This window comes from Cyclobacterium roseum (assembly GCF_010119225.1).
Lineage (GTDB): Bacteria > Bacteroidota > Bacteroidia > Cytophagales > Cyclobacteriaceae > Cyclobacterium > Cyclobacterium roseum.
On record NZ_WNKF01000023.1, the window covers coordinates 1 to 57,671 of the forward strand.

General features: G+C 45.8%; 44 protein-coding genes and 1 pseudogene (1 of these 45 running past the window's edge). 30 read left to right on the forward strand and 15 right to left on the reverse strand.

The genetic code is table 11. The features are described from left to right. Positions 1 to 188 precede the first annotated feature (188 nt). Positions 189 to 605: a GxxExxY protein gene (locus tag GJQ68_RS21300; RefSeq protein WP_162416568.1), complete on the reverse strand. Its 417-nt coding sequence runs from the start codon at positions 603 to 605 to the stop codon at positions 189 to 191. A 711-nt stretch (positions 606 to 1,316) separates the two neighbouring features. On the opposite strand from GJQ68_RS21300, the gene GJQ68_RS21305 reads away from it, so the two are divergent. Both GJQ68_RS21305 and GJQ68_RS21310 read left to right on the forward strand, forming a co-directional pair. Beyond that, complete coding sequence (locus GJQ68_RS21305; protein ID WP_162419295.1) at positions 1,317 to 1,685, forward strand: MerC domain-containing protein; 369 nt, start codon at positions 1,317 to 1,319, stop codon at positions 1,683 to 1,685. A gap of 43 nt (positions 1,686 to 1,728) precedes the next feature. After that, entirely contained in the window at positions 1,729 to 1,926 is a 198-nt protein-coding gene (locus tag GJQ68_RS21310; RefSeq protein ID WP_235941833.1) for a GTP-binding protein, read from the forward strand. Positions 1,927 to 1,967: 41 nt separating this feature from the next. Here GJQ68_RS21310 and GJQ68_RS21315 read toward each other — a convergent pair whose 3' ends face one another. Next, on the reverse strand, positions 1,968 to 3,248 hold the full coding sequence (locus tag GJQ68_RS21315; RefSeq protein ID WP_162419296.1) for a nucleoside hydrolase-like domain-containing protein: 1,281 nt from the start codon (positions 3,246 to 3,248) through the stop codon (positions 1,968 to 1,970). 128 nt (positions 3,249 to 3,376) lie between these two features. On the opposite strand from GJQ68_RS21315, the gene GJQ68_RS21320 reads away from it, so the two are divergent. Beyond that, positions 3,377 to 4,801 (forward strand): DUF1593 domain-containing protein, encoded by a 1,425-nt coding sequence (locus tag GJQ68_RS21320; RefSeq protein WP_162419297.1) that lies wholly within the window; start codon positions 3,377 to 3,379, stop codon positions 4,799 to 4,801. Between the two features lie 818 nt (positions 4,802 to 5,619). On the opposite strand, the gene GJQ68_RS21325 is transcribed toward GJQ68_RS21320, so the two are convergent. Further along, positions 5,620 to 8,463: a triple tyrosine motif-containing protein gene (locus GJQ68_RS21325; RefSeq protein ID WP_235941834.1), complete on the reverse strand. Its 2,844-nt coding sequence runs from the start codon at positions 8,461 to 8,463 to the stop codon at positions 5,620 to 5,622. Between the two features lie 250 nt (positions 8,464 to 8,713). On the opposite strand from GJQ68_RS21325, the gene GJQ68_RS21330 reads away from it, so the two are divergent. The 4 genes from GJQ68_RS21330 to GJQ68_RS21345 are packed head-to-tail and all read left to right on the forward strand — an operon-like array spanning position 8,714 to position 15,899. Next, entirely contained in the window at positions 8,714 to 11,794 is a 3,081-nt protein-coding gene (locus GJQ68_RS21330; RefSeq protein ID WP_162419298.1) for a SusC/RagA family TonB-linked outer membrane protein, read from the forward strand. Positions 11,795 to 11,799: 5 nt separating this feature from the next. Then, on the forward strand, positions 11,800 to 13,272 hold the full coding sequence (locus tag GJQ68_RS21335; RefSeq protein WP_162419299.1) for a RagB/SusD family nutrient uptake outer membrane protein: 1,473 nt from the start codon (positions 11,800 to 11,802) through the stop codon (positions 13,270 to 13,272). A 12-nt stretch (positions 13,273 to 13,284) separates the two neighbouring features. Beyond that, entirely contained in the window at positions 13,285 to 14,766 is a 1,482-nt protein-coding gene (locus tag GJQ68_RS21340) for a PKD domain-containing protein (RefSeq protein ID WP_162419300.1), read from the forward strand. A gap of 8 nt (positions 14,767 to 14,774) precedes the next feature. Further along, on the forward strand, positions 14,775 to 15,899 hold the full coding sequence (locus GJQ68_RS21345) for a glycoside hydrolase family 16 protein (RefSeq protein WP_317174465.1): 1,125 nt from the start codon (positions 14,775 to 14,777) through the stop codon (positions 15,897 to 15,899). A 22-nt stretch (positions 15,900 to 15,921) separates the two neighbouring features. On the opposite strand, the gene GJQ68_RS21350 is transcribed toward GJQ68_RS21345, so the two are convergent. The 4 genes from GJQ68_RS21350 to GJQ68_RS21365 form a co-directional block, all read right to left on the reverse strand. Further along, the gene (locus tag GJQ68_RS21350) at positions 15,922 to 16,305 is read right to left on the reverse strand and encodes a hypothetical protein (RefSeq protein ID WP_162419301.1); all 384 of its coding nucleotides are present in this window, start codon (positions 16,303 to 16,305) and stop codon (positions 15,922 to 15,924) included. A 327-nt stretch (positions 16,306 to 16,632) separates the two neighbouring features. Further along, positions 16,633 to 18,648, reverse strand: a complete 2,016-nt coding sequence (locus tag GJQ68_RS21355) for a protein-disulfide reductase DsbD family protein (RefSeq protein ID WP_162419302.1) — start codon at positions 18,646 to 18,648, stop codon at positions 16,633 to 16,635. A gap of 88 nt (positions 18,649 to 18,736) precedes the next feature. Continuing rightward, on the reverse strand, positions 18,737 to 20,131 hold the full coding sequence (locus GJQ68_RS21360; protein ID WP_162419303.1) for a dipeptidase: 1,395 nt from the start codon (positions 20,129 to 20,131) through the stop codon (positions 18,737 to 18,739). A 56-nt stretch (positions 20,132 to 20,187) separates the two neighbouring features. Then, entirely contained in the window at positions 20,188 to 21,123 is a 936-nt protein-coding gene (locus GJQ68_RS21365; RefSeq protein WP_162419304.1) for a hydrogen peroxide-inducible genes activator, read from the reverse strand. Positions 21,124 to 21,246: 123 nt separating this feature from the next. Between GJQ68_RS21365 and GJQ68_RS21370 the strand changes: the two genes are divergently transcribed. From GJQ68_RS21370 to GJQ68_RS21385, 4 genes are all read left to right on the forward strand, one after another. Beyond that, the gene (locus tag GJQ68_RS21370) at positions 21,247 to 22,278 is read left to right on the forward strand and encodes a Fe(3+) ABC transporter substrate-binding protein (protein ID WP_162419305.1); all 1,032 of its coding nucleotides are present in this window, start codon (positions 21,247 to 21,249) and stop codon (positions 22,276 to 22,278) included. A gap of 13 nt (positions 22,279 to 22,291) precedes the next feature. Further along, positions 22,292 to 23,926, forward strand: a complete 1,635-nt coding sequence (locus tag GJQ68_RS21375) for an ABC transporter permease (RefSeq protein ID WP_162419306.1) — start codon at positions 22,292 to 22,294, stop codon at positions 23,924 to 23,926. Between the two features lie 18 nt (positions 23,927 to 23,944). After that, positions 23,945 to 24,982, forward strand: a complete 1,038-nt coding sequence (locus tag GJQ68_RS21380) for an ABC transporter ATP-binding protein (RefSeq protein WP_162419307.1) — start codon at positions 23,945 to 23,947, stop codon at positions 24,980 to 24,982. 196 nt (positions 24,983 to 25,178) lie between these two features. Beyond that, positions 25,179 to 26,402, forward strand: a complete 1,224-nt coding sequence (locus GJQ68_RS21385) for a redoxin domain-containing protein (RefSeq protein ID WP_235941835.1) — start codon at positions 25,179 to 25,181, stop codon at positions 26,400 to 26,402. A gap of 124 nt (positions 26,403 to 26,526) precedes the next feature. Here the strand turns inward: GJQ68_RS21385 and GJQ68_RS21390 are convergent, their stop codons facing one another. The 3 genes from GJQ68_RS21390 to GJQ68_RS21400 are packed head-to-tail and all read right to left on the reverse strand — an operon-like array spanning position 26,527 to position 29,696. Continuing rightward, the gene (locus GJQ68_RS21390) at positions 26,527 to 28,059 is read right to left on the reverse strand and encodes a P-loop NTPase family protein (protein WP_162419308.1); all 1,533 of its coding nucleotides are present in this window, start codon (positions 28,057 to 28,059) and stop codon (positions 26,527 to 26,529) included. Between the two features lie 3 nt (positions 28,060 to 28,062). Next, complete coding sequence (locus tag GJQ68_RS21395) at positions 28,063 to 29,163, reverse strand: vWA domain-containing protein (RefSeq protein ID WP_162342563.1); 1,101 nt, start codon at positions 29,161 to 29,163, stop codon at positions 28,063 to 28,065. Between the two features lie 50 nt (positions 29,164 to 29,213). Continuing rightward, positions 29,214 to 29,696, reverse strand: a complete 483-nt coding sequence (locus GJQ68_RS21400; protein ID WP_162419309.1) for a GNAT family N-acetyltransferase — start codon at positions 29,694 to 29,696, stop codon at positions 29,214 to 29,216. Between the two features lie 128 nt (positions 29,697 to 29,824). Between GJQ68_RS21400 and GJQ68_RS21405 the strand changes: the two genes are divergently transcribed. Then, positions 29,825 to 30,619 carry a type III pantothenate kinase gene (locus tag GJQ68_RS21405; protein WP_162419310.1) on the forward strand — a complete coding sequence of 265 codons (795 nt, stop codon included), beginning with the start codon at positions 29,825 to 29,827 and terminating at the stop codon, positions 30,617 to 30,619. An 80-nt stretch (positions 30,620 to 30,699) separates the two neighbouring features. Beyond that, entirely contained in the window at positions 30,700 to 31,080 is a 381-nt protein-coding gene (locus GJQ68_RS21410; RefSeq protein WP_162419311.1) for a DUF805 domain-containing protein, read from the forward strand. A 14-nt stretch (positions 31,081 to 31,094) separates the two neighbouring features. Here GJQ68_RS21410 and GJQ68_RS21415 read toward each other — a convergent pair whose 3' ends face one another. From GJQ68_RS21415 to GJQ68_RS21425, 3 genes are all read right to left on the reverse strand, one after another. Then, a complete protein-coding gene (locus GJQ68_RS21415) occupies positions 31,095 to 32,666 on the reverse strand; it encodes an Rne/Rng family ribonuclease (RefSeq protein WP_162419312.1) in 1,572 nt (523 codons plus the stop codon). A 179-nt stretch (positions 32,667 to 32,845) separates the two neighbouring features. Beyond that, positions 32,846 to 33,667, reverse strand: a complete 822-nt coding sequence (locus tag GJQ68_RS21420) for a tetratricopeptide repeat protein (RefSeq protein WP_162419313.1) — start codon at positions 33,665 to 33,667, stop codon at positions 32,846 to 32,848. Positions 33,668 to 33,686: 19 nt separating this feature from the next. Further along, on the reverse strand, positions 33,687 to 33,995 hold the full coding sequence (locus GJQ68_RS21425) for an HU family DNA-binding protein (RefSeq protein ID WP_162342569.1): 309 nt from the start codon (positions 33,993 to 33,995) through the stop codon (positions 33,687 to 33,689). Between the two features lie 162 nt (positions 33,996 to 34,157). On the opposite strand from GJQ68_RS21425, the gene mutY reads away from it, so the two are divergent. From mutY to GJQ68_RS23755, 6 genes and pseudogenes are all read left to right on the forward strand, one after another. After that, positions 34,158 to 35,240: an A/G-specific adenine glycosylase gene (gene mutY / locus GJQ68_RS21430; protein ID WP_162419314.1), complete on the forward strand. Its 1,083-nt coding sequence runs from the start codon at positions 34,158 to 34,160 to the stop codon at positions 35,238 to 35,240. Between the two features lie 57 nt (positions 35,241 to 35,297). After that, positions 35,298 to 35,762, forward strand: a complete 465-nt coding sequence (locus GJQ68_RS21435; RefSeq protein ID WP_162419315.1) for a single-stranded DNA-binding protein — start codon at positions 35,298 to 35,300, stop codon at positions 35,760 to 35,762. Between the two features lie 56 nt (positions 35,763 to 35,818). Continuing rightward, the gene (gene gldE / locus GJQ68_RS21440) at positions 35,819 to 37,168 is read left to right on the forward strand and encodes a gliding motility-associated protein GldE (RefSeq protein WP_162419316.1); all 1,350 of its coding nucleotides are present in this window, start codon (positions 35,819 to 35,821) and stop codon (positions 37,166 to 37,168) included. A gap of 366 nt (positions 37,169 to 37,534) precedes the next feature. After that, positions 37,535 to 42,028 carry a glutamate synthase large subunit gene (gene gltB / locus GJQ68_RS21445; RefSeq protein WP_162419317.1) on the forward strand — a complete coding sequence of 1,498 codons (4,494 nt, stop codon included), beginning with the start codon at positions 37,535 to 37,537 and terminating at the stop codon, positions 42,026 to 42,028. 1 nt (position 42,029) lies between these two features. After that, positions 42,030 to 43,505 carry a glutamate synthase subunit beta gene (locus GJQ68_RS21450; RefSeq protein WP_162419318.1) on the forward strand — a complete coding sequence of 492 codons (1,476 nt, stop codon included), beginning with the start codon at positions 42,030 to 42,032 and terminating at the stop codon, positions 43,503 to 43,505. 375 nt (positions 43,506 to 43,880) lie between these two features. After that, positions 43,881 to 44,087: pseudogene (locus tag GJQ68_RS23755) on the forward strand (transposase); the annotation flags it as partial. A 99-nt stretch (positions 44,088 to 44,186) separates the two neighbouring features. Here GJQ68_RS23755 and GJQ68_RS21455 read toward each other — a convergent pair. Then, complete coding sequence (locus tag GJQ68_RS21455; RefSeq protein ID WP_162419319.1) at positions 44,187 to 45,752, reverse strand: leucine-rich repeat domain-containing protein; 1,566 nt, start codon at positions 45,750 to 45,752, stop codon at positions 44,187 to 44,189. 195 nt (positions 45,753 to 45,947) lie between these two features. Continuing rightward, on the reverse strand, positions 45,948 to 46,997 hold the full coding sequence (locus GJQ68_RS21460; RefSeq protein ID WP_235941838.1) for an amidohydrolase family protein: 1,050 nt from the start codon (positions 46,995 to 46,997) through the stop codon (positions 45,948 to 45,950). Positions 46,998 to 47,285: 288 nt separating this feature from the next. Here GJQ68_RS21460 and rnhA point away from each other — a divergent pair, with 288 nt between their 5' ends. The 11 genes from rnhA to GJQ68_RS21515 form a co-directional block, all read left to right on the forward strand. Beyond that, a complete protein-coding gene (rnhA, locus tag GJQ68_RS21465) occupies positions 47,286 to 47,753 on the forward strand; it encodes a ribonuclease HI (RefSeq protein WP_162342576.1) in 468 nt (155 codons plus the stop codon). A 35-nt stretch (positions 47,754 to 47,788) separates the two neighbouring features. Next, positions 47,789 to 48,472 (forward strand): tRNA1(Val) (adenine(37)-N6)-methyltransferase, encoded by a 684-nt coding sequence (locus GJQ68_RS21470; protein WP_235941836.1) that lies wholly within the window; start codon positions 47,789 to 47,791, stop codon positions 48,470 to 48,472. A 59-nt stretch (positions 48,473 to 48,531) separates the two neighbouring features. Further along, on the forward strand, positions 48,532 to 50,814 hold the full coding sequence (locus tag GJQ68_RS21475) for a glycosyltransferase family 4 protein (protein WP_162419322.1): 2,283 nt from the start codon (positions 48,532 to 48,534) through the stop codon (positions 50,812 to 50,814). Between the two features lie 333 nt (positions 50,815 to 51,147). Further along, positions 51,148 to 52,158 carry a glycosyltransferase family 4 protein gene (locus GJQ68_RS21480; RefSeq protein WP_162419323.1) on the forward strand — a complete coding sequence of 337 codons (1,011 nt, stop codon included), beginning with the start codon at positions 51,148 to 51,150 and terminating at the stop codon, positions 52,156 to 52,158. A gap of 46 nt (positions 52,159 to 52,204) precedes the next feature. Beyond that, the gene (locus tag GJQ68_RS21485; RefSeq protein ID WP_235941837.1) at positions 52,205 to 53,725 is read left to right on the forward strand and encodes a glycoside hydrolase family 130 protein; all 1,521 of its coding nucleotides are present in this window, start codon (positions 52,205 to 52,207) and stop codon (positions 53,723 to 53,725) included. Between the two features lie 127 nt (positions 53,726 to 53,852). After that, the gene (locus GJQ68_RS21490) at positions 53,853 to 54,752 is read left to right on the forward strand and encodes an endonuclease/exonuclease/phosphatase family protein (RefSeq protein ID WP_162419324.1); all 900 of its coding nucleotides are present in this window, start codon (positions 53,853 to 53,855) and stop codon (positions 54,750 to 54,752) included. 41 nt (positions 54,753 to 54,793) lie between these two features. Then, positions 54,794 to 55,330: a macro domain-containing protein gene (locus tag GJQ68_RS21495; protein WP_202927991.1), complete on the forward strand. Its 537-nt coding sequence runs from the start codon at positions 54,794 to 54,796 to the stop codon at positions 55,328 to 55,330. A 75-nt stretch (positions 55,331 to 55,405) separates the two neighbouring features. Then, positions 55,406 to 56,011, forward strand: coding sequence for a bifunctional nicotinamidase/pyrazinamidase (gene pncA, locus GJQ68_RS21500; RefSeq protein ID WP_162419325.1), 606 nt, complete (start codon positions 55,406 to 55,408; stop codon positions 56,009 to 56,011). A 388-nt stretch (positions 56,012 to 56,399) separates the two neighbouring features. Further along, a complete protein-coding gene (locus GJQ68_RS21505) occupies positions 56,400 to 56,909 on the forward strand; it encodes a peroxiredoxin family protein (protein ID WP_162419326.1) in 510 nt (169 codons plus the stop codon). A 67-nt stretch (positions 56,910 to 56,976) separates the two neighbouring features. After that, positions 56,977 to 57,375 (forward strand): protein-disulfide reductase DsbD domain-containing protein, encoded by a 399-nt coding sequence (locus GJQ68_RS21510; protein WP_162419327.1) that lies wholly within the window; start codon positions 56,977 to 56,979, stop codon positions 57,373 to 57,375. Between the two features lie 104 nt (positions 57,376 to 57,479). After that, positions 57,480 to 57,671 carry the start of a glycoside hydrolase family 10 protein gene (locus tag GJQ68_RS21515; protein WP_162419328.1) on the forward strand. Its footprint extends 873 nt past the window's final position, so only the first 192 of its 1,065 coding nucleotides appear in the window; its start codon is at positions 57,480 to 57,482; its stop codon lies beyond the right edge, outside the window.

Genomic DNA, 57,671 nt, shown 5'->3' on the forward strand with positions numbered 1-57,671 from the left:
GGTGTTCGTAGCTCCTTCCATGCCCTTATATCGCTTATATGGTTCCCCTTTTTTTTAAAACCATATAAGTTATTTAAGAAAATATAAGCTTGTTCGCAGGCCCTTCCATGTCCTTATATCCCTTATATGGTTCCATTTTTTTTAAACCATGTAGCCTGTTGTTAGATTTTTTCCTTTTAGTTTTTCAATCACTCATCCTCGAGATCTCTATATAGTTCATTCACGTAGGTTTTCTGGCCTTCGTTAAAAATATGGCTGGTATTAAAATTGATTAGCAAGCCTTCTGGGGAATTCAGAAGTTTCATGTAGGTGATAAGCTGGGCTTCGTGAACAGGTAATACCTTTTCTACGGCTTTTAGCTCCACAACCAGAATGTTTTCAATAAAAAAATCACAGCGCAACGCTGTTTCAAGGGTGTGGCCCTTGTAGTTTACGGGTACCCGTATCTCGGACTGGAAGTGTAGGCCTCTCAGGCGAAACTCTTGAATCATGCATTTTTGATAAACACTTTCAAAAAGCCCGGGTCCGAGGGCTTTATGGACCTCTATGGCGGCCCCATTGACCTGATATACCAGGTCCGTTAAGAAACGCTTGGTTATCCTCATGCCTTCAAAATTATGGATCCAAATAAAATTAAGCCTTTCTCATAAAAAATATTAGATTATTACATTTTTTTTTAAACCATATAAGGTATTTAAGAAAATATAAGCTGACCGTAGCCCCTTCCATGCCCTTATATCGCTTATATGGTTCCTTTTTTTTTAACCATATAAGGAATTTAAGTGAATATAAGGGTATTCGTAGCTCCTTCCATGCCCTTATATCGCTTATATGGTTCCTTTTTTTTTAACCATATAAGGAATTTAAGTGAATATAAGGGTATTCGTAGCTCCTTCCATGCCCTTATATCGCTTATATGGTTCCTTTTTTTTTAACCATATAAGGAATTTAAGTGAATATAAGGGTGTTCGTAGCTCCTTCCATGCCCTTATATCGCTTATATGGTTCCCCTTTTTTTTAACCATATAAGGAATTTAAGTGAATATAAGGGTGTTCGTAGCTCCTTCCATGCCCTTATATCGCTTATATGGTTCCCCTTTTTTTAAACCATATAAGGTATTTAAGTAAATATAAGCTTGTTCGTAGCCCCTTCCATGTCCTTATATCCCTTATATGGTTCCCTCTTTTTTGATAGCAAACCTACAATCTCGAATTATTAAACGCAACAATATTGCATAAAAAACAAAAAGTACTATATTTGCAATAAAGTTGCAAAAAATATTAAAGTATGAAAAAAAGAGTTTGTCGGCCTTCATTTGGATTTTGTTGGTTTTAGTGCTTCCATGCTTTGTGCCATCCATTGTATAGCCGTACCCTTTTTAGTCACATTAGCTCCCCTTGCGGGGCTTCATTTTCTCCACGATCCCTGGATTGAATACACCATTATCTTGCTGGGCTTCTTTATTGCTGCTATTTCATTGGTACATGGTTATCGAAGACATCATCAAAAAGGTCAGGCACTATGCTTGGTGGTAGCGGGATTTCTACTGATTGGATCAGGTCACTTGTTTCATAGCCAGTGGGGGGAACTACTATTGACCGGTTTGGGAGGAATTACCGTAGCCATTGCCCACCTGGTAAACTGGAAGGATTTCCGCCAGTCTGGTTCCGACTTATCATCCTGACCTAAACGAAACATTTTCAAAAAATGAGCGAATTCATAACCCGGTGTATATCGAAAATCAAGATGAAATTGCTAAAGGATGGGATTCAAAATGGGGAGATCGGAAGAATGAATTGGTCATTATTGGGCAGGATCTTGACCAAAAAGCCATTTCCAATGATCTAAGGGGATGTCTTGACCACTCATTTAACCCTGATAGCGCCGATTTTTCCTTCCGATTACAGGACTTTTGGCCCATTTAAAGATGTCCTGTTCAATATAGAACCCCTTCCTAAGCATCCACTTAATCGCTCAGCCAGTCCCACCTTTTGGCCCAGTCCAGTAAGTATTCCTCCCGGAATTGCGCAATGGTCCGGGCACCTTGCTGGTCTTCTATAAATAAGTCCGGATCCGATCGGTCGCTATACCAATGGGATCCCAATTGGAAATCTTCTTCGGAAGCTCTTCCCGGCCAGGGGTTGGTGCTGGTGTAGGCGCCTTTTAGGCCATGGAGTGCCGGAAGTTCGCTAATGGTTTCATAGCTGCCGGTTTCAGCTCGCTTGGGAGAATAGCGGATGCTGTATAGCCCGTCTCCCAGGTAATACCCCGGCCATACCTGATCCCATATCTCCATATGGAAACAAGCACTATCCGGGGCAATGCTGATTTCCGGTCCTTTAAATCGCCATTCCAACGTGGCATAAGAACTTACCGTATCGGCAGGACTGCTATTTCCGTCAAAAATTACCCGGGCACTCCGGTCAATAGGAACAAAGCTTCCCCCCCAACTTTCTCCCTCCGGGTCATCCGGATCGCCATGCAACAGGTACGCCAGGGAGGGCGTGTCACCCATTTTAATCCGGCCTCCGTAAAAGTCCTTAAAAGCCTCCCCCATCGCTCCTTTGCCCTGAATATAGCGGGAATAATAGGCATCGCCTTTCAGGTGATCAGGAGATTCGTTATCCATAAACCAGCCCCGGTAGCTGGCATTCGCCTCAACCATCCATAGCTCCGGATGATTTTGGGCAATGTAGGCATAGCTATTGACGCTCCATTTTTTATTGGGACCGCCAATCCAGTACACCCGAATTTTCTCCTCAATATCCGGGGCATCGTGCAGGGCCTGGGCCAGATCCTCCAACCCTCCCCATACCAAGACCCATAAGGGCCGGTCAATTTGCTTTCTGGCCCAATGGATGATCCACTCAGACCCTTCACTAGCATTGGCATAGCCCGCAAAAGGGGCACTGGAAATAGCACCTTGTTTGGTTAGGGAACGGAGTGATTCCGGTTCGGGAAAGCCTTCCGCCTGCGCGGAAAGTAGGGGATAGTCCTGCTCGTACAGGTCAATGATTTGATGAATTGCGGCCGTTCTCCCTTCTCCGAAAGGGGAAGCAATGAGCCCTTCGATGGCTACCTTGTCCGCATACATAAACAAATGAATCAGGGACTGAAAATCATCCGGGTCGGTTCCTCCTATATCCGTGCTCACCAGCACGCGTGGCTTTTCCATTTGTCCAAAAGCCGGGGATCCTTGAATCAACAGCAGTAGGGTCAGACAAAGATTAAAGTACCGAAAAGTCATAGGTGGGGTCATTTTTGGGTTTACGGTTCTGTAAATGCTGGCATTAGAGGCAGAGACAGGACTAAAGGTAAAAACAATGAATATAAAATCGGACAAAAAAAGTAAAGAAAAATCAATAAATTAGTACTATGAAATTAATACAAACGCTACTGCTGACGGCTATCCTGGCCTTGACTTCCGGAAGCATCTCCGCTCAGGAAGTCCCCGCCAAAAATCGCATCCTGGTACTGACCGATATCGAAAATGAACCCGATGATGCCCAGTCCCTGGTGCGGTTTCTTACGTATGCCAATCAATGGGATGTAGAGGGCCTTATCGCTACCACTTCCCGGCACCAGCCAGATCAAACGGCCGCCTGGCGAATTTTGGAAATTCTTGATGCCTATGAAAAGGTACGGGATAACCTGGAAATGCACGAAAAGGGTTACCCGCAGGCAGTTTCCCTGCGTAAACTTGTAAAAGAAGGCCGAGCGGATTATGGAATGGAAGCCGTGGGAGCCGGTATGGACTCACCTGGATCGGATTGGATCATTCAGACCGTTGACCAACCAGATGATCGCCCGGTATGGGTCTTGGTCTGGGGCGGCTCCAATTGCCTGGCGCAGGCACTTTGGAAGGTGCGGGAAACCCGCTCTCCGGAGGCCTTGGACTGCTTTGTGGACAAATTAAGGGTATATACCATCTCGGATCAGGATGACAGTGGTCCCTGGCTTCGGAAAAACTTTCCGGAGCTTTTCTATATCGCCAGCCCGGGGGTTCATTCACTTGGAGCCTACCATTTTGGTACCTGGTCAGGTATTAGCGGGGACAAGTTTCATGGCAGGTTTGCCGGTGGCAATTTTGAAATCGTGGACAATCCCTGGTTGGACCGGCATATCCGGAGTAAAGGACCGCTCGGTGCCGAATACCCTCACACTGAATACTTGATGGAAGGCGATTCTCCCAGCTTCCTGTACCTGATACCCAATGGCCTGGGAAACCCGGAGCGACCGGATTGGGGCAGTTGGGGTGGCAGGTACGAATATTACCAGCCACGCATGGAATCCTGGTTTTCCGAACCGGAAACCCGACCCCTTTGGACCGATGCCATGGATGAGGTGCTGGGTGCGGACGGCGAGTGGCACACGAGCAACAAAGCCACCATCTTCCGATGGCGAAGGGCTTTTCAAAACGATTTTTCCGCCAGGATGGATTGGACCATCAAATCGTATTCGGAGGCGAATCATCCACCGGTTCCCAAGTTGGCCATGGAGCAGCGCATGCAGGCAAGGGTAGGGGATCGGATTGAGCTGAATGCGGAAGGAAGCAGCGACCCGGATGGGGATACCTTGCAGTACCGTTGGTACCTGTATGGAGAACCAGGAGATTTCACCCTTTCCAACGGCCGGACGGCGACACCCCTGACCATTACGGATGCAGACAAAGCACGGGCGCATTTTGTGGTTCCCCAACCAGGTAAAATGGGAGAACTTCACCTTATTTTGGAAGTGACGGATGATGGAGAGCCTGCCCTTACCCGGTACAAGCGGGTAATTGTGGATGTCCGCCCCTGATAGCCAGGAGGGGAAAGTTGAGAAGCGTTGTTTCAGGTGGCTAGAGAGAAAATTAAAGAACTGTTAAAAAAAGGGTTTCACGCAGCGGGCGCGGCGAAGGGCGCGGCGAAGGGCGCGGCGAACGCAGCGGGATGCAATCCAGAGGGTTGGGTAAATCAGGGTTCCATACTTGGGTGGTTTGTAGATAGGGATCTGTCAACGTCTCCACCTCGCGTAAAAGGTTGAACGCAACGGGCGCGGCGAAATACGCAGCGATCGCAGCGGATTGGGATGATCGGGTTGATGTCTTGGTGACTTCTTCCCGTCAATTCGAGGGTGTTAACGTGAATTCAATCGAAAGGCAATACCTTCTTCGGCACGTGCGGCAGACTGTGGGTATACGTTTACGCTACTCGTTTTCTACTTGCTATCTACGGAGGACTTGCGGTTTCGCACCGTATCAGATTGGTTCGCGTTGCTACCAATGACGTATTTTACCACCCCCTTTCTCCCCCTCCTGAAAACAGGAGGGGGCTGGGGGGAGGTGATTTGATGTCAGTCTTTACTTTTTTTAACATGGTGAGGTTTAAATAGTTAAAAATACAAAAATGGATATGACAGGATAAAATACCCAACTCCGCTGGGGATGACCTGTTTGTAGCCCCGGGTAAGCTGACGCAGGAGGTGCAACTTTTAATCAAGTTTTCGTACTCAGGTGGAATGAAAATGGGGATATGTGATAATCCCCTCCGCGTCCGCCGCGAGAAACAATGGGATCGCTCAAAACAAGAGAACCGCCAAGTATCCCTCCTATGCTGAATGTGAAGGAAAAAGTTAACCTAAAATTTAAGAATGTACTCCTGCAGGTTGTCGCTGCGCTCCAGTTGTAGCTTCTTTCGGAGTCGGTAGCGGGCGATTTCTACCCCCCGGACTGAAATATTCATCAGGTACGCAATTTCTTTAGTAGACAGATTCATCCGCAGGTAGGCACTAAGCTTGATTTCCTGGGGACTGAGGTTGTCGTATTCCTTTTTAAACCGGGCCATAAAATCGCCGTGCACCTGGTCAAAGTGGATTTCAAACTGCTCCCAGTCCTGGTCTTCTGCAATGTTCTTTTCGATGGTCTTAATTACTTTCTGGATTTCGTTTTTTACTTCCTGATTTTTGCTCTTTTTGGTAATGCTGTTCAGGTTGTTCCGCATCTGATCGATAAAGCCGTTTTTGTTAATCAGGTGCATGGTGGCAGCGGCCAATTCTTTGTCCTTAATTTGGATTTCCTGCTTCAACCTTTCGGTTTTTAGCCGCTCCACCTCTTTTCGGCTTACCTTCAACTCACTTTCTTTTGCTTCGATGACTTTTTGGGAGTCTGTCTTTAGCTGTAAGGTTTTCTTTTGGTACCTTTTTTCCACCAGGCGGTAGACCAGAAAGGCACTCAAAATCAGCAGGGTAAGGTAGATCAGATAGGCCGTTTGGCTTCGGTACCAGGGAGGCAAGATCTCAAATGAAAAAGTGGCCTCCGGACTCACCACTCCATACAGGTTTTTGCTCCGGACATGAAACGTATAGCTGCCTTCTCTTAAGTTGGTATACGCTTTTTCCCTTCTCGCGACCCACTGCCCAAACCCATCCTCGAATCCCTCCAGCCAGTATTGGTACCTCAGGTCCTTTTCATTATTGGGGGTAGGATTGCTGCTCTCAAAACGTATATTGGCTTGTTTATAGGGGATGCGAATGGATGGTAAGGGGAGTTGCTCCCCGGTATTTCCGGCAAAAATCAAGGAGTCCGCTGCCCCTGTCAGGTAGGCAGCCCGAATCAGGGTAGGGAATACAGGGGGATCAAAGGCATTGTCATTCAGGCTAAACCTAATAAACCCTTCGTTGGCTGCGAAAAGCACTTCGTTTCCGCGCATGACGGAGATATTTTGCAGGTCGTCGTTGAGCAGGGGAAGCAATGGATTAAAAACCTGAAACTGCTTGGAATAGCTGCCGTCTACTTCCTTTTCCAATACCCCGGTTTCGGTCTCTCCGATAAAATAGATATTTCCCATCTGGTCTTCCGCCAGGTAATGGATCAGGCTACCTTCTTCAAAATATGTGCTAAAAAAGGAGTCTCTTTCGAAGGAATTTCTGCTTTCGTTGTATCGGAAAATTCCTGCCTGGGTGGTCACCACCAGGCGATTGTTTATTTTCCAGACGTTGTTAAGTATATCCGTTGGCAGGCCTTGTTCCGACCCGAAATAACTTACCTCGGCCGTTTCCAGGGTTTCATCCAGCTGGAGCTTGTACAAGCCCTTGTAGCCATGGGCAACCCAAATATTGCCCTGATCATCCTGCTCCACAATCCTGCTGGATTCATTGAACCCTTCAATTTTTCGCAGGTAACGGATGGAATCTTCCCTAATTTCAAAAAGGTGCAAACCAAAATAGCCACCAGATAAAATGAGTTCGGGATGATTTCGCAGGGGCTGAAAATTCCATATTCCCTCCGGGGCTCCGATTTGCCGGGAAACGCCATCCTGAAGGACAAAGGCACCATCATTATGGGCGATCAGGATCCGGTCCTGAATGGGTTTAATCTGATGTACCTGCCCGGTAGAATTGGGAAGCCACTCCATGCTGTTCGTGGTAGCTGCTTCCCGTACATAGACCCCATTATTCGTCCCAAAGTAGAAATTTCCTTCGTGGAAAGTGGCATGGTACCCCGTGCCGGTAAGTCCTGAAAAATGATTGATTTTACTAAAGGGAAGACTTAATTGAATCAGGCTAAGTCCATTGTTATGCCCCAGCCATAAATTACCCGAAAGGTCTTCAAAAAGCGAAACGACGGAGTTATTGTTTAATCCATTTTGCCGGTCCATTTTCATCCGTTCAGTTCCTGCCGGATCCAGCAATAGTAGCCCGTCAAGCTGGGTTGCTACGGCGATGGTCCCGTCTTTAAGGCGCAGAGCGGCATTGATGGTCAAGTTTTGGCCTCCTGGCCAGTTTTCGGTTGATTTTCCAGAACTGGTAAAAATTCCGTTGTCCCGGGTAAAGACCAAAAAGCGATCCGGCCCGGCAGGAAGCAGGCCCGTTACCAGTTTATCTGAGAAAAAGGGATTTAGTGGGCTAAAGGAGCCATTTTGAATTTGAAGCAAGCCGGTTCCCCTTTCATTTACAATCAGAGAGTTGTTGTGGAAATGAAAGCTCTCAAAACCCTCACTACTTTCCAGGCTATAATCAAATTCATGATCGGTCGTGTAGACAAAGATGCTGTTGCTTGTGCAGAAATACAGGTTTTCCTCCCCTAAATATACCTTCCAGACTTCATCCAGGTCCCGAAGGTTTTCCGGAAGACTGTCTTTCAGGGAATGAAATTGGAGTCGGCCCAGTTTGTCGGGCATAAAAATGCCGAATTCTCCCTGTCCGGAGGCATACACCATTCCCTTTTCATTGACTGCTACATGCCTGATTTTAGTGCTGTTGGGTAAGGACTGTCGCCTCCAGGTGGTACCATCGTGTATCAGTAGGCCGTAGTTGTTAGCCACATACAGGATCCCACTGGCATGTTGGGTAATGGCATAATTTTGAATACCGCCCTGGTATTCCTGACTGGAATAATAGCGGGAAAAGGGGATACCCATGGATTGGGATTGGGCCATTTTCACACCTGCCAGTAGGATTAGGAGGCTGAGTAGGTACTTCATCTGCGTTGATCGCCTGGTACGAGTAGCCAAGTTACTGGATTTCTTTTTGATGTACTAACTAATTACAGAACATGAGGTTTACTGGAAATTTAAAAGTTCGATTTTAATCCTTTAAACGCGTATTTTATACGTTTTTGTAGAGTTTTTGTGAAAATGAAAATAGGGCCTTGTAGTACTTATGATGTACTTCTATTTTTTCGAGAAACGGATATTTGCAGCACCTTGGGAGCAGAAATAAATCCAAGATCAAATGAAAAATGTTTTATTGCTTTATTTTACCTTGTTCCTCTCCGCAAGTGGATGGGCACAGTCCAATGAAATCATTGGCACGGTAACGGACGAAACGGGGTTTCCGCTTCCGGGGGTGAGCATCCTGAAGCTGGGAACCAGCACGGGTACGGTGACGGATATTGATGGGAGTTTTTCCATCGAAGCTAGCACCGGAGAAAGCCTCCAGTTTTCTTATCTGGGCTTCCAAAGTCAAACCCTGACGATTGACAACAGCACGGAGCTAACCGTAGTCATGCAGGAAGATGTGTCCAACCTGGACGAAGTAGTGGTCATCGGCTATGGTTCCGCCTCCAAAAGGGAATTAACCGGAGCCACCTCCCAGGTAAAAGGGGAGGCCATCGAAAAGATGAACATGCCCAGAGTGGACCAGGCCCTTCAGGGGAAATTGGCCGGTGTGAATATTTCCACCAACTCAGGTGCGCCCGGCGGAACATCTAATATCCGGATTCGGGGAATTGGCACCTTTGGGGATAACGATCCGCTGATTCTGGTAGACGGAGTCATTTATGATGCCGCCGGATTAAATGCGCTAAACCCAGGTGATATTGAGTCCGTGAACGTATTGAAGGATGGCACGGCTGGAATCTACGGAGTCCGCGCTGCCAATGGCGTTATTCTGATTGAAACGAAAAAGGGAAACCTAGGATCGAAGCCGCAATTGGACCTAAACGGGTATTATGGTGTGCAGGAGACGGCCAGACAACTGGACCTGCTGAATGCCAGAGAATATGCTATCCTAAAAAATGAGGCGTTCGCCGCAGGAGGACAGCCACTACCCTTTGCCAACGTAGAATTGGGAGAAGGGACCAACTGGCAGAATGCCGCATTCCAGCAAGCTCCCATTCAGGAATACAATATGACCCTGACCGGAGGATCGGAAAAGACCAGCTATTCCATCGGGGGAGGTTATTTTGCCCAGGAGGGTATTGTAGGGGGATCCAAAGCAAATTTCGAAAGGTACAATGCAAGGATAAACTTTACTACGCAGGTAGCCCCAAAACTTAAATTTACCAACGTATTACTGTTTACGCGTGAGGAGAGCAGTGGCTTGCCACAGGGAGGAATCGGATCGGTTTTGTACAATACCATCAATGCCTATCCGACAGAACCCATACGAGTGGGTGACCGGTACTCTTACCTGGAAAATGTCAATGACATCATCAACCCGATGGCCCAAATGGAGAATACCTACAACAACTCCTATGTAAACAAGCTGGTGGGTAAAGAAGAAGTGGAATACACCATCAACGATCATTTTACCTGGACCGGAAGGGCCGGATACAATTTTGCGATGGTAGATGCCAAAACGTTTAATCCACTGGTCTGGTACGGGCCGGGCAAATTTGCCAATTCGGCGAGAAATGCCAACCTGGATCCGGTGTTGGTGGATGTAGGCGGTCTGGAAATTGAGCGGGGAGCCAATGTGTTTGAGTCCAGAAATACCTTTTTGGATTATAACCTGGAGACTTATTTAAATTACAACAGAACCTTCGCCGATGTACACCGGGTAAAAGGGATGTTTGGACTTTCCCTGGTAGGTAACCGAAGTGAAGGGCTAAATGGAACCGGCTTTAATATCCCCAATAATGACTTGAATTTTGCTGACATTTCCGCCAATCAGGCTTCGGGAGGATTCTTGAATAATGTAGGTTCCTTTCAGAGTCGGCAGCGGCTCACTTCTGCGTTTTTCCGTGGAGAATACGATTACAAGCAGCGGTATCTTTTCTCTGCCATCATCCGAAGAGATGGCTCTACTAACTTTGGCCCCAATAACCGGATCGGGTATTTTCCCGCTGTTTCAGGAGCATGGGTGGTGTCTGACGAACCGTTCTTTAACCTAAACGGCATTGATTTTATGAAATTGAGGGCCAGTTTTGGTGTTTCCGGAAATGATCAGATCGGGCTGTTTCGTTACAGAGGGCTCCTGAATGGATCGGCCACCTACGTGTTTAACGACCTGATCGTCAACGGGGCTGCCATAGGCAATACCAGTAATCCCGATCTGAAATGGGAAACGACCTACCAAACGAATATTGGATTGGACTTTTCCCTTTTGGGTAACCTGGATTTTACGGCCAACTATTTTATCAAAAATACGAAAGACCTGCTCTTCCAGCCGGATGTATCTGCGCTATTGGGAGCCTACGGTCCCGGAGGGGCACCACCGGTAATTAACGCTGGGGACGTGTTAAACCGAGGTATCGAATTGGAGCTGGGATATGCCACTAATCGCTCAGAGGGAGTGAATTTCAGTGTTGACTACAATTTGACATTATTGAAAAACGAAGTGACAGCCGTTCCTCTGGGATTTGAATTTATCCCGGGTGCCCCTTTTAGCGTAGGAGGCAATGTGGCCAGCCGTTTTGAGAAAGGATATCCCATAGGATATTTCATCGGGTACCAAACTGATGGTGTTTTCCAAACTCAGGAAGAAATTGCCACAAGTACGGTGAGTCAACCCGGGGCACAGCCTGGGGACTTTCGCTTTGTGGACCAAAACGGGGATGGTGTCATCAGTTTCGGCGACGATACCGACCGTACCAGTCTGGGATCTCCCATACCTGACATGACCATGGGCCTCAACTTATCGGTGGATTTCAAAGGATTCGATATTGGCGCCAATGCTTACGCTGCACTGGGTCAGGAAATTATCCGTAATTACGAAAGGCAACAACCCTATGCCAATCAACAGGCCTATTGGATAAACCGTTGGACCGGGGCGGGTAGCACCGATGAGTATCCAAGACTCACTACGGGAGCCACCCGAAACACCGTATTCTCCGATTTTTATGTAGAGGACGGGTCTTTTCTACGGTTACGGAATGTACAACTGGGATATACCCTACCTACTACCGTTTCGCAGAAAATCGGCATGAATTATTTTCGCTTTTACCTGGCAGCCAACAACCTGCTGACCCTAACCCGATATCAGGGTTTTGACCCGGATGTGGGTTCCGGAAACCCGCTTTTTGCCGGAGTGGACAATGGGATTTATCCTCAGGCAAGAACATTTATGGCAGGTTTTAACATTAAATTCTAAATACAATGAAGTATATATATCAATGGTCACTCGTCCTGCTATTCGGGACATTGACCGCTTGCGATAGCTTACTGGACATCGATCCGGAATTTACGCAGGATGCCGAAAATTTCTTTAATACGGAAGAAGATTTTGACAGAGCCATTATAGGTGTCTACGACATGATGCAACCAGCCTATCTGAACATGTGGATAGGGGAGATTGCTTCCGACAATGCCATTGCAGGTGGAGAAAGCGTGAATGATTCTCGCGGTCTTCACGAAATTGAAAACATGACCCATGGAGGTGTCAACGAAGAGTTGAGAGCCGTCATGCGGGTAAATTATACGGGCATTGCCCGGGCAAATTACATTTTCGAAAATCAGGAGAAAGTCGATTTCGAAGGAAAAGACCTGATACTGGCCGAGGCAAAATTCTTGCGCGCCTATTTCTACTTTAACCTGGTGAACTATTTTGGAGACATGCCGCTAATTGTGGACCGCAGGATTTCCATCAATGAGATTTCCACTGCACCGCGCACGCCAAAAACGGAGGTTTATCAGCAAATTGAATCCGACCTCAGGGAGGCCTTGGCGGTGTTGCCCTGGAATGTGGATCAAACCGGCCGTCTGACTAAAGGAGCCGCGATGGCCCTATTAGGAAAAGCCTTGCTGTATCAGCAGAAATACGAGGATGCTGCCACGATTTTGGGAGAGCTGATTGATACCAATCAGGCGGGATATGCCCTTTTTGAGAATTTCGAAACCCTGTTTCTCGCTCAAAATCAAAATGTGGCGGAAGATGTATTTACCATCCAATTCAGCGGATTGCAGGGAGGAGACTACGGATGCCTGGTCTGCCTGAATGGCAATGCTGCTGTAGGATTTCAAAGTATTCGCCAATACACCGGTCCGGTGTATGCCGATGGCAACAGTTACAACCTGCCCACCGAAGACTTGTATCAGGCATTTGAAGACGGAGACATCCGTAGGGATGCCAGCGTATTGGATTTAGATGCGTTTATTGCGGCACAGCCTAATCCGGATGAAATCACCTATGCGATAGGTGGTGGAGGCCATACCGGCTATTTCAATAATAAGTACATCAAACGGCTGGATGAGCTTGGCTTGCCCGATAACGATCTGACCAGCCCCTTGAATTACCGGGCGATCCGTTGGGCGGATGTGTTACTGATGGCTGCCGAGGCTTTCCAACGATCCGGGAACGATCAGAGGGCCCGGATGGAGCTAAACAAGGTTCGTTCCAGAGTAGACATGCCTGCCATTAACAGCTCAGATGATGCCTTGTATCAGGATATTTTGCAAGAAAGAAGGCTCGAACTCTCCGGAGAAGGACTACGGTTCTTTGACTTGGTTCGGACAGGCCAGGCAGCTGATCGGATCAATGGCTTTATAGCAGGTCAACACGAGTTGTTTCCCATTCCTCAGGTGGAAATTGATCTGGCAGGGGGTAATTGGGAACAAAATCCAGGATATTAAACATATAAACTCATGAAAAAATACCTAAACTTCATCCTATTAATGCTGCCTTTGTTTCTTATGGCTGCATGTGTTGAGGAATACAGTTTGCAGGAAGTGCCTCCCTCAGAGGAAGAGGCGGATTTTAGCTTTGAACCAACGGAGGAAAGTGACAATATCCTTCAGTTTACGGCTTCCAATGACTTTTTCATTATGAACTGGGATTTGGGAAATGGTAGTGCCGGAACCGGACAGACGGTCACCGGTACCTATCCAACGGCCGGAACCTATACGGTCAGCCTGACGGTATTTAATGCAGGAGGCAGCGTTACGATGAGCAAGGAAATTGTAATTGCAGAAACCGACCCCCTGCTTTTGGACAAACCGCTTTATAATTTATTGACGGGTGGTGTCGAAGCTACGGAAGGTAAAACCTGGAAAGTGGATGCCAGTCGGCAGGGCCACTTTGGCCTGGGACCCAATCCTTCTCAGGCAGGCGATTTCCCGGAATGGTATGAAGCCCAGCCCAACGAAAAGGCAGGCTCGGGTATGTACACCGACCGGTACACCTTTTACCTGGCCGACTTTGCTTTTGACATGGAAACTGACGGGCTGGTTTATCTGAATGCAGCCCAGGGGACTAATTTTCCGGGTTCCTTTGATCCCGGAGTGGGTGACCTTTCTGCTCCGTATGAAGCCCCTGAAGGGCTAAAATGGAGCATGGCCGAGCCGGAAGATAGCTATCCGGAACTGACCATATCCCAGGGAGGCTTTCTAGGCTACTTTGCCGGAGGAAGGACCTACCAAATTATAACCATCGAAGAAAATGAAATATTGCTTCGTTTCGTGGATCAGGCCAATACCGAATTTGCCTGGTACATTCGCCTGATCCCTGAAGATTACGTACCGGAAGAAGAAACGCCGGAGCCCGAACCCGAGCCGGTGGACCCCGGAACACTATCCCTCCAAAGCCTGATCGGTGACGGTAGCAAAGCCTGGAAACTGAAACCAGTCGCCGGAGCCTTCGGGGTAGGCCCTGCACCGGGAAGTGATGAATTTTATCCCAATGGTGAGGATATCTCGGAAGCCCGTGCCTGTTTGTTTAACGATCGGTTTATTTTCAACGAAGACGGTACCTATGCCTACGATCCTGTGGATGATATCTACGGAGAAGCGTATATGGGGGTAGAAGAAGGCTGTCAGCCGGTGGCCAACCTTGCCGGAACGGCTGGAGAAGCCTGGGGAGCTGGCACGCATGATTTCAGCTTTACCGAGGCTACCGAAACGGAAAACGCACGGATAACGGTTACCGGGACCGGTGCATTTATTGCCCTTCCCAAGGCTTTCAATGGCGGTGAATACCAATCAGGACCACCTGCTGATGACCGTGCAGTTACCTACGAGGTGATTGGGTATACGAATGAAGAAGGAGTCGAAGAACTGACGATCACCATAGATATTTCGGATTCGGGTTCTGTTTTCTGGACATTCGTGCTTATTCCGGATAACCAATGATGATGCTTATGATGACCAAAGCAATTCAAGGTTTATTTCTATTCCTCACCCTTCTTTCGACCCAGGCTTGCGAGCAGGAGGAAGTAGATGGGCAGGTAGTCTTGCCCAGCAACCTGGAAGTTTCCCTGGAGAAACAGGCGAACGGGCTGGTGCAGGTTACCTTTACGGCGGAAAAGGCTAACTTTTTCCGGGTGAGTTTCGGTGCCGAAAGTGAATTGCCGGAGTTGGTGAGTGGAAACGAAGCAAGCTACCGCTACGGCAGCCCCGGAGTGTATACCATTCGGGTGCAGGCCCATGCTACGGAAACTAACTTTATCAGTGAAGAAAGGACGATCACCATTTCCGAACAAGATCTGGGCCTGGGCATTCCGGAATCGGGCTTTACCTCTCCGGAGCGTTACGAGGGGTATTCCCTGGTTTGGCGGGACGAGTTCGAGGGAACAAGTCTTTCCGGAGACTGGGTGGCAGAAATCGGAGACGGTTGCCCGAACTTGTGTGGCTGGGGAAATAATGAACTCCAGTTTTACCGTAGAGAGAATGCCGAATTGAAAGACGGGTATTTGGTGATTACGGCAAAAGAAGAGTCCATGGGAGGAAAAAACTATACTTCTAGCCGGCTAAAAACGCAGGGGCAGCAAAACTTTCAGTTTGGAAGGATTGATTTTCGGGCCGCCTTGCCCAGGGGACAGGGCATCTGGCCGGCATTTTGGATGCTGGGAGAAAGCATTACCGAAACGCCCTGGCCGGCCAGTGGAGAAATCGACATCATGGAAATGATCGGAGGGGCTGCCGATGGACGGGACAATACCGTTCACGGAACGCTTCACTGGGATAATAACGGTGCCTATGCCACTGCCGGCGGAAAAACCTCACTCCCTGAAGGAGCCATTTTCAAGGATAGCTTTCACGTATTTTCCATCATTTGGACCGAAGAGTCCATTACCTGGCTGCTGGATGATGAGGAGTTTCATGAGATAAACATCGCTTCCGGTGCCATGGATGAATTTCGGGAGCCGTTTTTTCTGCTGATTAATCTGGCGGTAGGCGGCAATTGGCCCGGAAATCCGGATGCCAGTACCAACTTCCCCCAACAATTGGTGGTGGATTATGTGCGGGTCTTTCAGCGGGAGTAAGGGATTACCTATTTCCTATTGGTTATATAGAAGCGGTTCTCAAGGGAGCCGCTTTTTTTCTTAGCTTAAAAATTAAGGATAAAAGGGTTTCACGCAGCGGGCGCAGCGAAAGGCGCGGCGATCGCAGCGGGTTGGGTTCATCGGGTTGTTGTCTTGGTGAGCCCTTCTCGTCAATGGTAGGCTTAACATTTAAAAAACGCAAAAATCGGGATGACGGTGTAAAAAAACCAACCCCGGTAGGGGTGACATGTTGGTAGCCCCGGGTAAGCCGACGCAGGAGGTGCGACCCGGGGTAAAATAGCGTTGGTTTTAAAGCATTAGCCGCAAGCAAGTTCAATAGTGAAACGAGCCTTTCGCTAATGCCAGTGGCCCCTTGATCTTTAAATTCTGCTTTAAATTCTGCCATCGGTAAAAGATGAGAAAAGAAAATTCAGGCAAGTGGAGGCAAAATTCTGGGCCTGGGAAAAAGGGTTTCACGCAGCGAAATGCGCGACGAACGCAGCGAGGGGCAATGCAGAGGATTGGGTAAATCAAGTTTCCGTACTCAGGTGGTATGTAAATGGGGATATGTGATAGTCCCCGCCGCGTCCACCGCGACCCCTTTGCGGCCGCCGCGTGAAACACATACGCTGCCTTATGGGGTCTTGGCTAGGGTACAGCGAAACGGCAACAGTATTTTTACCTGCAGCTAAAATAAGTAAGATAGAACAACCGCCCTTATTTTCAAATGACCCTATTGCCGCCGGGCAAATGCTTCCTTAGCGGCATCCAGAAACTCCACAAACTTCTGAATATCTGTTTCGTAGGCGATGGGATTCACCAGCAATTCCTCCTCATGATCCAGAATGACATAATAGGGCTGTGCATTGTTATTGAATCGCGTGATTTGAAAATCGGCGTTTTGTTTGCCGATGGTGGTTTTTTCCTTGTTGTCGTACGTGGAAATATACCATTCCGATTCGGGTAGGGTGTAGCGTTCGTCAATGTACAGGGCCACCATCACAAAATCCTCTTTCAGCCTTTTCAATACCCTTGGATCAGACCAGACGCGTGCTTCCATTTCCCGGCAATTCACACAGCCATGCCCCGTAAAATCGATAAATAAGGGTTTATCCTGCCTTCTGGCTGCTTCCAGGGCCTGCTGGTAATCGAAGTAGCCCTGAATGCCGTGTGGGAAATGAAGGAAATCGGCGTATTTCGGAACCTCATCCAGTTCCTGATCCGAAGACGAAGCGTTTTCCCTGCTGATCTTTACCAAATCAAAATCATGGGAAGATATGGGAGGAAGGTAGCCGCTCAGTGCTTTTAGCGGGGCTCCCCACAAACCGGGTATCATATAGACCACGAATACAAAAGTGACCATGGCCAGCAGCAACCGGGGAACGCCCAGGTATTCCAGGGGACTGTCGTGTGGAAGCCGCAATTTTCCCAGCAGGTAGAGTCCCAACAGGGCAAAAATGACAATCCAGATAGCCAGATAAATATCCCGGTCCAGCATTCCCCAATGGTATACCTGGTCGGCAATACTCAGGAACTTAAAGGCCAGCGCCAATTCCAAAAATCCCAGGACCACCTTGACAGAATTAAGCCAGCCGCCTGATTTGGGAAGTGAATTAAGCCAGCCCGGAAAAATAGCAAAGAGGGTAAAAGGAAGCGCAAAGGCCAGCGCAAAGGCAAACATGCCTAAAATGGGTTTTAACAGGGCACCACCGGCTGAACTGATCAATATAGATCCCACAATAGGACCGGTACAGGAAAAGGAAACGAGCACCAGGGTAAACGCCATAAAGAAAATACCGGCTATTCCTCCTTTATCCGCTTTGGCATCTATTTTATTCACAAAACCAGTGGGCAGGGTGATCTCAAATAGGCCGAGAAAAGCCAAGGCAAAGAAAATGAAAACGGCGAAAAAGAAAATATTGGGTAACCAATGGGTAGAAAGCCAATTGGCAAATTCCGGCCCTTGTACGGCAGCGACAATGGTTCCTGCAATGGTATAGATAGCGATGATGGAAAACCCGTAAATAAAGGCGTTACGATACCCCTGAAATTTGGAATTCGCCCTGCCGGTAAAAAAGGTTACCGTCATGGGAATCATGGGAAACACGCAGGGAGTTAGCAAAGCAGCCAAGCCAGCCAGAAAGGCAATGAGCATGAAGCTAACTAAGGAAGACTCCGGCTGTTCCAAGGTAATGGTGGACGATTCCCCGGTCTCCTTTTCTTCCTCTGCATTGAACAGGTCAGCATCGGAAGCTTCCGGTTCGGATGAACTTGCCGGGGCATTTCCCAATGCAATAGAGAAATCCTCCTGATAGTTGATGCACTGGTTGGTAATATCGGAACACATTTGGTATTCCAGGGTACCTTGAATCAGCACATCTTCTTCTTCGATCAGCAGGGTCTGTTGAAATTCCCCTTCCTTGTCAAAATAGGTGACCTCTCCTTCCCATACTTCCTCATACTTGGTTTTTGGATTTATAGCGGTCAAATCCCCGACCGGGCGGAATCCTTTTTGGTCTTCCCAAACGATCTCAGTCAGCAAAGGCCCCAGGTTGGGATCAAAATCATTGGAATAGATGTACCAATTGATAGGAATGGCAGCATTTAGAATCAGGGTAACTTCTTCTCCGACCCCGGCTTCCGGATTATCTATCCGTATATCCCACTTGGGGGGAGAAATTACCTGAGCGTTCAGGCTGGTCGCAAAAGCAAGCAGGAAAAAAAGGGGAATCAAATAAGATACCTTCATAAATTTTATGGGCCATTCAATGGTTCAGAAATCAATCCATTCCCTCTATTAATTAAAAAGGTACTGGATAAGTTCCTGAGAGTAGTGATTAGGATTTTTCCTTTGAAAGTTGGTGGAAATGCTTAAAAAACAAGGCAATGGTTTCGATGCCTTTCAGGTAATTAGCAACCCCATAATGTTCGTTTGGAGAATGAATTGCATCGGTATCCAGTCCAAATCCCAATAAAATTGGGTCCAGGCCCAATACCTTCTGAAAGAGTGCCGTGATGGGGATCGACCCCCCTTCCCGGGTAGGGATGGCTTTTTTACCAAAGGCTTCCTGAATGGCGGCTTCTGCTGCCTGATAGCCGATGGAGTCGGTAGGAACCACTGCAGCTTGTCCTCCATGGTGGGGAACCACTTTCACTTTTACGGCGGGAGGAGCGATGCGTTTAAAATGCTGTTCAAATAACTGGGCGATGGCTTTGTGCTCCTGATCGGGGACCAGGCGCATGGAAATCTTCGCATGGGCTTTGGAAGGCAGTACGGTTTTGGCTCCCTCTCCTATGTAGCCGCCCCAAATACCATTCACGTCCAGCGTGGGCCGGATGCCTACCCGTTCAATGGTGGTGTACCCTTTCTCTCCATAGGTTTCTTTTACATCCAGCTTTCGCTTGAAATCCGCTTCCTCAAAAGGAGCTTGATTTAATTGCTTTCGGTATACCGGGCCGTACTCCTGCACCTGATCGTAAAATCCCGGGATGGTAATGTGGTTGTCCTCATCGTGCAGGGAAGCGATCATTTTACACAACACGTTGATGGGATTCGCTACGGATCCACCGAAGGTTCCGCTGTGCAGGTCCTTATTGGGCCCTGTGACTTCCACCTGCAGGTAGGCTAGCCCGCGCAATCCCACCGTCACGGAGGGATGTTCCAGCGAAATCATGGAAGTGTCCGAAATCAATACCACGTCCGCTTTCAGCTTTTCCTGATTTTTCTGAACAAAGAGGTCCAGGTTTTCGGATCCCACCTCCTCTTCTCCCTCAATCATGAATTTCACATTGCATTGAAGCATGCCTTCCGCTATCATGGCTTCAAAGGCCTTCACATGCATGTAAAACTGCCCCTTGTCATCCGCTGATCCCCGTGCGAAAATGGCCCCTTCCGGGTGCAGTTCTGTGTTACGAATCACGGGTTCAAAGGGAGGAGAATCCCATAACTCCAAAGGATCTGCTGGTTGCACATCGTAGTGACCATAGATTAAAATGGTAGGGGCTGCCGGATCAACGATCTTTTCTCCGTACACGATGGGGAAACCAGCCGTTGCGCAGATTTCGGCATGGTCGACCCCGGAGGCAATTAACTTCTCTTTGACAAATTCGGCGGCTTTCACCACTTCTTCCTTATAGGCCGGGTCTGCACTGACAGAGGGGATTTTCAGTAAGTCTACCAATTCATCTAAAAACCGGGGAGAATTTGCTGCTATGTAACGCTGAATGGACATGTATTTTTCGTTCTTGATTTCAAGATCGAAATTAATGCTTTTTAAAGGATTTTCCTTTATAATTTAAAACTTACCAGCTTGCCCTCCTTTTTGGAAAGCATGTGGGCCGGGACTACATTTCGAATCTCCTCAAAAAGTAGGGAAACCAACTTTTGTTTCAGAAAGCTACGGGTGAGAATCAGGCTTACCTCCCGGACGGGAGCCTCTCCCCGAAAAGGCCGCAGCCTGCTTTTTTCCTCTTCACTCAGGCCTTCTGTAGCCAGCTCAGGTAGCAGGGTGATTCCCTTGTAGCGGTTGACCATGTTTTTCAATCCTTCCAATGAACCACTTTCGTAGTGAAAATTCATCCGTTGAAATTTATTTTGATCGCAAAGGTTGAGTACCTGATCCCGAAAACAATGACCCTGCTGCAAGACCCACAGGTCTTCTGATAGAATGGCTCCTGCTTCCACCTGATCCTGTTTTAACAGGGGGTGGTACTTCGACAGGTATACGAAAAACTTCTCGTAGAAAATGGGCTTTTCCACGATTCCCGATTCCTCTAGCGGGGTGACCACCAGCCCTATATCCAGTTCGTCGTTTTTTAGCTTTTTTAAGATGTCTTCCGTTACCATCTCCTGTACTTGTAGCTGCACACGAGGGTATTTTTGGATAAAGTTTTGGATAAAAAGCGGCAACAAATAAGGAGCAATCGTGGGAATGACCCCCATTTTGATCAGGCCGCTCACATCTCCCTTCATTTGGGAGACCAACTCGAAGATTCCCTTGCTTTCGGAAACGACTTTTTTGGCCTGAGCAATGATCCTTTCACCGATTTCCGTGGGAATGACAGGCATTTTTGACCTGTCAAAGAGAATGACTCCCAATTCTTTTTCCAATTTACTCACCTGAGCACTCAGGGTTGGCTGGGTGACAAAACAGGCTTCGGCTGCATGGCCGAAATGGCGGCACTTATCGACTGCCAATATGTATTCCAGTTGCTGAATGGTCATTATACCTTTCTGGTGTGGCGTTAATTTCTCTTGCTAAATAGGCTTCGCAAATATAAAAATCTTTTTTCTTTTATTTAGATTTGATATAAATAATGCCTAATTTTGTCCTCAAACACCGTAATCATGAAGCAAATTCAAACGTTAATTCTTTCCTCCCTGATTTTGGCCGTAACCTTTTCCTGTGCTCAGAAAAGCTCGGAAGAAGAAGTAGTGAATGTTTACACGCACCGACATTACGATGCCGATCAGCAATTATTCGACGCTTTTACTGCCGAAACCGGAATCGAAGTCAATGTAGTTAGTGCCAGTGCCGACGAACTGATCCAGAAACTGGAGTTGGAGGGTGAAGGATCGCCAGCGGATTTGCTGATTACAGTGGATGCAGGCCGGCTTCATCGGGCTCAGGAAAAAGGCTTGTTTCAGGCAGTTTCCTCCTCGGTATTGGAGCAAAACATCCCTGCAAAGTTTCGAAATCCGGAAGGCCTCTGGTTTGGGCTGACTTTCAGGGCCCGAATAATGGCCTATCATAAAGAAAGGGTAAATCCGGAAGAGTTGGATACTTACGAAAGCCTTACCGAACCGCAATGGGCAGGAAGGGTATTGACCCGGTCTTCTGAAAACATTTACAACCAATCCCTGCTGGCTTCTCTAATTGTGGCACATGGGCCCGAAAAAGCCAAGGAATGGGCGGCCGGACTTTTGGCTAACATGGCCCGGGACCCGAAAGGAAGCGATCGGGATCAGGTGAAAGCCGTTGCTTCCGGAGAGGGAGATGTGGCCATTGTGAACAGCTACTACATAGGGATCATGCTAAATGATGCCAATCCGGAGACGGTTAAAGCTGCGGAGCAGGTAGGTATATTTTTTCCCAATCAAAATGACAGGGGGACCCATATCAATATTTCCGGAGCAGGGGTAACCCGTCATGCTCCCAACAAGGAAAATGCCATTCGTTTGATTGAGTTTTTATCGGAGGAAAAATCGCAGCAAGTTTTGGCCAATGTAAACTACGAATACCCCGTAAATCCGAAGGTGTCACCTTCCGAATTGCTTCAGAGTTGGGGAGATTTTAAAGCCGATTCCATAAACCTGTCACTACTTGGCGAAAATAACAGGCAAGCAGTAATTATTTTTGATGAAGTAGGCTGGAAATAATTAGCAAGTAAGATTGGAAATTGCCAAACAACGAATTTACTGGTGGAATAAGTGGATGACAGGCACCTTACTGGTACTGTTGTTAATAGCTACGCCTCTTTTTACGATTCTTTTTAAGCTGACCGACCCACCAGGTGAAAGTTGGATGCATCTTAAGGATACCTTGCTGGCGGGTTATTTTAAAAATACGGTGATTTTACTCGTAGGGGTGGGTATTGGCACCTTTTTATTGGGCGTATCGACTGCCTGGGCCGTAACCAATTACCAGTTTCCCGGTAGGAGGTATTTTGAGTGGCTCCTGATTTTACCATTGGGATTTCCGGGATACATCATGGCCTATACCTATACCGGTATGCTTGATTATTCGGGTCCTTTGCAAGCCTTTCTTAGAAATACCCTGGGTTTTCAGGTCGTTGGAAGCATCGTGGATATCATGAACCTTCCCGGGGCAATTTTTATTTTGTCTATCACCTTGTTTCCCTACGTGTATTTGTTATCCAGAGCTTCTTTTCTGCGGCAATCCCGAACCCTGCAGGAGGCGGCTGCCCTTTTGGGAAGTAATGGCTGGCAAACCTTTCTGAAAGTGGCCCTTCCTATGGCCCGTCCTGCCATTGTCGGGGGCATTGCTTTGGCCTCCATGGAGGTGCTAAATGATTACGGCACCGTCAAATATTTCGGAGTAAGTACTTTTACGACCGGAATTTTCCGATCCTGGTTCTCCATGGGCGATGTGACGACAGCCATTTATCTGGCCGCCATTCTGATGCTTTTGGTGTTTGTCATTTTATTGCTGGAGGGATGGCAGCGGGGCCACAGGCGGTTTTCATCCAACCATTCGATAAGCAAGCCATTGGTAAGCGTAGTGCTCCCTACCGGGAAAAAGTGGCTACTCACCTTTTTTTGTTCCACGCTATTTTTCCTCAGTTTTTTTGCTCCCTTTTTGCAAATTATTCAATGGGTTTGGTTGACGTATCAGCAATCAATGAATGCCGATTTCTTCTATTTAGTGCTTAGAAGTTTCGGATTGGCAGCGGCAGCAGGCCTGCTGGTGGCCGTGATAGCGGTAATTTTGTTGTATACCTTACGATTAAGCTCCCTACCCTGGCTGAAAAATGTGACCCGCATCGGCACGCTTGGATATGCCATTCCAGGAGCCGTGATAGCCGTCGGCATTATGGTGCCTGTATTGGGTTTGGACCAGTGGTTGCGGGAAAATCTTTTATCAGACCGAATGGGGATGGTCATTTCGGGTACGATTTCGGTGCTTATTTTTGCGTATATCGTTCGGTTTATGGCCGTGGGTTATCATCCGATTGATGCCGGATTTCAAAAAATCGGCATTCACGTGAATGAGGCCGGAAGGCTTTTGGGTAAAAGCAGCTGGAAAACCTTGTGGAGAATCGATTTGCCCTTGATCAAAGCAAGCGTATTGAGTGGCATATTGCTGGTGTTTGTGGATGTTTTAAAAGAATTACCCTTAACTTTGATTCTTCGACCGTTTAACTATCATACGTTAGCCACCAAAGCGTTTGACATGGCCACTAATGAAATGATAGCGGAATCGGCCAATGCCTCTCTGATCATTATCCTTACGGGAATAGTACCCATTGTTTTTCTGAACAGGATGATCCGGAAGGCGAACGTGTAGGAAAACTGACATTTTTGAATGAATATACTCAGGCTGCAAGGCATCGATAAAAAATATGCAAGTTCCGAAGATTATGCGGTAAAGGACATCTCTCTGGAAGTAAGGAAAGGAGAGATTCTGGCACTGGTCGGGGAAAGCGGCTCTGGAAAAACCACCCTGCTCCGTTTGATTTCCGGCTTGGAACACCCCGATGCCGGCACGATCACGCTATCGGAGCAAACCTTGGTGGAGGGAAGTAGATCGGTGCCCGCAAATGAACGGAATGTGGGCATGGTTTTTCAGGATTATGCACTTTTCCCCCATCTCAATATTCTAGACAATGTGAAATTTGGGATCAGGGCCTCGCAGGGAAATGCCAATGATATCGCAACGCAAACATTAAAGCTGGTAGGTTTGAATGAAAAGCCCACCAAATATCCACACCAGCTTTCAGGTGGTCAGCAACAACGCGTGGCCCTCGCAAGAGCCATAGCCCCCAATCCGACCATTCTGCTGCTGGATGAACCATTCAGTAACCTGGACGGGGTCCTTAAGGACCAGGTCAGGGAAGAAACGCGTCAAATTATCAAAAAAGCGGGAATCACCGCTTTGTTTGTAACGCACGATACCCGGGATGCCCTTTCTACCGCTGATCGGGTGGCCATTCTTCACAAAGGTTACCTTCAGCAACTGGATAGCCCAAAGAAATTATACGAAAAACCGGTTAACCCGTACGTGGCCAATTTTTTTGGGCGAAGAAACCAGGTGTTGGCGACGGCTACTGATGACGGGTTTTATACCTCTTTCGGTTTTATCACTGATGAAAGGTCCCGAAATTTCCAGAATAAGGTAAAAATCCTTTTCCGCCCCGAAGAGATAAAAATCAAGAAAAGTCTGAGGCAGGCACTGATCGGTACCGTCAGGCAAAGTGCCTATTTTGGTGACCATCAAATGGTCCGCCTGGCAGATGAAAATGGAAAGTGCATTTATGTTCGTGCGACCCCAACCCGCCATTTTACCAACGGTAGTAGCGTATTTTTCACCATCCGGTCCTTTAGTGTGGAAGATGCTTTCTAAAAGGTCGCTGTTTCAATACATCCCTGCGAAAGGCATAAGTAGATCCTAATGTCCAATTTTAAAGCGCTGCCGATTTCCTGATTTTTCCAGGCTTGGCAGTCGGGAGGTTTCACCTGCCGCTTTTATTCTGTATATTTATTTCAGTCAACTGGACAATTCCTGGTTTTCATGTATGTCACATTAGATCCATTCCAAAATGAACCCTTTGCACGCACTAAATACCTTGTTTGTGAAAGTTTCCTTTGCTTTTATCATGCTGTTCCTTGTTTATGCCTGCGGACAGGGCAATCAGTCTTCGGAAAAGGAGGAAACGGTTGCCGCTGAGGAATCTTTTACGCCGAATCCAAAGGTGGTGGCGGAAAAGCCCGTTACTACCCTGGAAATAGGCGACAATGCTCCCGACTTCAGGTTGCCGGGGGTAGATGGCCACTACCACGAACTTTCGGATTATCAGGACAAAGAAGTTTTGGTGATTAACTTCACCTGCAATCACTGCCCTACTGCCCAGGCTTACGAACAGCGGTTTATTGATCTGGCGGAGGAATACAGCGATCAGGGCGTTCAGTTCATTGCCATTTCCCCCAATTCACCGATAGCCGTACTTCCTGAAGAATTGGGCTACACGGATCTGAACGATGACTTAGAAAGCATGAAAATCCGTGCTGAGGAAATGGATTATAATTTCCCCTATCTATACGATGGGGACGAGCATCACTTTTCCACTGCCTATGGTCCTACGGCAACGCCACATATTTTCGTTTTTGATGCGGACCGAAAACTGACCTATCAAGGCCGGATAGATGCTTCCGAAAAGCCCGGGACCGGAAAAGCAGAGGATGCCATCTATGCCATCGAAAAGACCCTCCAGGGAGAGGCTCTGGCTGCCGACCGGGCCACTACACCCGCCTTTGGCTGTTCCATCAAATGGGCCTGGAAAAACGAATATACCCTCAAGGTAAACGAAGAATGGAAAGAAAAGCCGGTGGAACTGTCTACTATCAGCTTGGATGAGCTGGAAAACCTGTTGGAAAATGACAGCGATCAACTACGATTAGTGAATTTTTGGGCTACCTGGTGTGGGCCCTGTATCGTGGAGTATCCTGAATTCATTGAAATCCAACGCATGTATGGCAATCGGGATTTTGAATTTGTGTCGGTCTCGCTGGACAATCCGGAATCTGCCGACAAAGCTCTGAAATTTCTGCAAAAAAAGTATTCCGCAACCACCAATTACCTGGTGGATACCGATGATAAATATGCCATTATCGAGGTGGTAAAAAATGATTGGGATGGTAGTCTTCCCCTAACCCTGCTGATAGAACCGGGAGGGAAGGTGTATCACAAAATTCCCGGAACCATTGATCCCCTGGCAATGAAAAGAACCATTGTGGACCATCCTATGATCGGCAGGTATTATTAATAGTAACCAAAGTGTTGTTCTGCCTGGAAATCCTTGACGATCCCAATTTTACCACCCCCCTACTCCCCCTCCTGAAAACAGGAGAGGTTTGGGCAGTGGTGAATGACAATCCGTTTTTCCGGAATCAATTGTCAAAGGGATCTTCCTCATCATCGTCCTCTAATCCGGGATTTCCGAGATCGAACATGCTGCTGAAAAGGTCCTTGAATTGCATGCCGGTATCCAGCAGCTTTTTGCTTAGCTGGCTGTATTCTGCCAGTCCGTGTAGGGCAAATTCCATGTAGAATTCTTTTTCCTTTTCAGGCAATTCTTTTACAAATTCCGTAACAATCTTCTCCAATCCAGGTACCTGGTGTAAGTCGGATTTATAGGTTTTGTCGGTATGCGAAGCCAAAATATCCAATTCATTTCCTTCTCCAAACCAGGCCAGGGGTAGTACATAGGGATTGCCTTCCTTCTCTTTCTTCTTTTGTTCGGGAGAAGGGAAGTACTGTACAAACAAACTTCGGATGGCCTTTCCGATCAGGTTGTGCGCCACCAGGCCAGCTCCCTCCTGTTCTCCTTCATAGACAAGTTCTACCTTTCCTGTGATGGCAGGAATGACACCAATAAGGTCCACAATCCGTACCATGGTCTGGTTTTCATTATTCAGGTACAATCTCCTCTCGGCAGCAGAAATGAGGTTTTCGTAAGCGGAAATCGTAAGCCTTGCCGAAACGCCACTTTTCTCATCCACGTACTCGCTGTCCCGGGCTTCTATGGCAATTTGCTCAATCAGGTCCTTCATAAGTTCCGGCACGTGGATCTTATCCAGAGGCCGATTGGTCAACTTGGCTTCCTGTTGGGTTATTTTTCTACCTATTTCAATGTTTTTTGGATAATGGGTAATGATCTGACTTTCGATCCTATCTTTCAGAGGCGTCACAATACTTCCCCTGTTGGTATAATCCTCCGGGTTCGCGGTAAATACAAACTGTATATCCAGCGGAAGCCTCAGCTTAAAGCCTCTGATCTGAATATCTCCCTCTTGCAGGATATTAAAAAGTGCCACCTGAATCCTTGCCTGTAAATCCGGCAATTCATTGATCACAAAAATGGATCGATGAGATCGGGGCACTAATCCAAAGTGAATGACTCTTTCGTCATTGTAGGAGAGTTTCATGGTGGCGGCCTTAATGGGGTCTACATCCCCAATCAAATCGGCAACCGACACATCCGGTGTCGCAAGTTTTTCCGTGTATCGGTCCTCCTTAGCCCACCAAACTACCGGGGTATCGTCTCCTTTTTCCTGAATCAACTCCCGGGCAAAAGTAGAAATAGGCCGCAACGGGTCGTCATTGAGTTCAGCACCTTTAACTACCGGAACGTAATCGTCCAGTAAGAGGGTCATCATCCGTGCAATCCGGGTTTTAGCCTGCCCCCTTAATCCAAGCAGGTTGATATTGTGACCGGAGAGAATCGCGCGTTCAATATCCGGGATTACGGTATCTTCGTAGCCCCAAATGCCTTCAAAAACATTCTCCTTATGTTGTATTTTATGAATCAGGTTTTGCCTTAACTCTTCTTTTATGGTTTTCCCTGAGTAGCCTACGGCCTTTAACTGTCCCAGGGTTTGTATTTTCAGTCGATCTTTGTTGGTCATTTTTTGGTATTCCATGCTTTAAAAACGTTTCGTTCGGTTTCTTCTGTAATCTTCGAAAATCAAATGACCCAGGCCTTTGAGATTGCTGTAGTAGGCGTTACCGTTATTGACGGTGGTAAATTCTTTGACAAATTCTTTTAGATAGGGGTCGGAGGCGATCATAAAAGTGGTGACAGGGATTTTCAATCGCCGACACTGCGCTGCCAGTTTTAATGTTTCCTTCAGTATTTTGCTATCAATGCCGAAGCTATTTTTATAATATTTGATGCCTACCTTCAAACAGGTAGGTTTTCCATCCGTGATCATAAAAATCTGCTTATTGGGATTTTTCCTCCGCCTCAACAGATCCATGGCCAGTTCCAGACCTGCTACCGTGTTCGTATGGTAAGGGCCAACCTGCAGGTAGGGAAGGTCTTTGATGGCTATCTGCCAGGCATCGTTGCCAAAAACGATTACGTCCAGGGTGTCTTTCGGGTAGCGGGTCTTGATCAGCTCTGCCAGGGCCATGGCTACCTTTTTGGCAGGCGTAATCCTGTCCTCTCCATAGAGGATCATGGAATGGGAAATATCAATCATCAGAACGGTGGAGGTCTGCGTCCGGGTCTCGCTTTCCACCACTTCCAAATCATCCTCAGTCAACAAATAGTCTCCCGAAAATCCGTGGTTTGCCTGCGCATTTCTAAGGGAATCGGTAAGTGCGATTTGATCCAGGTTGTCGCCAAATTGAAAGGGCCGTCTTTCGGAGCCCCTTTCCTCTCCGGGCCCGGTATGGGTGGTTTTGTGCTGCCCGCCTTTTCCTTTTTTTAGCTTTCCGAAAATTTCCTCCAACGCGCTTTTTCGAATGGTCTGTTCGGCCTTTCCGGTAATTTTAATCGATCCTTTTCCCTGCTTCTCGTCCAGGTACCCCTTGCTTTTCAAATCCTCGATAAAATCACCAATTCCGTAACCAGGAGTGGTCATCTGGTAGCGTTTGTCCAGATTGGTCAGCCAGCTGAGTGCTTCGGCTACATCTCCACCGGTCATGGTGACTAATTGAAGGAAAATGTCCAGTAGCTGATCAAAGGTATTCTTATCGGGATCTTTCTGCGGGACAAATTTGGTAAATCTGAAACCTTTCATAACTCCTTAACAAAATATTACTGCCAGAGGTTTTCGCTTTTCGAAATCCCTTATTGATTTTCGATGAGTGAGATGATCTCATCGGCCTGAAGATGGCAATTGAGCCATTCTTCCTCAAAACTCGCACCGTATTTCTTGTAAAATTTGATGGCCGGTTCGTTCCAATCCAGCACCTGCCACATCATGCCTGTGCAACCTTCTTCCAGCGATTTGGCCAGGACCGCCTCAAATAGCAATTTACCCGCGCCCTTTCCTCTCTCCGACGCGGTGATAATGTAATCTTCCAGGTAGAGCCGTTTTCCTTTCCAGGTGCTGTAGCGGTAGTAGTAAATGGCCGTTCCGATAATGGGTCCATTACCTTCTTTTTCAACCACAAAGAAACCAAAGACAGGGTTCGGACCAAAGCCATCTTTTTCCATTAATTGTACGGTATTGGTTACCTCATCGGGTGCCTTTTCATAAAGGGCTAGTTCCTGGATGAGGGCAAAGACCTGCGGTAGGTCTTCTTTTTTTCCTTTTCTAACGATATACATGAATTGAAATTAATAAAAAGGACCCACTTTAGCCCAATTCGGTTCTCCTTTCTTGGAAAATTAACCGGAGGATGGGGCAGGGCAATTGCCGCACGATTTTTATCTTTGGTAAAACAACTCTATTTGCCATGTTCTTATCCATCGATGCCGGTAATTCGACCATTATTTTTGGTTTGTATAGGGAGGGAGCTGAGTCCTGGCCCCCCACCCTTAGCGTGGATAGCCATAAAAACCTGACGGTTTTTCAGCTTGAAAAGAAGCTGGGTCACTTCTTTTTGGAGAATGACTGGAAGCTTGAATCCGTTACCGATATTGGCTTGAGTACGGTGGTTCCTGATTTAGCACCCGTACTCTTGCAATGTTGTGAAAACTTTTTTGGGATGACTCCTTATCTGATCGACGGAAACAGCTATGAAAGGCTCCCGGTAAAAACGGTAAACCCACACGAAATAGGTAGTGATCTGATGGCTAACATCACCGCCGCTTACGCGTATTTCAGGGAAGCCTGTATCGTGGTAGATTTTGGGACTGCCCTGACCTTTAGCATCGTGGATGAGCAGGGGCAAGTCATTGGGGTAAACATCGTTCCCGGAATCAAAACGGCTATAAATGCGCTTTTCACCGGAACGGCCAAATTACCCAAGGTAACCTTGGAAATGCCGGATTCGGTATTGGGAAAAAATACGATTCATTCCATACAGGCAGGAATCTTTTACGGCTACACGGCCCTGGTCAAGGGGATGCTGAAAGCCATTGCGGCGGAGACCAATCAAAGCTACAAGGTAGTGGCTACCGGTGGACTTTCAGCAGTGATGGACCATCTTCATGATCAATTTGATCTGATAGACAGGCACCTGACCTTAAAGGGAATCTATCAGATCACGAATTCAAACAGAAATGAGCAGGTCAGCGGCGGGCACTGACAGGTCGAAGTTTTGGAATATTGCCGATAAATAGGTAGTTTAATCACAGTTAAAATTTTGAACGTAAACCCCTTTTACTTATGAATGCCCAATCCCAGCCTTTTGATTATTTTCTGGATGTAATTAAAAATAAATACGCGCAATTTGATGGCAGGGCCAGGAGAAGCGAGTATTGGTACTTTGTGCTGTTTAATATTCTAATCAGCGTTGGTATCGGAATCGTGGGAACCCTCCTCGATCTTTCATTTTTGAGTATGATTTATAGCTTAGCCATATTTATCCCGGGTATAGCGGTGGCTGTGAGGAGACTCCATGATACAGGAAGGTCAGGCTTATGGGTCCTGATTGGCTTGATTCCCGTCATTGGGGTGATTGTGCTGATCGTATTTTTAGTAGAAGACAGCAAACCTGCCAATCAGTACGGTCCCAATCCCAAAACGCAAAACAGTGGTATCGTATAAAAAAAAAGCGAGTCTTACTCAGACTCGCTTTTTATGATAATTTCTATAGGTTCTCCTGTGCTATCCAGGAATTTGTACTCCGTCACCGGTAGTGAAGAATCTTTAATCAGGCTGATCCATTTGTAATATTTAAAAAACCACTGAATCCTTTTTGAATAGATGCCATGTGTAAAGTAGGCATATAAATAAGGATGCATGGCTATTTTAATCTTCGATTCGTTTTGGTGTGTTGCAAGATGTTCTAAATCTTTTTCCAATTTGTCTGCCACCAATATGGAAGCCTGGATTTTTCCAGTTCCATTACAGGATGGGCAGGTTTCTTTGGTGACAATGTTCATTTCGGGTCGGACGCGTTGTCGGGTGATTTGCATCAGTCCGAATTTAGTGAGTGGGAGCACCGTGTTTTTTGATCGGTCATCTCTCATTGCGTCTTTCATTGCTTCGAAAATTGCCCGTTTGTTATCGGCTTTTTTCATGTCAATGAAATCAATCACAATGATACCACCCATATCGCGTAGCCTTAATTGTCTTGCAATTTCCTTTACCGCTACTAGATTGGTTTTAAGGCCGGTATTTTCCTGATCATTTTCCTGGTTGGACTTGTTTCCACTGTTCACATCTACCACATGAAGGGCTTCGGTGTGCTCAATAATGAGGTATCCGCCCTGGGGCAAACTTACCGTGGATCCAAACAGGCTTTTGATCTGTTTTTCAATACCAAAACTTTCAAAGAGCTTCGCTTTTCCGTTGAAAAGCTTAACAATTTTTTCTTTTTCTGGAGCAATCGATCTTATGTAAGATCGCATCTGATCGTAAATTACTTCATCCTCTACCGTGATTGCGTCGAAAGATTCGTTGAGTAGGTCTCTGATAATCGAGGAGGCCAAACTCATTTCTCCGATGATTTTGTCTTTTACCTTGGCTGTTTGCAGCTTTTTCATGCCTTCTTCCCATGATTCCAGAAGGTTTCTGAGATCTTTGTCCAATTCGGTGACAGATTGTCCTTCTGCCACAGTTCGGATGATCACCCCAAAATTCACGGGTTTGATAGACGTGATAAGCCTGGCTAACCTTCTTCTTTCCTCGGCACTTCGTATTTTTTTAGATACGTTCACCGTGTCAGAAAAGGGCACCAAAACCAGGTATCGACCAGCAAGGGAGAGCTCACAGGACAGTCGCGGTCCTTTCGTTGAAATCGGTTCTTTCACTACCTGCACCAAAACCTGATTGTTTTTAGACAATACCTGGGAAATTTTTCCCAGCTTGTCTATTTCAGGTTCATTTTCAAAGCCCTTCAGGTTAAATCCCTGGTGGCTCTTATTTCGGGTAACTTTAACCAGCTTATTCAAGCTGTTTACCCTAGGTCCAAGATCCTGATAATGTAAAAATGCGTCTTTTTCAAAACCAACGTCTATAAAAGCGGCGTTTAGGCCATTGACGATTTTTTTTACAGAGCCAAGATAGATATCTCCGACTTTAAACTTGTTGTCTTCTTCTTCTAAGTGAAGCTCAATCAAGCTTTTGTTTTTCAACAAGGCAATGCGACTACCGTTTTGAGAGGAATCAATTAATAATTCTGAACTCAAATTGTGTCTCTATTATGAAATAAAAGAACGTTTTTGTTTTAAGAAGTTATCGAATTACTTCTTTTTGTGTCTGTTTTTTCTCAATCTTTTCTTACGCTTGTGCGTAGCGATCTTATGTCTCTTCCTTTTTTTACCGCAAGGCATAATTTTATGGTTTAAAGTTTAACACTTATTTTAAATTATAATCTATCCAAATAATTCTCGATCCCTGAGAGGATCTGTGGATCATCCGTTTTCTGCTGCAGGGCTTCCAACTGCTTTTTGGCCTGGTTCTTTTGATTCGACTCAAATAAACTGACGCCCAGATAAAACTGTCCCTGTATGTTTTCAGGGTGATTGGCCACTAACCTTTCAAATCGCTCCACCGCACGCTTGTATTGACCGCTTTGCATGGACAAAATCCCCATATTGAACAGGGCCTCTTCGTTATCCGGATCCTGTTCCAGTATGTCCCTCAGCATGGTAATTCCCTGCATGGGATTGGACGAAGACACGTAGGTCATGGCTACTTTGGTCTTCAGGTCCAGCCTTTCCGGATTTTGTTCCAATACCTTTCCGAGATACAAACGGGCTTTTTCTGCCATTAGTCTGGTTTTGTCATCTTCCATGGCAAAACCAAAGGCTTCGTAGTACAAGTTGCCTGCTTTTTCCCAGTTCTCGAGTTCCGGAACCTTTTCGGCAATTAAGCCATAGTAATAAGCCGCACTGTCCAATTTTCCACCCTTTTCATAAACACTGGCGATGGAATCAGCAAATATAACAAAATTTTCGTCATCAGGTTCCCCTTCCATTTGACCCATCAGATTTTCAATCATTTCCAGGTCGGTGGCATTCAGGGAACTTCCATGTGAATTTGCCTCCGGATTAACATCAGATCCCAAACCACTTTCGCCTGTAGCGAGATCCCCCTGCTCATTTTCCACCACCACCAAAGGTAAGGAGTAAAGAAAATAAGTCAGTAATAAACCTACTACAACGAAAATAATTTGGGATCGCTTCATCTTTAACATTTACCCGAACTTAGTCCTGGGGAGCCAACTCTTTCACATTTTGGCTGTTTTTGATTTTTTCGATAAAAGATTTTGAAGGTTTAAAAGCGGGAACATAATGTTCGTCAATCACAATAGCTGTGTTTTTGGAAATATTTCTCGCAATTTTTTTAGCCCTTTTTTTGTTAATAAAACTGCCAAAACCTCTGACATAGATGTTATCTCCCTCTGCCATTGAATCCTTTACCACCTTAAAGAACGCCTCGACGGTCTGTGTAACATCGTCCTTCTGAATTCCTGTCTTCTCCGAAATCTTTGTGATTACCTCTGCTTTAGTCACTGTCTTAAAATTTTATTGTGTAATTCATTAGAGGCTTAACCTCCTATTAACCAAGTAATTTTGGGAGTGCAAATTTACAATAACCATTCCAATTAAAAAATAAAATGAACAAAATTAGCTTGTTTTGTCAAATAAGTGGTCGAAAATTAACCTATATAAATTTTGAATAGTAGCTATTTTACTGAAAAACTGCTCCGTTGGTATCCCCATAACCGCCGCGATTTGCCTTGGAGAGGCACAAGGGATCCATATATCATTTGGTTGTCCGAAATCATTCTTCAGCAGACACGGGTTGCTCAGGGGTTACCTTATTTTTACGATTTTGTAAATAAATTCCCCACTTTGGCACAATTGGCCGCAGCACCGGAGTCCGAGATCCTGCGGACCTGGCAAGGATTGGGCTACTATAGCAGGGCCCGTAACCTGCATGCTTGCGCCAGGGAAATCGTAGAGGAGCGCGAGGGAAAATTCCCCGATAATTATAAAGACCTTCTGAAGTTAAAGGGAGTGGGACCCTATACTGCGGCTGCTATCGCCTCCTTCGCCTTCCGTGAGCCCGTGGCTGTGGTGGATGGAAATGTTTACCGGGTTCTTTCCCGGTTTTTTGGGATTAGTACGGATATAGGCTCCCCTGCCGGTAAGAAAGCGTTCGAATTGCTGGCAAACCGGCTGATTCCAAAAAGCAATCCGGATGAATACAATCAGGCCATCATGGAATTTGGGGCGCTTCAGTGCGTCCCAACAAATCCGGATTGCCCGAACTGCCCACTCCAGCCGGACTGTTTTGCATCAAAACGTGAACTGGTACACAGCTTACCTGTAAAAGCGAAAAAAACCAAGGTTAGGCCACGATACTTTGTCTATCACTATATCCATGCCGCCGGTCACATTGTCGTGCGTAAACGAACTGCAAAGGATATATGGCAAGGATTGGTAGACTTCCCCTTAGAAGAATTCAGCAGCAAGGAAGCTATTTTTCCTCCGAAGCCTGAAAACCTGTCAGCTTTTCAGGAACTGGCATCCCTTGGACCGGTTTTTGAGCCCCACGCAGAAAAACCATGGAAGCACATTCTCAGTCATCAGCGAATTTTTGCTTCCTTCGTAGAGATCAAATTGGAAGCAGCACAAAAGCCGCAGTTGGAAAAGTGGGCTATGGAGAACGGTTACATACTGGCAGACGAACAGGCTTTGGAAGAAATGGGAAAACCCAAATTGATTGTCAGGTACTTGAATCAAAAAAAATAAATCATTACATTTAAATTAGGTAACACTAAGCACCGCGAATCAATAAACTAGCAAATCATGGCAGGAGTAAATAAAGTAATTCTACTGGGAAATCTGGGTGCTGACCCGGAAGTCAAGCACCTGGAAGGAGATAAGGTAGTGGCCAATCTACGGTTGGCTACCACTGAAACGTACAAGGATCGATCCGGAAACCGGGTCGAAAACACCGAATGGCACGACCTGGAAATGTGGGACGGGCAGGCAAAAGTAGCGGAGCAATATTTAAAAAAGGGAAGCCAGATTTACGTAGAAGGTAAAATAAAATCGGATACCTGGCAGGATGATCAGGGGAATAACCGGAAGCGAATGAAGATTCGGGTATTAAGTTTTACCATGCTGGGTTCCAGAAATATGGGACAGGATAGTCCGGGTTCCGGGCAGGCTCAACCTTCCGGAAATACCGAAAATACGAAAGGGAATCAAATGGCGCAGGAGCCATCCTTTGAAAATGAGGACGATGGATCCGACGATTTACCATTTTAAAAGAAAGGGTTCCGTTAAAATTCCGTAGTTTTGAAAAAAATAATTTTCTTACATTAATGGACGACCCCTACCCGAGTTTGCTGTTGCTGGCAGATATCCTGGCTGTTTCTCCGGTTTATGTGGTGACCAACGCGATCCTATTCCTCGCACTTTTGGTATCATCCGCTTTGGTATCCGGTTCGGAAGTAGCATTTTTTTCGCTGAACCACGAGGATATCGAATCAATACAGCAAACAGCCGATTCCCGTTCAGAGAAGGTGATTGCGCTTATTGAAAATCCTCAGAAGCTGTTGAGTACCATTTTGATTCTCAACAATCTGATCAATATCAGCATCGTTACTCTGACCACCTTTTTTACCTGGACGGTCTTTGGTACGGACACCTCCGGCATTATTATCATTTTGTTTCAAACCGTTGGTGTTACCTTCGCTATCGTATTTATTGGAGAGATTGTTCCTAAAGTATATGCCAATTCGGCCAGGGTTACCTTTTCCAGGTTGACCTCCACTTTTCTTTACTATTTCTCCCTATTGCTGAGCCCGCTTTCCTATGCCTTGATGGCCATGAGTAATGTGATTGAAAAGCGCATCGAAAGGAAGGGCTATTCCATTTCGGTAGATGAATTGCATCAGGCGCTGGAAATCACCTCGGTGGACACCAGCAATAACGAAAGAGATATTCTGAAAGGCATCGTTAATTTTGGCACCTTGTCCGTAAAGCAGGTAATGCGTTCCCGAATGGACCTTACGGCAGTGGATGTGGAAATGGATTTCCATGAATTAATGGACAAGATCAATAAAAGTGGGTATTCACGTATTCCGGTATACGAAGATACCATTGATCAAATCAAGGGAATCCTCTACATCAAGGACCTGCTGGATCACATAGAAAAAGACGAACATTTTCAATGGCAGGACCTGATTCGAAAGGGTTATTTCATCCCTGAGAACAAAAAGCTAGCCGACCTACTTAAAAACTTTAAAAACAAGCGGGTTCACATGGCCATTGTGGTGGATGAATATGGGGGAACTTCCGGACTGGTGACGCTGGAAGACCTGATAGAGGAAATCATCGGAGACATCAACGATGAATTTGACGATGTGGAAGAACACCTGTTTCGAAAACTCGACGAGCGGACCTACCTTTTTGAAGGCAAAATATCGTTGAATGATTTCTGCAAAAAATTGGAGCTAGACATTCAGCTTTTTGATGAGGTAAAAGGGGAAAGCGAATCGCTGGGAGGATTGCTGCTGGAATTGAATTCCAATTTGCCAAAAAACGGAACAAAAATCAGGTTTGAAAATTTTGAATTTACGATCATGGCTGTTGATACCAGAAAAATAAAAAAAGTAAAGGTAGTGTTGGACGAACCCCAGGATAAAAACATTCCAGATCAATCGGACTGATTCATTTCCAGGCGAATCGGACTATTGGAAGATAGATTTTAATTTTTATAGGTACAGGTTTAATTTTCTGATTTTTTTTTGTAGTTTTAAAATTACGAAAAACGAACTTAAATACCCGATAAGGCATTAGCCTTTGTAAAGACGGGTGAAAATTTAAACCATAAAATTCAAAATAAACGTAAAAAAACCTTACATCAGTTCGTTTTTAAAGGTAATCTCTTATTCTTGTAATCATAATTTTTCATTTCGTTACAAACAATTCTTTCATTTTTGTTTTACCTTTATTGTCTAGAATTTAAAAATTGAAAAATTTATTGTGAATTTTTCAAACTGAATTCAATACCAGTTACTAATAAATATAACAGAATGAATCAAGGATTATATCGTTCACAATTTGAGCATGATGCCTGCGGAATAGGGGCTGTTGTAAATGTGAAAGGCCAAAAAAGCCATGAAACGATAAGTGATGCGTTGCTGATGCTTAGCAATATGGAGCATAGGGGAGGAAGGGGGAGCGATCCCAAAACCGGAGATGGTGCCGGAATCCTGATCCAATTGCCCCACACGTTTCTGAAGGAAGTTACCCGACGGCTTGGATTTGAATTGCCGGAAGAGGGAAGCTATGGCGTAGGCATGGTTTTTTTCCCCAGAAATAAACAGTTATATAAGAAAAGTAAAGCACAACTTAATAAAATCATTCAGGAATTGGGCTTTGAGCTGTTGGGATACCGGTCGGTACCCACAGATGAAACGGTTCCAGGGTCTGGAGCATTGGAAGTGATGCCGAATATTGAGCAGGTATTCGTTCGGCATAAGGACGGCCTTTCCGGTATTGATCTGGAAAGGAAATTGTACGTGCTACGGAATTTCGCCACCCGTGACATTAATGCTAGCATTCCCGGTGTCAATGATGCTTTCTACTTTGCCAGCTTTAGTGGGCAGACGGTAATCTATAAGGGACAATTGAGAACCGACCAGGTGCTTACGTTTTACAAAGACCTGCAAAACAACCGGCTTACTTCTGCCATTGCCCTGGTACATTCCAGGTTCTCTACCAATACCTTTCCTAACTGGAGGTTGGCGCAACCTTTTCGTTTTCTCTCCCATAACGGAGAAATCAATACCATTCGGGGAAACCTGAACAAAATGAGGTCCAAGGAGACGCTGATGAAAACAGCACTGTTCACGGACGAAGAACTTCAGATGCTGATGCCCATCACCAATTCCAAGCATTCCGATTCTGCCAATCTGGATGCCATGGTAGAACTATTGGCACTCAGTGGACGAAGTCTTCCGCACGTCATGATGATGCTGGTGCCAGAAGCCTGGCAGGACAATAAGACCATGGACAAGAAGAAGAAAGCCTTTTACAAATTCCATGCTTCCCTGGTAGAGCCCTGGGATGGTCCGGCAGCACTGCTCTTTACCGATGGTAAATCTCTGGGCGCCACCCTGGACCGGAATGGATTGCGTCCGTTGAGGTACTTTGTTACTTCCGATGATCGCCTGATTCTTTCCTCTGAAGCGGGGGCCCTGCCGATTCGCGATGCTACCATTGTGGAAAAAGGGCGGATCAGCCCGGGCAGGATGCTATTGGCGGACCTTGCCAAAGGCAAAGTGGCCTTCGATGAGGAGGTAAAAGCGGAAGTTTGCAATAAGAAACCCTACGATGCCTGGATACGAAAGGAACGGCTTAAGCTCCGCTTGATCCCTTCCCCGAAAGCACTTTCCCTGCCCTATACCACCGAAAATATCCGAAAAAGACAAACCATCTTCGGATATAGCCAGGAGGATTTGAAAGTCTTGTTAGCACCTATGGCAGACACGGCCTATGAACCTATCGGCTCTATGGGTGCTGATACACCATTGGCCGTACTTTCGAAGCAAAGCCAGCATATAGCTAATTATTTCAAGCAATTATTTGCACAGGTGAGTAATCCGCCCATCGATCCTATCCGGGAACGATTGGTGATGTCGCTTTTCACCAGGATCGGTGAAAGCCATAATATTCTGGAGGAGAGTCCGCAGCATACCCGGCAGATTCATATTTCCCAGCCTGTCTTGCTTAACGAAGACCTTGAGAAACTCAGAAGCCTGGAGGAAAGGGGCTATCGCGCCGCTACCTTACAGGCACATTTCACGGCCGACCACAAGCCAGGGCGATTGCTGGAAGCATTGAATCGCCTGTGTCAGGAAGCAGAAGATGCCATTGCTGCGGGTAAAAATATATTAATTATTTCTGACAGGGATTGTAAGCAGGAAACCGCGCCCATCCCGTCTCTTCTGGCGGTAGGAGCGGTTCATCACCATTTGGTCAACCAAAAAATACGGACCAAAGCCGGAATAGTCGTGGAGGCAGGAGATATCCGTGAAACCCACCACTTTGCCACCGTGATAGGGTATGGTGCCAGCGCCATAAATCCCTATCTGGCCTTGGAAACGCTGCTCTACCTCAACGAGAATGAGATGCTTTCCAAAAAGATCCCGCAGAAGAAACTCTTTGAGAATTACAAGGAAGCCATTGGAAAAGGCTTGCTGAAGGTGTTGTCCAAAATGGGTATCAGTACCCTGCAATCCTACCAGAGTGCTCAGATTTTCGAAGCCATAGGGCTTGGGCCCGAGGTCATCGAAAGGTGTTTCAAAGGTACGGTCAGCAGGATCAGTGGTGTTTCTTTCGATGAATTGGCAGACGAGGTCCTGGTACGGCACCACGCCGCCTATGAAACGGAAAGCCCCTTGTTGGAAGCAGGAGGTATTTACCAATGGAAACGAAGGGGAGAAAAGCATTTGTTTAATCCCGAAACGATCCACCTGCTGCAAAAATCTACTCGTCTGGGAGATTATCAGTTGTACAAAAAATTCGCACAGAAAATAAATGATCAAACCAAGGATGCCCTGACGTTGCGTGGTCTCCTTGAATTTAAAAAACGGATTTCCATTCCCCTTGATGAAGTCGAACCGGTGGAAAACATCCTGAAGCGCTTTGCTACAGGGGCCATGTCCTTCGGGTCCATTTCACATGAGGCCCACTCTACCCTGGCCATTGCGATGAACCGTATGGGTGCCAAAAGTAATAGTGGAGAAGGGGGAGAAGACGAAATCCGATTTGAGAAGAAGCCCAATGGCGATTGGGAGCGGTCTGCGATCAAGCAGGTAGCCTCCGGCCGATTCGGTGTCACGAGTAATTACCTTTCCAATGCGGATGAGCTGCAGATCAAAATGGCCCAGGGTGCCAAGCCCGGCGAAGGAGGACAGCTTCCGGGCCATAAAGTAGATGACTGGATTGGCAAGGTTCGGCATTCCACCCCTGGGGTGGGTTTGATATCGCCTCCGCCTCATCACGATATTTACTCCATCGAGGATTTGGCGCAGCTAATATACGATCTTAAAAATGCCAACCGTAAAGCGAGGATCAACGTGAAGCTTGTTTCACAGGCTGGCGTTGGTACGGTAGCGGCAGGAGTTGCCAAAGCACAGTCGGATGTAATTCTGATCTCCGGAGCTGATGGTGGCACGGGCGCATCTCCCCTGAGTTCGATCCGGCATGCAGGATTACCATGGGAGTTGGGCCTTTCGGAAGCGCATCAAACGCTGGTAAAAAACAATCTCCGCAGTAGGGTGACTCTTCAAACGGATGGACAGTTACGTACAGGAAGGGATCTGGCCATTGCCGCCCTGCTTGGAGCGGAAGAATGGGGGATTTCTACGGGTGCCCTGGTAGTGGAGGGATGCATTATGATGAGAAAATGCCACCTCAACACCTGCCCGGTAGGTATTGCCACCCAAAATCCCGAACTCAGAAAGCTTTTTACAGGAGATCCGGATCATGTGGTTAACTTCTTCCGGTTCCTTGCCGAAGATTTACGGGAAATCATGGCTTCGCTAGGTTTCCGTACCGTGAATGAAATGGTGGGACAGAGTGATGTGTTGAAAGCTGCCAATGGGCAAATGAACCATTGGAAGTGGGATAAACTGGACCTGAGTCCGATTTTCCATAAAGTGGAAGTGCCGGATCACGTGGGCGTTTACAAACAAATTGATCAGGATTTCAGGCTGAAAAAGGTACTGGACAGAAAGCTAATAGAAGTAGCTACCCCGGCGTTGGAGCAGGCAAACCCTGTAAGAGGAAGTTTCGAAATCAAAAACGTGGATAGAACCGTTGGGGCCATGCTTTCAAATGAGGTATCCAAGTTTTTCGGAAGTCCCGGATTGCCGGATAATACCATTCATTTTAAATTCAAAGGCTCTGCCGGTCAAACCTTCGGTGGCTTTCTGGCAAAAGGCATTACCTTCGAACTGGAAGGTGAAGGCAATGATTATTTTGGAAAAGGACTATCGGGTGGAAAGCTGATTGTATACCCGAACCGAAACGCCAATTTTGTCGCCGAAGACAATATCATCATCGGTAACGTGGCCTTCTATGGAGCCACTTCCGGGAAGTCCTTTATCAAAGGGAAGGCCGGAGAGCGCTTCTGTGTCAGGAACTCTGGTGTAGAAGCGGTGGTTGAAGGTATTGGAGATCATGGATGCGAATACATGACAGGTGGTCTGGCCGTTATCCTGGGGGAAATCGGTAGAAATTTTGCCGCCGGTATGAGTGGTGGAATTGCCTATATATTCAAAGAAAATGTGAGCAACATCAACAAAGAAATGGTGGACATTGATCCTTTGAACGAAGACGATTTTGCTACCATTAAAAATTCCATTCAGGATCACCTGGAGTATACGTCCAGCAATATTGGAAGTGCTATTCTGGAAAACTGGGAAGAAAACAAAGAGCGTTTTATAAAAGTTATTCCAAGAGACTACAAGGAAGTATTGAGAAAAAGAGCGTTGGAAAAATCAAAAACTTTAGTATAATATGGCGGATAAGGAAGGATTCTTAAAATATAAAAGAGAGCTGGAGCGCTCACGGTCGCCTGAAGATAGGAAAAACGATTACAAGGAAATATACAAGCCGTTAGATCCCAAAGTGCTAAACCAGCAGGCGGCCCGTTGTATGGACTGTGGGATACCCTTTTGTCACAACGGCTGCCCCCTGGGAAATGTCATTCCCGACTTCAACGAAGCCGTTTACCGAAAAGAATGGGAATTGGCTTACAAGATATTGCGGGGCACCAATAATTTCCCCGAGTTCACCGGAAGGATTTGCCCGGCTCCCTGCGAAGCAAGCTGTGTCTTAGGCATCAACAAAGACCCGGTAGCGATTGAATTGATCGAAAAGAGTATTGCCGAAAAAGCCTTTGAACTTGATTTGGTCAAGCCAAAGATTCCGACTCACCGAACAGGTAAAAAAGTAGCTGTTATTGGTTCCGGTCCGGCAGGCCTTGCAGCGGCTGACCAGTTGAACCAGGCAGGGCACGAGGTGACCCTTTTTGAAAAAGACAAGGAAGTAGGGGGCTTGCTGCGGTACGGCATTCCCGATTTTAAGCTAGAGAAATGGGTGATTGACCGAAGGGTAAATGTGATGAACGAAGAGGGAGTCATATTTAGTAAGGATACGGAGGTAGGCTTTAACATCAAAGCGGACAATATTCTGCAAAATTACGATGCGGTGGTTTTGTCCACAGGTGCCCAACACCCCAGGGATCTGAAAATTAATAACAGGGATGCCAAAGGGGTTCACTTTGCCATGGAATTCCTGGGAAGACAAAATCAGGTAATTGCAGGGGAATTAGATGAAAATCCGATCAGTGCGAAGGATAAGCATGTCATCGTGATCGGTGGAGGGGATACCGGAAGCGATTGTATCGGTACCTCTAACCGGCATGGCGCAGCTTCTGTCACCCAGTTGGAATTACTTCCCAAACCGCCTCAGGCGAGGACTACGCTCAATCCCTGGCCGGAATGGCCCATGACGATGAGGACATCTAGCTCCCACGAAGAGGGTGCAGAGCGGGTTTGGTCGGTGCTTACCAAAGAATTTACCAAGGATTCTGAAGGCAATGTCACCGGGCTGTCGATTGTAGAAATAGAGTGGAAGGAGGAAAACGGGAGGATGCAGTTTTTTGAGATTGAGGGCACCGAAAAAACCTTGCCATGTGATTTGGCTTTGTTGGCGATTGGATACCTTGGTCCCAAATCTGGTCTTTTGGAGGCTTTTGATGTGGAGCTATTGGAAAACGGGCTCCCCAAATCCAAAAATTACCAAAGCTCTGTTCCCAAGGTGTTTCTCGCGGGAGACATGCGGCGGGGACAATCCCTGGTCGTATGGGCCATCGCAGAAGGAAGAGAGTGTGCTGTAGAAGTAGACAAATTCCTTAGTGGAGGTAAATCTTCGCTGGCCAGAAGGGATCAGTCCTTCTATTCCTATGAGCAAAGTGAGGCGGAAGCCTGAAATTGATTAGTTGATTTTATGAAGGAGTACATAAGGCAGTTTGAAAAAGCTGCCTTTTTTTAGGTTAACCCAAAAATGAAAAAATCGATCGTATGACCCAATCTCCAGAAGTTTTATTCTTGCGTGGCATGCCATTCAGGTTCAACCCCACCTGGGGTTGGAAGTACTTGGTGGTCAGCAAGCCGTGGGCTGCACCCACGGTTATTATTGTTCAGGCCCTTCAGGCCTGCCTTTACTGAGAGAATCATCAACCGTCTAAATTGACATCTTTAGAAATTTTTTCCCTTTAGTCCAATCACATTATAATCAGGTTCCAATATCTCTTCCCTAGAAACCAGCTCTTATTCGCATCCGAAGCCTAAAGGCCTTCAACAATTTGTAATCAAATTGAAAGGGAAACGTTATGCTGATAAAGGGTATATATCCAAGGGGTTGGCGGAATAATTGTTCATGGACGGCCTTCATCTGATTACCAATATCAGAAACAATATGAAGAATAGATTGATGCAATGAATAGATAAGATCTTGCTAAGGAAAAGGAAGGTCATCGAGACGGAGAACGGGGAGTTGAAAACAACTTGCATGACGGCAGCCAGGTGTGCCAGGTAGCGTATTCCAGACACTTTTATTCCACAAGGTAACAACACAAGCACCCTGTGGAAATTTATCAAACATCAAGATTTATTCGCTACAGTTCTCACCATTAAAATCATTTATTCCCGGATTATACGCATTTCCTGAAATACCTGGCTGGTAGGAAGGGTTCGAAGAAAAAAGATCGTTTAAGGCACAAAAATCCGCTAATTTCTCATTGTTTTGAACGGTGAAGGTGCCTCCCACGGCGGATAAATTTTCTAATCCGCTTAAGGTTTGAAGGTTGGGGTTTAAGGTTATAGATACCATACCACCCACTGACTCCAGGTTTTCTAACCCTTCCAGGCTCAGAATATCGGGACTTCTTCTAATAATTAAGCCTCCTGAAATTATTTTTTCTATGGGTAAACCGGTCATATTTTTAAGGCCACTGATGTTGTCCAGGGAAAGGCTCCCAGTAATTTTTAACCCTTCCGGTAGCACATTATCCCAACTGGTTATCTCCAAATAAGAAAGGCTTAGGGACTCGATCTCATTTATGTGAGTAAAGACTTCTTTAAAGGAAGTTAACCTGGGGTTGCTGGAAATTCTGACAGTCCCAAGATTCGTCAGCTCGCTCAATTCGCTTACAGATTGCAAATTTTCATTGGACGTTATCTGGATAGATGGACAATGGCGGAGATTATTCAAGCCCTTCAGATTGGTTAGGCCCGGATTTTTATGGATACGGAAGAATTTCTCGACGGTTTTTAGGTTTGCAAGACCATTAAGGTTAGTTAATTGTGGATTATTAGTAAGATAAAAAGTGGTTTTTATCTCCTGTAAGTTTCTCAACCCATCCAGAGAAGTCAAACTATTATTGCCATTGATACTTAGCCAACCCAACGAGGTAATATTCTCCAGACCATTTAGATTTTCCAAAAAAGGATTCATCCAAATGTCCAATTCATCAATTTCCTGAAGAGACTGAAGGGGAGTGAGGTCGAGCGGTGTACTACTGAACATGATTCTTATTCGACCTTTAATTTTGGTGTAACAAAACGCTCCAAAATTGTCTATGTGTTCCTGATTTGAAAGGTCTATATCTCCCACAATTGTCCCCCCATCACAAGGAGGTTCCTCTCTAAACATAACTTCTTCTACCGCCAAGCCAAAATTTTCCGGACGATGGCCTCTGGTGGAAAGGGATGCTGCTTCAACCGTGGTAATGAAATGAGATGTTGCATCGAATGGCATAGGAAGGGGGTTTTCTACCGCTGTCGCCAAGGGAGATCCTTCCATGGGAATCGCATAAATCGCCTCCCCTTTGGCATCTTCAAGCCATAACCTGGTGAGCTGGTAGCGCCCTATCGGAAGGTTAAAAAGTTCGAATCGTATCGTATTTCCATCAAGAATGAAATCGTCAAATTTTTTTGGGAAACCTTCAAGCATGCCCTTTTCATCTTCAATGGCCACCCAAACCGACACCACCTCCTGAAGTCGTTCAGAAGAAATTCGGCCATTAGCCGAAGATGGAATGGGTTCGTTTAGCTCAATGGAAAATGAAACTTCTGCGGAGGGCTTACTTTCTGGCGTAGGATCAGACGTACACGAAGCTCCAAAAACAACAATCACTACCCCAGCCAGAAAGGAGGAAAAAGGGAAATTTTTCATGGTAAAAAAAAGAAAGCGTAAAAAACGATTATTATAAGTTGATAAAAACAGCCTAAAGAAGTATTGTCTCGAAATATACGATCAATCGATTTATTTTTCCAAAACAATTAAAAAATTCTTTTCAAATCCATCGGATGCAAACCGCTAGTAAAAGCCGATTTTAGGGTATTGAATAAGGGTTGCCAACCCAATTAATTATTCCGGAAACAAACTGGCATCCATATTGGGAATGATGCGCAGGGCATTTTTGTAATACACTTTTTTCAGCACCTCGTCCGGAAGGTCCAGCCCGTACATGCGCCAGAAGGCGTGGTATTTCTTGTAATAGGGGAAGTATTCATCTGCGGTCTCCAAAACCCGGAAATAGGTGTAAAATTCTTCCTTGTTGTAGGCATCTTTTCCAAACAGAATCCGGTCCTGATAGCGGATAAAAAATTCACGGGCCATTCTGGGCTGCCGTCCAAATTCGGCAATGACTGCCCCAATACCAAAATTTACATTGGGATATTCCTCCAGGTGCTTTCCCGCTTTGGCCAGGTCATTGGCCATCCAGCCCATGTGGGCATTGATAAAGGTGGTTTCGGGATGCTTGCGGAAAATGTGATGTTGCTCGGCGATGATTTGTTCGAAAGGAGCCGGATTATCCGCTCCCCTTTTCCGGTTGGGATTGATTTTCAGCTCCAGCCAGCGCTCATTATTGGCATCCATCGGCTCCCAAAAGGGCGCAGGGTCCGCCGCATGGATCAGAACAGGAATTCCCAATTCCCCACATTTGGCCCAAATCGGGTCCAGGTCGGGATGATCGATTGGTACCCGATTGCCGTTTATGTCGTTCACTGAAAGCCCCAGGCTTTTGTAAATTTTCAATCCATTGGCACCATTTTTCACATCCGTTTCAAGCTCTGCCACGGCATTTTTTACCCAATTTTCCCCGCCAAACCCATCAAAGCCTAAATTGGTAAATACGATAAAACGACCAGGTGCTACCCCATTAAAGCGGCGAATCATGGAATTCAGGTAGGCCTGCGCATCGATATCATTCCTGCTTCGAGCAAAGCCCTTCCCACTAAGGTTGACCATGGTGGCCATATTCAGTTCATCCATTTCCCTTACCAGGCGGTGGATCAATTCCTGAGTTACATTCCATTGGTGGCTATGGATATCCACAAAGGGAAATTTGGCCCGCATCACCGGGTTTTCAGGTACGACCAGGGTAGAGGTAGGATTGTATTCTTCAAAACCCATTTCCTGAGGTGTTGCCGGGTGAAAATAGAAACAAAAGGCAAGCAATAATCCCGGGAATAATTGTTTGAAGGAGTAAAAAGCGTTTGCAGGCATAGGTGGTCGTTTTGTATCAGCTTTGAATTTACTACAGAAAACCCAATCTTCCCGCATCTGAATACCTGCTTTTTAGAAAATTCCTGCTTTTGCCATCTGCTGAGGGGAGGAAGGAGCTGTTTTGCCTCAAACCGTGGAAAATTTCAGCCCTATTGATATTTAATGTATTTTTGTTTTTTGACTTGAAGACCAGCTATGATTAAAATTTATACCGACGGCTCCTCCAGGGGCAACCCGGGTCCCGGGGGATATGGAGTGGTACTCCTTTACAAAGACCTGCGGAAAGAGCTTTCAGAGGGTTTTCGCCGGACTACCAATAACCGCATGGAACTGATGGCGGTCATCAAAGGGTTGGAGGCGCTGAAGGTAGCGGGGATGCCCGTCACGATCTATTCCGACAGCAAATATGTGGTGGATGCAGTCCAAAAGGGCTGGATATGGGGTTGGCAAAAAAAGGGATTTAAAGACAAGAAAAATCCGGATCTTTGGAAAAAATACATCCCCCTCCATACCCGGTTCAAACCTCGCTTCCAATGGGTAAAGGGCCATGATGGCAATTTGGAAAACGAGCGGTGTGACCAATTGGCCGTGGAAGCAGCTTCCGGTGCTGCCCTGAAAACCGATGAGGGATACGAAGCCGACGGAAAGCAGGGCCTATTTTAAAGATGGGGAATCATTATTTCAAATTTAAACAATTTATGATCCGGCAGGACCGCTGTGCCATGAAGCTGAGTACCGATGCGGTTCTGCTAGGTGCCCTGTCCCGTCAAAGCCATCCAGAAATGATTCTGGATATCGGGATGGGTACCGGGGTTATCGGATTGATGCTGGCACAGCGGTATCCTATTGCCCGGGTACATGGGGTAGAATTAGAGCCAGAGGCTTTTTCCCAGGCCTCAGAAAACATCCAGGAAAGCCCCTGGAAGCATAGGGTGGCAATCTTTAACGATTCTTTTCAGCATTTTTCTCAAAATACCGACCAAAAATACGACTTGATCGTAAGTAATCCCCCCTATTTTTCGAATCACCTCAAGTCGGTAGACCCAGGTAGAAATGTCGCTTTGCACAATGAACAACTTTCGCAAAAAGACCTGTTGAAGGGGGTGGAGCAGTTATTGCGAAAGAATGGGCTATTTTGGCTGATTCTGCCGCCTAGAGAAATGGGTCTGTTTAAGGAAAATGCGCAACACTCGAGGTTATACCTTCAGCACCGCTATCTGATTCGGGATCAACCACACCATAATCCCCACCGGGAAATTTGTTCGTACGGAATGGACCCAAAAACCGCTGAATTGGATGCTGAAATCACCCTAAAAGAAAATCCAGATCGGTATAGCCAGGCCTACCATGAATTGGTAACAGATTTTTTGCTCCATCACTAAAAGGTGTTTGGTATTTCCTTCATCGGCAAGGGGGCCTAATATTTGCAGTGTCTAAAGCTATGAAAATTGTATATATCGGCACCTATCCCCCCCGCGAGTGCGGCATTGGTATTTTTACTCAGAATCTTTACCAATCGATGGTAAGCAAACCTGGTTATTCGGAAGAAAGTAGGGAGCACCAATCGGTTGAAGGATTTGTGGTAGCTATGAGCGACCACGATCTTGATTACAACTATCCGGAGGAAGTAAAAGCAATTATCCGGCAGGAACACCAACGCGACTATCTGAAAGCAGTCAAGTTCATCAATCTTAGCGGCGCAGATGTTTGTATATTGGAACATGAATTCGGGATTTTTGGTGGGCAAAATGGGATGTACATCCTTCCCATGCTGCACCGTCTTGAGATACCCCTTATCGTTACCCTCCACACCATTCTGGAGAAACCCTCGTATAATGAAAAGGCCGTATTAGAACAAATTTGCAAAATGGCTTATAAAGTGGTGGTGATGAGTCATAAGGCCGTCGAATTCCTTACCACCATTTATGAAGTAGACAAGGATAAAATAGCACTTATTGAACACGGAGTGCCGGAAATTCAATTTGATCAAAAACGATCTAAAAAGGAATTAAAGCTCGAAAAAAAGAAGTTTTTACTCACTTTTGGGATCATCAGTCGGAATAAGGGGATTGAAACCGTCATAAAAGCACTGCCTAAAGTCATCGAGAAGCATCCCGAAGTGGTCTACATGGTACTTGGAAAGACCCATCCAAATGTGCTCCATCACTCAGGCGAAGAATACCGTAACTACCTTCATTTATTAGTTAAAAACCTGAATCTGAGAGACCATGTGATTTTTCTGAATGAGTTCATTGCTCAAAATGAGTTATTCAAATACCTGTCAGCCTCAGATTTATACATTACTCCATACTTAAATGAGGCCCAGATTACGAGCGGCACCCTTTCCTATGCCGTAGGGGTAGGTTCGGCCGTTATTTCTACGCCCTATTGGCATGCCACTGAGCTATTGGACGAAGGAAGGGGCCGGTTGTTTAACTTTAATGATTCGGAGCAACTTTCTGGCATTCTGATGGAACTGCTGGATGATCCCAAAGCACTGAAAGAGATTCGGAAAAAGGCGCGGGATTATGGAAAAACCATCACCTGGTCAAAATCCGGAGATAAATACGTCGCGCTTGCCAAAGAAGTATCCGCTGCAAGTCCGCACGTTTTATCCCCCGAGGATACCTTAATAGACCCCCTTTTGCTGCCTCCCTTTTCCCTGGATCATATCAAGAGGCTTACGGATGATACGGGAATTATCCAGCACGCCAAGTTTGGCATCCCGAATCTGAAAGAAGGGTATTGCCTGGATGATAATGCCAGGGCCTTGCTGATGGTACTAATGGACTATAAACAGACAAAGGATAAACAAGCGTTAGCCTTGGCACCTATTTACCTGAGTTACATTCATTACATGCAAAATGAAGACGGCACTTTCCGTAATTTCCTCAGTTTCAGCCGGCAATTCCTGGATGAAGTAGGTTCGGAAGATTCCTTTGGAAGGACCATCTGGGCACTGGGGTACCTTTTAGGCAATGCGCCCAATGATGCTTACTACCAAACCGGAAAGCTTGTTTTCTTTGATGCGGCCCCTAATTTCGAAAAACTTCAATCTATTAGAGCCATCGCCAACACCATGTTGGGAATAAGTTACTACCTAAAAGCCAATCCTGGCGATGATTCCATGTCTGAGCGTTTAAGAAACCTTGCCTGGAAGCTGGTCAGGCATTATGAGGCCAACAGCTCTGAGGATTGGAAGTGGTTTGAGGCCTTGCTGGCCTATGACAATGGCATGTTGCCGCTCGCCCTTTTGCATGCAGCAGAAATACTTAATGAAGATCGAATTACCGAAGTAGCGTTGGAAAGCATGAACTTTCTTACGGATGTCACGCTTAAGGATGGCTATTTATCAATCATTGGCAATGAAAATTGGTACGAAAAAGAAGGGGAACGTTCTCTATTTGCACAGCAACCGATCGATGCACTTGCCATGATTTTAATGTACCAACAAGCGTTTCACCTTACCAAAGATAAAGAATACCTGACAAAGTTGTTTTCTTGTTTTATGTGGTTTTTGGGTGAGAATGACCTGCGAATGAGTTTGTTCGATTTTGAGACGAAAGGCTGTTGCGATGGCTTTGAAAGCTATGGCGTTAATCGGAATCAGGGTGCAGAAAGCTCGCTAGCCTATTTAATTTCTTATTTGATTGTTTTGCAGGCCTTTGAGGAATTTGAAGAAAAGGATTTTGCACCGGAGTCCTTGCGGAAAGTAGTTAAATAATAATCTCCGTTATTCTATCCTTTCTAAAAGTAAGGCGTACCTTGCCGGGGCTTTGCGAATGATAAAGGGATCGTATCATTTTTTATTGTTATCTAACTGGAAGAAAACGCAGGTAGGTTGGTGTTGAGAGAGAATTTTGTTTCAGATAGTTGTTGCCCGGGTATTTATGGGTTGCTTATCCTAATCCACAGGGTGTAGTATCAACTGCCAGTGGGATTTTGGAGAAACAAGTGCCCTGTTTACTTTTCTACGTTTTGAAGGTGCTGATGGCCTTCAACTGCTGGGAAACCCTTTAAAAAACCACTTTTTAAATAGTAGCTTTAATTCGAAAATATGAAAGTAGCGGTTTTATCCCCCATTGCATGGAGAACCCCACCCGAAAAATACGGGCCTTGGGAACAGGTGGCTTCTAATCTCGTGGAAGGGTTGGTAGAAAAAAGTATTGATGTCACTTTATTTGCCACCGGAACTTCCATAACCAACGCGAAATTGGCGCATGTTACCGATAAGGGCTATGCGGAAAATCCAGCTATTGACCCGAAAGTTTGGGAAAGCCTTCATATTAGTAATTTGATGGAGCAAGCAGGCAATTTTGATGTAATACATAATCACTTTGACTTTCTTCCGCTCACCTACTCCCGTCTGATAAAAACGCCCATGCTTACCACCATCCATGGGTTTTCTTCCACCAGGATTCTTCCGGTCTATAGAAAATACAATCCGGACAATTATTATGTTTCTATCAGCAACTCCGACCGCCATCCCGATCTTGACTACATCGCAACGGTCTACAATGGCATTCATCCGGATGAATTTACATTCCAGAAAAATGCAAGCGATTATTTGTTGTTTTTTGGCAGAATTCACCCCGAGAAGGGTACCTACGAATCCATACAGATTGCCAAGCAATCGGGTAGAAAGTTGATCATTTCCGGGTTGGTTCAGGATCAGGACTACTTTAACGAGAAGGTAAAACCCTTCCTTAATGACGATGATATTGTCTATGTTGGTAATTCCGGTCCAAAGGAAAGGGACCAATTAATGGGCGAAGCCTATGCCTTACTTCATCCGATTAGTTTTGAGGAACCTTTCGGTTTGAGTGTGGCAGAATCGATGATGTGCGGTACCCCTGTCATTGCATTTAATTTAGGCTCCATGTCGGAATTGATAGAAGATGGGAAAACCGGGTTTTTGGTCAATACCATCGAAGAAGCGGTTACTGCAGTGGGCAATATTGCATCCATAGATAGAAAAAGCTGTAGAAAAGCGGCACTTTCTAAATTCAGCAGGGAAAAGATGACCGAAAGTTACCTTCAGGTTTATCACCAAATTTTGAATGGGTAGCGCATTACGAGAACGAATGAAAATAATAAAAACTATTTTTTAATAAATGGCAGTAGCAAAAAGGAACCTGGAAAACATGTACGACAAGGCAATTAGAAAACCGTTGGTGAAAAGAACCAGAATTAAAATCGTTAGAAACTCGTCCCGGGTAATAACTCGAGCGCATGTTACCGACATCGCCCGTATACCGAAAATAATTGGGCGGGTGCTCCAACTGACGGAAGGGGATGCCGAAGATTTATTACACCATATTAACCTCCATTTTATCGGACGTCACAAGAACATTGATGATATTTTTAAGCGTAATTTTTCGAGAGTGTCGCAATATATCGCTCGGGAGGCCATCGTAAGCCCTACCAAGGAGCTTTTGATAGGAGCCTTTTTTACCATGGAGTACTCTGTCGAATCAGCGGCCCTTTTCAATCCGTCAATTGTCCCCCACCCCAACCAGGACGACCTACCTGAAGGAAGTATCCGATTTATCATGAGCCTCAGGGCTACGGGTGAAGGACACATATCTTCCATTGTATTCCGGAGTGGTATTATAAAGGCCGATCGTACTTTTTTGATCAATCCGGTAAGTGAATTTGTTGATACCCCTAGAATCAGGCATGATCAGTCCTATGACCGTCATTTATTTGAGCTCAAGTTGAAAAGTATGAATGCCTGGAACGAAACCAGTGTACGTGTTTTTGAAAATTTAGCTGACACCTTCTCCATCAATGAATTAAAAAGTCAAATAGCCGTCGTTCAGATGGATACCGAAGAGCCATTCGAAACTGAGGCCATAAAAAATATAAACTGGCTGGCGGATTCCAATTATTTTATCAAGTTTGACAAAAACCATGATATTTCCGAACACGTCATTTTTCCCATATCAGAAAACGAAAGCCGGGGAATTGAGGATGCCAGATTCGTAACGTTTTTTGATGAAAACGGTTCCGTTACTTATTATGCAACTTACACCGCCTACAATGGCGTTTCTATTCTTCCACAATTACTAAAGACGAAAGATTTTGTAAATTTTGATATCATTACCTTAAATGGTAAAGCTGTTCAAAATAAAGGCATGGCTCTTTTTCCAAGAAAAATAAATGGAAAGTATGCCATGCTGTCACGTATTGATGGAGAAAATAATTACATTATGTTTTCTGATCATCTTCATTTCTGGGATGAAGCGATACTCCTTCAGGAACCCTCCTTGCCTTGGGAATTCTTTCAGATTGGAAACTGTGGTTCCCCGCTGGAGATCAACGAAGGTTGGCTAGTGCTCACCCATGGGGTGGGTGCCATGAGACAATACTTCATCGGAGCTATTTTGCTTGATTTGGATGATCCGACCAAAGTCATTGCCCGCCTGGAAGAACCCCTGCTTACACCCAATGAAGAGGAACGTGAGGGATACGTTCCTAACGTGGTGTATTCCTGCGGAGCCTTGATTCATAACAATATTTTGGTTGTGCCTTATGCCATGTCCGATATCACCTCCGGAATTGCGACGGTTAGTATAAGTGATTTGATAGCTTGTATGAAGCCGGTTGCTGAAAGTGAAAATGAGGTGATCTAGTTGGATCAATACTGGCCTCTCCCTTTTGCTTGTTTAAAAGAAGTAAGCATGGTCTGGATAATTCAAAATGGCAGGGGATTCATTTGCAAGGTTTCTAATCCCCTGGGATTTTTGTACCTTAACCTGCATGAGTTATGTATTCGTATTGATTCTGACAAGCTACGTTTCGATCTTTGGGATTTCGACCTCGAATATTCAGGGACCAGCGGAATTAATCATCGTTAACCTCAATATACGCTATGATAATCCGGAAGATGGAAAAAACAAATGGGAAAATCGCCTTCCGATAGTCGCGGATTTCATTTCCGAATCTGCTCCCCATCTGCTGGGGTTTCAGGAAGTAACCCATCGGCAGTTGCTCGATTTGCAAAAGATAATGCCGGATTATGATTTTGTGGGCAAGGGACGCAAAGACGGGCTGATGGGAGGAGAGTACAATCCTATTTTTTATCGTAAGGACCGGTTTCATTTGCTGGAATCCGGGACCTTCTGGCTTTCAGATACCCCTGAGGAGCCGGGTAGTATAGGTTGGGATGCGCAGCTTCCCCGCATTGTAACCTGGGCTAAACTCAAAGATCGGGAAGGCGGAAAGATCATTTTTCATTTCAATACCCATTTCGACAACAAAGGGATTGACTCCCGTTACAAAAGCGTGGACTTGCTAGTGGATAGAATTGAAGAAATTTCAGAGGTGTCACCGGTGGTTGTTTCAGGAGATTTTAACATCCGCAAAGACCATCCCCGTTATGGAAAACAACCCTATATCCATCTGATCGAGATGCTGAAGCATCAATTACAAATGGAAAGTGCGGAATTTGTAGCTGAAAAAGTGATTTCTGCCGGAGCCACGGGTAATGGGTTTGAAGAAAACTGGCAGCAAAGACCTCCCAACGCGGTGGATTATATTTTTGTCAATCCGGGCTTTAAAGTCCGCAGCTATCAGGTAGATAGCATCATCCGGGATGGGGTTTTCATTGCCGATCATTGGCCTGTATTGGCAGTAGTTAAATATTCCAATCCTCAATAAGTAAAGCTTTGAATTGGACTCCTTTATGGTTAATTTAAACCATGGTTGAGGTATCGATTCAAAATATTCAAGTTGAACTGGTACGGGGTGATATTACCCAACAGCCGGATGTTTTAGTCATTGTCAATGCAGCCAATGCACAGTTGGAAACCGGTGGCGGAGTGGCCGGTGCCATTCACCGAGCTGCGGGGCCGGCACTGGCGGAAGAATGTAAACCCATGGCACCCATAAACCCTGGGGAAGCGGTTATTTCCAGCGGCCACCGATTGCCCAACGGCCATGTCATCCATTGCCTGGGTCCGGTGTATGGAGTGGATCAACCTTCCGATACCCTGTTGGCTGATTGCTACCGCAATGCCTTGCTCCTGGCCGATGAGTATAAACTTACTTCCATTGCCTTCCCTTCGATTTCTACCGGTGCCTTTGGTTATCCCATTGAACCTGCTGCCGGGATAGCCCTGGATACCATCAAGAATACCCTACCTCGCTTAAAAAACATTCAAAAAATCCGACTGGTACTCTTTGACCAAAGTGATTTTAAAATTTTCGAAGAAAAACTAAGAGCGTTAAAGGATTGATTTTACGGCTACCTATATTTATGAACGGCAAATAGTGAAAGAAGAGCGCGCTATTTTGATTAGACAATATAAAAAATGAATGCACTGCTAATAATCGACGTACAAAATGATTTTATCCCGGGGGGATCATTGGCTGTGCCTGGTGGAGATGAAATCGTACCGGTGATCAACGGCCTGATGGGTCGGTTTGAGTTGGTCCTGGCCACTCAGGACTGGCACCCTCAAGACCATATGAGTTTTGCCTCCAATCATAAGGGCAAAAGACCTTTCGAGGCGATCGTGCACCAAGGTTTGGATCAGATTCTCTGGCCGGACCATTGTGTACAGGGAACGTCAGGGGCCGCCTTTCATCCCGATTTAAACGCAAATCCAGTAGAAGCAATTTTTCGAAAAGGTATGGACCGGGATATTGACAGTTACAGTGGGTTTTATGACAATGGCCATCAAAAAAGTACGGGACTTACCGGGTACTTGAAAGAAAAAGGCAGCCCGGTTCTTTACTGCTGTGGCCTGGCGGCAGATGTATGCGTGTATTTCACCCTAAAAGATGCCCTGCAAGAAGGGTTTGAGGTTAAGTTAATTTCCGATGCCACCAGAGCATTGGATGATAATAAATTTGCAGAAATGAAAAAGGAATTGATTCAGTTGGGGATGGGGTTGGTGGAAAGTGCATCCCTGTGATTAGTGCGGGTGAATGTGCCTGAGCTGCAGTCAGGGTTGGAAGAAGCTGGCTACTATGAATGGTTGGTTTTCTACTTGCAAAATTGGTCTTGGGCAGATGTTAAGCTCTTATCGTTCTCGCTCATAGGATAAAGAAAATAAAGGTATTGTAAAGAAGAGCCAATAAAAAGAGCAAGTTGGAAACCTGCCCCTATTTGCTCCATTCCATGGCTAGAGACCTGATTATTTGGGGTTTACTAATTTATTTTTTAAATTTCGAGGAACTCGAAAAGCAGTCAAGGCTTTAAGAACTTAGAAAATCTGATGTTAAAAGAAATTTTAAGTCATGGCGTTAGCAAAATTTTCGATATCGATACTTATCATTTGCCTCACTGTATGCCTGAACAGCATGGATACAAAGGCGCAAAGCAGTCAGGTAACAGGCATTGAAGGGGAGCAGGCTCCCGATTTCTCACTTACGGATCTGATTGGGAATCAAGTCAGTTTGGAGGATTTCAGGGGGAATCATGTAGTGATCCATATCGCCACGACCTGGTGCCCGTTTTGTAATGCGGAAGCTCCCCATTTGGAACAACTCAATCAGGATTACGAGGATAAGAACGTCAAAGTACTGATCATTGACGTCAAAGAACCCAAAGATTTGGTAAAAACCAAGTTGAAAGATCGTTTTAATCTCTCTTTTCCGGTTCTATTGGATTCGGACGGGTCGGTGGCGGCAAGTTTTGCTCCTGAAGGAGTGCTTCCCGATTTGGCCCGTGATGAGGTCATGCTTGCTTCCAATATTTTGATCGATCCCGATGGGAGAATACAATTCTTTTCCCTCTTGGACTCCCAAAACTTTGATGCGAAATTGGTGGATTTAAAGGCCAAACTCGATGAATTACTTGCCTCGGAATAACATCCTTATATTTTATTTTTTTATTTTACCTTTTACTGCATTTGCTCAAGTTGAGGAACGCAGGTTTGTGGAATTAAAATCCGAGCCGGAATTAAGGTTGGCACCGGGTGAGGAAAACCAATTGATAGTTTCCTTTCTTATCAAAGAGGGTTACCATATTCAGGCAAACCGGGTTAAAGATGAAAACCTTATTCCTACTAAATTATCCTTTGAATCGGCTGAAGGTTTCATCATTGGGGATCCTGTTTATCCCCGTGCTGATGAATTCAGGATGGAAGGTGTCAAAGAACCGCTGGCTGTATTTGGAGATACCTTGAAGATCCGGGTTCCCGTCAAGACAGCAAATACTTTGGAAAAACAGCGGGCCCAAATCAAGGGGAAATTGTACTTTCAGCCCTGTGATGCTTCTAAATGTTATTATCCCCGTGAGTTTGATTTTAACTTGAGTATACGGGTGAAGCAATGAGGATAATTTTGCCAAAACAGAAGTAAAATAAATGGTCATCCTCCTCCCCAAAAAAGGTGTTCTATCCCCTTTATGATATCGAATATTTATGATATCTTTTGACCATGAACTATTTCTTCTGGCTGCTCTTTTTACTTATTCATTGTGCTGCCTATGCTCAAGAAAGCCAAAAGGAGGCCTTTGTCAAAGGAATTTATGGCAATCCAGAAAGAATACTCCAGGCCGGCTATTCCTTTGACGAATTAGGGGTGAATGCCGTTTTCGTCAGAAGGTCCTCATTAAATCAGGAATTTTAT

Bases quoted from the DNA above. Each gene is read 5' to 3' on its own strand.
- GJQ68_RS21300 (WP_162416568.1), bottom strand. From the start codon at position 605: ATGAGGATAACCAAGCGTTTCTTAACGGACCTGGTATATCAGGTCAAT.
- GJQ68_RS21315 (WP_162419296.1), bottom strand. From the start codon at position 3,248: ATGACTTTTCGGTACTTTAATCTTTGTCTGACCCTACTGCTGTTGATT.
- GJQ68_RS21320 (WP_162419297.1), top strand. From the start codon at position 3,377: ATGAAATTAATACAAACGCTACTGCTGACGGCTATCCTGGCCTTGACT.
- GJQ68_RS21325 (WP_235941834.1), bottom strand. From the start codon at position 8,463: ATGAAGTACCTACTCAGCCTCCTAATCCTACTGGCAGGTGTGAAAATG.
- GJQ68_RS21330 (WP_162419298.1), top strand. From the start codon at position 8,714: ATGAAAAATGTTTTATTGCTTTATTTTACCTTGTTCCTCTCCGCAAGT.
- GJQ68_RS21335 (WP_162419299.1), top strand. From the start codon at position 11,800: ATGAAGTATATATATCAATGGTCACTCGTCCTGCTATTCGGGACATTG.
- GJQ68_RS21340 (WP_162419300.1), top strand. From the start codon at position 13,285: ATGAAAAAATACCTAAACTTCATCCTATTAATGCTGCCTTTGTTTCTT.
- GJQ68_RS21345 (WP_317174465.1), top strand. From the start codon at position 14,775: ATGATGACCAAAGCAATTCAAGGTTTATTTCTATTCCTCACCCTTCTT.
- GJQ68_RS21350 (WP_162419301.1), bottom strand. From the start codon at position 16,305: ATGGCAGAATTTAAAGCAGAATTTAAAGATCAAGGGGCCACTGGCATT.
- GJQ68_RS21355 (WP_162419302.1), bottom strand. From the start codon at position 18,648: ATGAAGGTATCTTATTTGATTCCCCTTTTTTTCCTGCTTGCTTTTGCG.
- GJQ68_RS21360 (WP_162419303.1), bottom strand. From the start codon at position 20,131: ATGTCCATTCAGCGTTACATAGCAGCAAATTCTCCCCGGTTTTTAGAT.
- GJQ68_RS21365 (WP_162419304.1), bottom strand. From the start codon at position 21,123: ATGACCATTCAGCAACTGGAATACATATTGGCAGTCGATAAGTGCCGC.
- GJQ68_RS21370 (WP_162419305.1), top strand. From the start codon at position 21,247: ATGAAGCAAATTCAAACGTTAATTCTTTCCTCCCTGATTTTGGCCGTA.
- GJQ68_RS21380 (WP_162419307.1), top strand. From the start codon at position 23,945: ATGAATATACTCAGGCTGCAAGGCATCGATAAAAAATATGCAAGTTCC.
- GJQ68_RS21385 (WP_235941835.1), top strand. From the start codon at position 25,179: ATGAACCCTTTGCACGCACTAAATACCTTGTTTGTGAAAGTTTCCTTT.
- GJQ68_RS21390 (WP_162419308.1), bottom strand. From the start codon at position 28,059: ATGGAATACCAAAAAATGACCAACAAAGATCGACTGAAAATACAAACC.
- GJQ68_RS21395 (WP_162342563.1), bottom strand. From the start codon at position 29,163: ATGAAAGGTTTCAGATTTACCAAATTTGTCCCGCAGAAAGATCCCGAT.
- GJQ68_RS21400 (WP_162419309.1), bottom strand. From the start codon at position 29,696: ATGTATATCGTTAGAAAAGGAAAAAAAGAAGACCTACCGCAGGTCTTT.
- GJQ68_RS21405 (WP_162419310.1), top strand. From the start codon at position 29,825: ATGTTCTTATCCATCGATGCCGGTAATTCGACCATTATTTTTGGTTTG.
- GJQ68_RS21410 (WP_162419311.1), top strand. From the start codon at position 30,700: ATGAATGCCCAATCCCAGCCTTTTGATTATTTTCTGGATGTAATTAAA.
- GJQ68_RS21420 (WP_162419313.1), bottom strand. From the start codon at position 33,667: ATGAAGCGATCCCAAATTATTTTCGTTGTAGTAGGTTTATTACTGACT.
- GJQ68_RS21435 (WP_162419315.1), top strand. From the start codon at position 35,298: ATGGCAGGAGTAAATAAAGTAATTCTACTGGGAAATCTGGGTGCTGAC.
- gldE (WP_162419316.1), top strand. From the start codon at position 35,819: ATGGACGACCCCTACCCGAGTTTGCTGTTGCTGGCAGATATCCTGGCT.
- gltB (WP_162419317.1), top strand. From the start codon at position 37,535: ATGAATCAAGGATTATATCGTTCACAATTTGAGCATGATGCCTGCGGA.
- GJQ68_RS21450 (WP_162419318.1), top strand. From the start codon at position 42,030: ATGGCGGATAAGGAAGGATTCTTAAAATATAAAAGAGAGCTGGAGCGC.
- GJQ68_RS21455 (WP_162419319.1), bottom strand. From the start codon at position 45,752: ATGAAAAATTTCCCTTTTTCCTCCTTTCTGGCTGGGGTAGTGATTGTT.
- GJQ68_RS21460 (WP_235941838.1), bottom strand. From the start codon at position 46,997: ATGGGTTTTGAAGAATACAATCCTACCTCTACCCTGGTCGTACCTGAA.
- rnhA (WP_162342576.1), top strand. From the start codon at position 47,286: ATGATTAAAATTTATACCGACGGCTCCTCCAGGGGCAACCCGGGTCCC.
- GJQ68_RS21470 (WP_235941836.1), top strand. From the start codon at position 47,789: ATGATCCGGCAGGACCGCTGTGCCATGAAGCTGAGTACCGATGCGGTT.
- GJQ68_RS21475 (WP_162419322.1), top strand. From the start codon at position 48,532: ATGAAAATTGTATATATCGGCACCTATCCCCCCCGCGAGTGCGGCATT.
- GJQ68_RS21480 (WP_162419323.1), top strand. From the start codon at position 51,148: ATGAAAGTAGCGGTTTTATCCCCCATTGCATGGAGAACCCCACCCGAA.
- GJQ68_RS21485 (WP_235941837.1), top strand. From the start codon at position 52,205: ATGGCAGTAGCAAAAAGGAACCTGGAAAACATGTACGACAAGGCAATT.
- GJQ68_RS21490 (WP_162419324.1), top strand. From the start codon at position 53,853: ATGAGTTATGTATTCGTATTGATTCTGACAAGCTACGTTTCGATCTTT.
- GJQ68_RS21495 (WP_202927991.1), top strand. From the start codon at position 54,794: ATGGTTGAGGTATCGATTCAAAATATTCAAGTTGAACTGGTACGGGGT.
- pncA (WP_162419325.1), top strand. From the start codon at position 55,406: ATGAATGCACTGCTAATAATCGACGTACAAAATGATTTTATCCCGGGG.
- GJQ68_RS21505 (WP_162419326.1), top strand. From the start codon at position 56,400: ATGGATACAAAGGCGCAAAGCAGTCAGGTAACAGGCATTGAAGGGGAG.